54 protein-coding genes and 4 tRNA genes (2 of these 58 only partly in view) are annotated in these 55,935 nt (G+C 64.5%); 29 read left to right on the forward strand and 29 right to left on the reverse strand.

Annotated elements, in window-relative coordinates; translation table 11 throughout:
- Positions 1–726, forward strand: the 3' portion of a protein-coding gene (locus tag BLW56_RS15275; protein ID WP_093511509.1) for a helix-turn-helix domain-containing protein. 15 nt of this gene lie to the left of the window's left edge; the window shows 726 of its 741 coding nt (coding positions 16–741); its start codon lies beyond the left edge, outside the window; the stop codon is at positions 724–726.
- A gap of 135 nt (positions 727–861) precedes the next feature.
- Positions 862–1,644, forward strand: coding sequence for a hypothetical protein (locus BLW56_RS15280; RefSeq protein ID WP_218140526.1), 783 nt, complete (start codon positions 862–864; stop codon positions 1,642–1,644).
- A gap of 62 nt (positions 1,645–1,706) precedes the next feature.
- Here the strand turns inward: BLW56_RS15280 and BLW56_RS15285 are convergent, their stop codons facing one another.
- Positions 1,707–3,797 carry a TonB-dependent receptor gene (locus BLW56_RS15285; RefSeq protein WP_256203493.1) on the reverse strand — a complete coding sequence of 697 codons (2,091 nt, stop codon included), beginning with the start codon at positions 3,795–3,797 and terminating at the stop codon, positions 1,707–1,709.
- Between the two features lie 345 nt (positions 3,798–4,142).
- Between BLW56_RS15285 and BLW56_RS15290 the strand changes: the two genes are divergently transcribed.
- Positions 4,143–4,436, forward strand: a complete 294-nt coding sequence (locus tag BLW56_RS15290) for a hypothetical protein (protein ID WP_093511511.1) — start codon at positions 4,143–4,145, stop codon at positions 4,434–4,436.
- A 48-nt stretch (positions 4,437–4,484) separates the two neighbouring features.
- On the opposite strand, the gene BLW56_RS15295 is transcribed toward BLW56_RS15290, so the two are convergent.
- Both BLW56_RS15295 and BLW56_RS15300 read right to left on the reverse strand, forming a co-directional pair.
- Positions 4,485–4,560, reverse strand: a tRNA-Ala gene (locus tag BLW56_RS15295).
- A 129-nt stretch (positions 4,561–4,689) separates the two neighbouring features.
- Positions 4,690–5,013: a TIGR02300 family protein gene (locus BLW56_RS15300; RefSeq protein WP_093511512.1), complete on the reverse strand. Its 324-nt coding sequence runs from the start codon at positions 5,011–5,013 to the stop codon at positions 4,690–4,692.
- Between the two features lie 124 nt (positions 5,014–5,137).
- Here BLW56_RS15300 and aroA point away from each other — a divergent pair, with 124 nt between their 5' ends.
- On the forward strand, positions 5,138–6,466 hold the full coding sequence (gene aroA / locus BLW56_RS15305; protein ID WP_093511513.1) for a 3-phosphoshikimate 1-carboxyvinyltransferase: 1,329 nt from the start codon (positions 5,138–5,140) through the stop codon (positions 6,464–6,466).
- Positions 6,463–7,092 (forward strand): (d)CMP kinase, encoded by a 630-nt coding sequence (locus tag BLW56_RS15310; protein ID WP_093511514.1) that lies wholly within the window; start codon positions 6,463–6,465, stop codon positions 7,090–7,092. The genes aroA and BLW56_RS15310 overlap by 4 nt, the downstream gene beginning before the upstream one ends.
- On the opposite strand, the gene BLW56_RS15315 is transcribed toward BLW56_RS15310, so the two are convergent.
- Positions 7,076–8,362, reverse strand: coding sequence for an adenylate/guanylate cyclase domain-containing protein (locus BLW56_RS15315; protein WP_093511515.1), 1,287 nt, complete (start codon positions 8,360–8,362; stop codon positions 7,076–7,078). The two genes, BLW56_RS15310 and BLW56_RS15315, sit on opposite strands and share 17 nt — an antisense overlap.
- 332 nt (positions 8,363–8,694) lie before the next feature.
- Here BLW56_RS15315 and rpsA point away from each other — a divergent pair, with 332 nt between their 5' ends.
- A complete protein-coding gene (rpsA, locus tag BLW56_RS15320) occupies positions 8,695–10,407 on the forward strand; it encodes a 30S ribosomal protein S1 (protein WP_093511516.1) in 1,713 nt (570 codons plus the stop codon).
- Between the two features lie 203 nt (positions 10,408–10,610).
- On the forward strand, positions 10,611–10,889 hold the full coding sequence (locus BLW56_RS15325; protein ID WP_093511517.1) for an integration host factor subunit beta: 279 nt from the start codon (positions 10,611–10,613) through the stop codon (positions 10,887–10,889).
- A 97-nt stretch (positions 10,890–10,986) separates the two neighbouring features.
- On the opposite strand, the gene BLW56_RS15330 is transcribed toward BLW56_RS15325, so the two are convergent.
- Entirely contained in the window at positions 10,987–11,754 is a 768-nt protein-coding gene (locus tag BLW56_RS15330) for an ABC transporter permease (RefSeq protein WP_093511518.1), read from the reverse strand.
- Positions 11,751–12,698 (reverse strand): ABC transporter ATP-binding protein, encoded by a 948-nt coding sequence (locus BLW56_RS15335; protein WP_093511519.1) that lies wholly within the window; start codon positions 12,696–12,698, stop codon positions 11,751–11,753. Before BLW56_RS15335 ends, BLW56_RS15330 begins: the two co-directional genes overlap by 4 nt.
- 91 nt (positions 12,699–12,789) lie before the next feature.
- Between BLW56_RS15335 and BLW56_RS15340 the strand changes: the two genes are divergently transcribed.
- The 4 genes from BLW56_RS15340 (at position 12,790) to BLW56_RS15355 (ending at position 17,205) form a co-directional block, all read left to right on the forward strand.
- Positions 12,790–12,875 (forward strand) — tRNA-Leu (locus BLW56_RS15340).
- A gap of 184 nt (positions 12,876–13,059) precedes the next feature.
- The gene (locus BLW56_RS15345) at positions 13,060–14,553 is read left to right on the forward strand and encodes an ABC transporter substrate-binding protein (protein ID WP_093511520.1); all 1,494 of its coding nucleotides are present in this window, start codon (positions 13,060–13,062) and stop codon (positions 14,551–14,553) included.
- 42 nt (positions 14,554–14,595) lie between these two features.
- Positions 14,596–15,018, forward strand: a complete 423-nt coding sequence (locus tag BLW56_RS15350) for a DUF4112 domain-containing protein (protein ID WP_093511521.1) — start codon at positions 14,596–14,598, stop codon at positions 15,016–15,018.
- Positions 15,019–15,090: 72 nt separating this feature from the next.
- Positions 15,091–17,205: a prolyl oligopeptidase family serine peptidase gene (locus BLW56_RS15355; protein ID WP_093511522.1), complete on the forward strand. Its 2,115-nt coding sequence runs from the start codon at positions 15,091–15,093 to the stop codon at positions 17,203–17,205.
- Positions 17,206–17,217: 12 nt separating this feature from the next.
- Here the strand turns inward: BLW56_RS15355 and BLW56_RS15360 are convergent, their stop codons facing one another.
- Genes BLW56_RS15360 through cyoA form a run of 7 tightly spaced genes read right to left on the reverse strand, consistent with a single transcriptional unit; the run spans position 17,218 to position 23,978 of the window.
- Positions 17,218–17,751, reverse strand: coding sequence for a response regulator transcription factor (locus tag BLW56_RS15360; RefSeq protein WP_093511523.1), 534 nt, complete (start codon positions 17,749–17,751; stop codon positions 17,218–17,220).
- Positions 17,748–19,055, reverse strand: a complete 1,308-nt coding sequence (locus tag BLW56_RS15365) for an ATP-binding protein (RefSeq protein ID WP_093511524.1) — start codon at positions 19,053–19,055, stop codon at positions 17,748–17,750. Before BLW56_RS15365 ends, BLW56_RS15360 begins: the two co-directional genes overlap by 4 nt.
- The gene (locus BLW56_RS15370) at positions 19,052–19,756 is read right to left on the reverse strand and encodes an SURF1 family protein (RefSeq protein ID WP_093511525.1); all 705 of its coding nucleotides are present in this window, start codon (positions 19,754–19,756) and stop codon (positions 19,052–19,054) included. Before BLW56_RS15370 ends, BLW56_RS15365 begins: the two co-directional genes overlap by 4 nt.
- Positions 19,753–20,139, reverse strand: coding sequence for a cytochrome o ubiquinol oxidase subunit IV (cyoD, locus tag BLW56_RS15375; RefSeq protein WP_256203494.1), 387 nt, complete (start codon positions 20,137–20,139; stop codon positions 19,753–19,755). The genes BLW56_RS15370 and cyoD overlap by 4 nt, the downstream gene beginning before the upstream one ends.
- Entirely contained in the window at positions 20,136–20,762 is a 627-nt protein-coding gene (gene cyoC / locus BLW56_RS15380; RefSeq protein WP_093511526.1) for a cytochrome o ubiquinol oxidase subunit III, read from the reverse strand. Before cyoC ends, cyoD begins: the two co-directional genes overlap by 4 nt.
- 4 nt (positions 20,763–20,766) lie before the next feature.
- A complete protein-coding gene (gene cyoB, locus BLW56_RS15385; RefSeq protein ID WP_093511527.1) occupies positions 20,767–22,779 on the reverse strand; it encodes a cytochrome o ubiquinol oxidase subunit I in 2,013 nt (670 codons plus the stop codon).
- A gap of 17 nt (positions 22,780–22,796) precedes the next feature.
- On the reverse strand, positions 22,797–23,978 hold the full coding sequence (cyoA, locus tag BLW56_RS15390) for a ubiquinol oxidase subunit II (protein WP_177175978.1): 1,182 nt from the start codon (positions 23,976–23,978) through the stop codon (positions 22,797–22,799).
- 169 nt (positions 23,979–24,147) lie between these two features.
- Between cyoA and BLW56_RS15395 the strand changes: the two genes are divergently transcribed.
- Together BLW56_RS15395 and BLW56_RS15400 are read left to right on the forward strand one after the other, a co-directional pair.
- Positions 24,148–25,476: an MFS transporter gene (locus tag BLW56_RS15395; RefSeq protein ID WP_093511528.1), complete on the forward strand. Its 1,329-nt coding sequence runs from the start codon at positions 24,148–24,150 to the stop codon at positions 25,474–25,476.
- 13 nt (positions 25,477–25,489) lie between these two features.
- On the forward strand, positions 25,490–25,984 hold the full coding sequence (locus BLW56_RS15400) for a YdeI/OmpD-associated family protein (RefSeq protein ID WP_093511529.1): 495 nt from the start codon (positions 25,490–25,492) through the stop codon (positions 25,982–25,984).
- A gap of 184 nt (positions 25,985–26,168) precedes the next feature.
- Here BLW56_RS15400 and BLW56_RS15405 read toward each other — a convergent pair whose 3' ends face one another.
- Positions 26,169–27,014 (reverse strand): alpha/beta fold hydrolase, encoded by an 846-nt coding sequence (locus BLW56_RS15405; protein ID WP_218140527.1) that lies wholly within the window; start codon positions 27,012–27,014, stop codon positions 26,169–26,171.
- A gap of 206 nt (positions 27,015–27,220) precedes the next feature.
- Here BLW56_RS15405 and BLW56_RS15410 point away from each other — a divergent pair, with 206 nt between their 5' ends.
- On the forward strand, positions 27,221–28,102 hold the full coding sequence (locus BLW56_RS15410) for a hypothetical protein (RefSeq protein WP_093511530.1): 882 nt from the start codon (positions 27,221–27,223) through the stop codon (positions 28,100–28,102).
- A gap of 97 nt (positions 28,103–28,199) precedes the next feature.
- Here the strand turns inward: BLW56_RS15410 and BLW56_RS15415 are convergent, their stop codons facing one another.
- Entirely contained in the window at positions 28,200–29,117 is a 918-nt protein-coding gene (locus BLW56_RS15415) for an MBL fold metallo-hydrolase (protein WP_218140528.1), read from the reverse strand.
- An 89-nt stretch (positions 29,118–29,206) separates the two neighbouring features.
- Here BLW56_RS15415 and BLW56_RS15420 point away from each other — a divergent pair, with 89 nt between their 5' ends.
- The gene (locus BLW56_RS15420) at positions 29,207–30,361 is read left to right on the forward strand and encodes a methyltransferase domain-containing protein (RefSeq protein WP_143043476.1); all 1,155 of its coding nucleotides are present in this window, start codon (positions 29,207–29,209) and stop codon (positions 30,359–30,361) included.
- Between the two features lie 163 nt (positions 30,362–30,524).
- On the opposite strand, the gene BLW56_RS15425 is transcribed toward BLW56_RS15420, so the two are convergent.
- A tRNA-Tyr gene (locus tag BLW56_RS15425) sits at positions 30,525–30,610 on the reverse strand.
- An 81-nt stretch (positions 30,611–30,691) separates the two neighbouring features.
- Here BLW56_RS15425 and rlmB point away from each other — a divergent pair.
- Positions 30,692–31,459, forward strand: a complete 768-nt coding sequence (gene rlmB, locus BLW56_RS15430) for a 23S rRNA (guanosine(2251)-2'-O)-methyltransferase RlmB (RefSeq protein WP_093511533.1) — start codon at positions 30,692–30,694, stop codon at positions 31,457–31,459.
- 35 nt (positions 31,460–31,494) lie between these two features.
- Here the strand turns inward: rlmB and BLW56_RS15435 are convergent, their stop codons facing one another.
- Positions 31,495–31,812: a 2Fe-2S iron-sulfur cluster-binding protein gene (locus BLW56_RS15435; RefSeq protein ID WP_058802016.1), complete on the reverse strand. Its 318-nt coding sequence runs from the start codon at positions 31,810–31,812 to the stop codon at positions 31,495–31,497.
- Positions 31,813–31,913: 101 nt separating this feature from the next.
- On the opposite strand from BLW56_RS15435, the gene BLW56_RS15440 reads away from it, so the two are divergent.
- From BLW56_RS15440 to BLW56_RS15455, 4 genes are all read left to right on the forward strand, one after another.
- Positions 31,914–32,531, forward strand: coding sequence for a DNA-3-methyladenine glycosylase family protein (locus BLW56_RS15440; RefSeq protein WP_093511534.1), 618 nt, complete (start codon positions 31,914–31,916; stop codon positions 32,529–32,531).
- A 186-nt stretch (positions 32,532–32,717) separates the two neighbouring features.
- Positions 32,718–33,116 (forward strand): ketosteroid isomerase-related protein, encoded by a 399-nt coding sequence (locus BLW56_RS15445; RefSeq protein WP_093511643.1) that lies wholly within the window; start codon positions 32,718–32,720, stop codon positions 33,114–33,116.
- Positions 33,113–33,700, forward strand: coding sequence for a GNAT family N-acetyltransferase (locus BLW56_RS15450; RefSeq protein ID WP_093511535.1), 588 nt, complete (start codon positions 33,113–33,115; stop codon positions 33,698–33,700). The genes BLW56_RS15445 and BLW56_RS15450 overlap by 4 nt, the downstream gene beginning before the upstream one ends.
- The gene (locus tag BLW56_RS15455; protein WP_218140529.1) at positions 33,697–34,581 is read left to right on the forward strand and encodes a carbon-nitrogen hydrolase family protein; all 885 of its coding nucleotides are present in this window, start codon (positions 33,697–33,699) and stop codon (positions 34,579–34,581) included. Before BLW56_RS15450 ends, BLW56_RS15455 begins: the two co-directional genes overlap by 4 nt.
- A 63-nt stretch (positions 34,582–34,644) precedes the next feature.
- On the opposite strand, the gene tig is transcribed toward BLW56_RS15455, so the two are convergent.
- Together tig and BLW56_RS15465 are read right to left on the reverse strand one after the other, a co-directional pair.
- On the reverse strand, positions 34,645–36,228 hold the full coding sequence (gene tig, locus BLW56_RS15460; protein ID WP_093511536.1) for a trigger factor: 1,584 nt from the start codon (positions 36,226–36,228) through the stop codon (positions 34,645–34,647).
- An 87-nt stretch (positions 36,229–36,315) separates the two neighbouring features.
- A tRNA-Leu gene (locus BLW56_RS15465) sits at positions 36,316–36,400 on the reverse strand.
- A 166-nt stretch (positions 36,401–36,566) separates the two neighbouring features.
- On the opposite strand from BLW56_RS15465, the gene BLW56_RS15470 reads away from it, so the two are divergent.
- On the forward strand, positions 36,567–36,764 hold the full coding sequence (locus BLW56_RS15470; RefSeq protein ID WP_093511537.1) for a hypothetical protein: 198 nt from the start codon (positions 36,567–36,569) through the stop codon (positions 36,762–36,764).
- Between the two features lie 102 nt (positions 36,765–36,866).
- A complete protein-coding gene (locus BLW56_RS15475; protein ID WP_093511538.1) occupies positions 36,867–38,546 on the forward strand; it encodes an amidohydrolase in 1,680 nt (559 codons plus the stop codon).
- 16 nt (positions 38,547–38,562) lie between these two features.
- On the opposite strand, the gene BLW56_RS15480 is transcribed toward BLW56_RS15475, so the two are convergent.
- The 7 genes from BLW56_RS15480 to BLW56_RS15510 all read right to left on the reverse strand — a co-directional run bounded on the left by BLW56_RS15480 (position 38,563) and on the right by BLW56_RS15510 (position 46,507).
- Complete coding sequence (locus tag BLW56_RS15480; protein ID WP_093511539.1) at positions 38,563–39,153, reverse strand: hypothetical protein; 591 nt, start codon at positions 39,151–39,153, stop codon at positions 38,563–38,565.
- A 1-nt stretch (position 39,154) separates the two neighbouring features.
- Entirely contained in the window at positions 39,155–40,333 is a 1,179-nt protein-coding gene (locus BLW56_RS15485; protein WP_093511540.1) for a M48 family metallopeptidase, read from the reverse strand.
- Positions 40,330–41,073: a hypothetical protein gene (locus BLW56_RS15490; protein WP_256203495.1), complete on the reverse strand. Its 744-nt coding sequence runs from the start codon at positions 41,071–41,073 to the stop codon at positions 40,330–40,332. The genes BLW56_RS15485 and BLW56_RS15490 overlap by 4 nt, the downstream gene beginning before the upstream one ends.
- Positions 41,074–41,241: 168 nt before the next feature.
- Positions 41,242–42,708, reverse strand: a complete 1,467-nt coding sequence (gene gatB / locus BLW56_RS15495; protein WP_093511646.1) for an Asp-tRNA(Asn)/Glu-tRNA(Gln) amidotransferase subunit GatB — start codon at positions 42,706–42,708, stop codon at positions 41,242–41,244.
- 126 nt (positions 42,709–42,834) lie between these two features.
- Positions 42,835–44,316, reverse strand: coding sequence for an Asp-tRNA(Asn)/Glu-tRNA(Gln) amidotransferase subunit GatA (gatA, locus tag BLW56_RS15500; RefSeq protein WP_093511541.1), 1,482 nt, complete (start codon positions 44,314–44,316; stop codon positions 42,835–42,837).
- Entirely contained in the window at positions 44,316–44,618 is a 303-nt protein-coding gene (gene gatC / locus BLW56_RS15505) for an Asp-tRNA(Asn)/Glu-tRNA(Gln) amidotransferase subunit GatC (protein WP_093511542.1), read from the reverse strand. The genes gatA and gatC overlap by 1 nt, the downstream gene beginning before the upstream one ends.
- A gap of 92 nt (positions 44,619–44,710) precedes the next feature.
- Entirely contained in the window at positions 44,711–46,507 is a 1,797-nt protein-coding gene (locus BLW56_RS15510) for a DUF4153 domain-containing protein (RefSeq protein ID WP_093511647.1), read from the reverse strand.
- A gap of 79 nt (positions 46,508–46,586) precedes the next feature.
- Here BLW56_RS15510 and BLW56_RS15515 point away from each other — a divergent pair, with 79 nt between their 5' ends.
- The 7 genes from BLW56_RS15515 to BLW56_RS15545 all read left to right on the forward strand — a co-directional run bounded on the left by BLW56_RS15515 (position 46,587) and on the right by BLW56_RS15545 (position 52,953).
- Complete coding sequence (locus BLW56_RS15515; RefSeq protein WP_093511648.1) at positions 46,587–47,879, forward strand: DUF3089 domain-containing protein; 1,293 nt, start codon at positions 46,587–46,589, stop codon at positions 47,877–47,879.
- A gap of 8 nt (positions 47,880–47,887) precedes the next feature.
- Positions 47,888–48,349 (forward strand): Holliday junction resolvase RuvX, encoded by a 462-nt coding sequence (gene ruvX, locus BLW56_RS15520; RefSeq protein WP_093511543.1) that lies wholly within the window; start codon positions 47,888–47,890, stop codon positions 48,347–48,349.
- Positions 48,350–48,373: 24 nt separating this feature from the next.
- The gene (locus tag BLW56_RS15525; protein ID WP_256203496.1) at positions 48,374–48,691 is read left to right on the forward strand and encodes a DUF1294 domain-containing protein; all 318 of its coding nucleotides are present in this window, start codon (positions 48,374–48,376) and stop codon (positions 48,689–48,691) included.
- A gap of 13 nt (positions 48,692–48,704) precedes the next feature.
- Entirely contained in the window at positions 48,705–49,700 is a 996-nt protein-coding gene (locus BLW56_RS15530; protein WP_093511544.1) for an aspartate carbamoyltransferase catalytic subunit, read from the forward strand.
- On the forward strand, positions 49,691–50,914 hold the full coding sequence (locus BLW56_RS15535) for a dihydroorotase (protein WP_093511545.1): 1,224 nt from the start codon (positions 49,691–49,693) through the stop codon (positions 50,912–50,914). Before BLW56_RS15530 ends, BLW56_RS15535 begins: the two co-directional genes overlap by 10 nt.
- A gap of 72 nt (positions 50,915–50,986) precedes the next feature.
- Positions 50,987–51,541, forward strand: a complete 555-nt coding sequence (locus tag BLW56_RS15540) for a DUF4189 domain-containing protein (protein WP_093511546.1) — start codon at positions 50,987–50,989, stop codon at positions 51,539–51,541.
- Positions 51,542–51,786: 245 nt separating this feature from the next.
- Complete coding sequence (locus BLW56_RS15545; RefSeq protein WP_093511547.1) at positions 51,787–52,953, forward strand: helix-turn-helix transcriptional regulator; 1,167 nt, start codon at positions 51,787–51,789, stop codon at positions 52,951–52,953.
- On the opposite strand, the gene BLW56_RS15550 is transcribed toward BLW56_RS15545, so the two are convergent.
- The 3 genes from BLW56_RS15550 to BLW56_RS15560 form a co-directional block, all read right to left on the reverse strand.
- On the reverse strand, positions 52,950–54,149 hold the full coding sequence (locus tag BLW56_RS15550; RefSeq protein WP_093511548.1) for a cation:proton antiporter: 1,200 nt from the start codon (positions 54,147–54,149) through the stop codon (positions 52,950–52,952). The genes BLW56_RS15545 and BLW56_RS15550 overlap by 4 nt on opposite strands.
- Positions 54,150–54,273: 124 nt before the next feature.
- Positions 54,274–55,665: an SPOR domain-containing protein gene (locus BLW56_RS15555; RefSeq protein WP_093511549.1), complete on the reverse strand. Its 1,392-nt coding sequence runs from the start codon at positions 55,663–55,665 to the stop codon at positions 54,274–54,276.
- A 19-nt stretch (positions 55,666–55,684) separates the two neighbouring features.
- Positions 55,685–55,935 carry the 3' portion of a hypothetical protein gene (locus BLW56_RS15560; protein ID WP_093511550.1) on the reverse strand. 442 nt of this gene lie beyond the right edge of the window, so only the last 251 of its 693 coding nucleotides appear in the window; its start codon lies beyond the right edge, outside the window; it ends in the stop codon at positions 55,685–55,687.

A 55,935-nucleotide genomic window follows, 5' to 3' on the forward strand; every position in this document is an offset into this window, starting at 1 on the left:
CGCTCCGTCTCGCAAGCCTTTGCGATCCTCCGACTGCTCGCTGACGAGGGCGCGCTGACGCTGTCGGACATCGGAAAGATGATCGGATCCAGTCCGTCCAGCTGCTTGAACCTGCTGAAAACCCTCGTTGCGGAGCGCGTGATCGAACGCGATATGCGCACCAAGCGCTACCGTCTCGCTCTGCCATGGCAGGATGTCGATGCTCTGCGTGACAGCCGGGCAGCGCGGCTGGTCGATCGCTCGCTTCCCCTGCTGGGCCGCTTCGCTCAGGCAAATGACGCCGCCGTGGGGCTCTGGAAAATCGTCTCGCGCGATCGCATGCAACTGGCCGCGCGCGGCGAAAGCGACGCGGGCATGCGGCTGACGCTCGCCGACGACCAGCGCCAGCCGCTGGGAGCAGGTGCAGCAGGACGAGCGATCACGGCCGCGCAGGCTGTCGACGCGGCCGAACTCGCACGACGTTTTGGATCGGTGCGTTGGCAAACCGAACTCGCGTTCGAAGCCTATGCCAGTCAGGTGGACGAAGCGAGGACCAAGGGATTTGCGGTCGACCATGGTCATGCCCATCGCGGGGTGTTTACGGCGGCGAGCGCACTCACCGACATCGCGCCCGGCTTTTGCATTACAGCCTCATTTGTCGCCGGGTCGCGAAGCGAGCGCGAATTGGAAACCATCGGCGCCGCGCTGTCCAAACTCGGCAAGGAAATCGCCCTGCTTTCGGCATGACGTCGCAGACGACCGGCCATACGCATGCAAAAGCCGCCGTTTCCCTGCCGTGCATGCCAATACACTGGCCGGTTCGGGCCAGCCCCGAACAAGCCAGGGTTTTCATTTCATGGAATGATACTCTATATCATCGCCATGACCACGCAAATCGCTACCCATCGCCGCTCCTCCACATTGTTCGATGAGGTCGAGAAGCTTCAGGACGGAAAACCCTGGGGGCGCTTCCTCGATGCCGGGACAGGCACGAATTCGATCGGTTGGATCGGCGGCCTTGCGACCGACAACTGGACCGCGGTCAGCGGTGCCGAAGCGCATGCCATCCAGGTCCGCGACGCGATCGCCGACGTTCGCCGCCCACAGGACCGCATCATCGTCGGCAACTGGGCGGACCCCGCGCTGCTCGCCGGTGAGAGCTATGACACGGTGCTCGCCGACTATCTTCTCGGCGCGATCGACGGGTTCGCACCTTATTTCCAGCACCGCCTTTTCGCACGGCTGCGCCCGCTCGTCGGCCGCCGTCTCTATGTCGTCGGCCTCGATCCATATATAACGGCCAGGCCCGACACGCCTGCGGGCCGGCTGGTATGGGAAATCGGTCGCTTTCGCGACGCGTGCCTGCTTCTTGCCGGGGAACAGCCCTACCGCGAATATCCCGCGCAATGGGCAGCCGACCACCTCGAAGCGTCGGGGTATCGCGTGATCGCGGCAAAGCGCTTCGCCAATCGCTACAAACAGCGTTTCGTGAACAGCCAGATCGATATGTGCGCCACGCGCCTCGCGAAAATTGCCGATCCTGTGTTGGCAGCGTCGCTCGCTGCACGCGGCGAAGCGCTTCGTGCCGAGGCCATGGCCTATATCGAACGCGAGGGGAGCCTGCGCCACGGTTTCGATTATATTCTGGCGGCCGAGCCCGCCTGAGACCGGCTTGGGAAGGAGGGGCGCGGGACTAAATGCCCCTCCTTCCGGCCGCCCCCTTTTACCTAGAAGCTGGTGCGCAGCCCGAAGACGAAGTTCCGCCCCCGCAGCGGCGACGCATTCTTGATGAAGGATGCGTGATTATAGGCGAGCTCGTTCGTCAAATTGGTCGCGCGGACGAACAACTCGGCATCCGCCTTCGGCCCGAGCTCGACCTTGTAAGCGAGCGTCGCGTTGAGCATGTCGTAACCCGGCGTCCGCGTTTCGAACGCGGCAATCCGGTCCTGTTCGAAGACATGGTAGAATTCGACGTCGCCCGAAAGCGGGCCCCACCGCCCATCGGCGCGCGCGCCGAGGCGGCCGGCCGGAATGCGCGGCAGGTCGCCAAGATCGCCCTTCAATTTCGCGCGGACATAGTCTCCGAACAGCGACACGCCGACATCGCCGAAATCATGCCGCACCTCGCCATCGACACCGGTGAAGGTCGCGTCGGCCGCAGTATAACGGATGAGGCGGAAATCCTCGAACTGGTCGAGCGTATTGGCGAAGATATAGTCGTCGAAATCCTGATGATAGGCACCGATCGTGAAGGTCGTCGCCCCCTTCGTCTTGCGGAAGGTCAGGTCGATCGACTTGCCCGTCTCCTTGCCCAGCGTCGCGGTGCCGAGTTCATAGGTGTTGGTGGCAAGGTGGATGCCGCGCGCATAAAGCTCCTGCACATTCGGCGCACGTTGCGAGCGCGCGAGCGACAGCGCGAGCGAATAATCGCCCCCGATGTCCCAGATCGCCGCGCCGGAGATCGAGAAGGGCTTGTGGCTGACTTCGCGGTTCAGCGTCGTCTCGATCCGCTGCCATTCCTGCCGCGCCGCCAGTTCGAAGCGGACCGGACCGGCATCGAGCGTTTCCATCAGGAACAGCGCGGTATTGCGCGTATCGCTTTCGGGCAGGAAGGCTTCCTCGCCGACCGCGCTGAACTTGCTTTCGGAGTGCTGCACACCGAACGCCCCGCGCAAGGGTCCGATCGGTTTGTGCGCCAGTTCGAAACGCAGTTCGTGCGCCTTGTTGCTGAAGGTCGTCGCGACCTCGTCATGCTCTATCTCGTCATGCTCATAGTCGGTGAACGACAGGCGGAAGCGGACCTTTTCGAACCCGGGCAGCGGATCTGCATATTCACTGCGAATGTCGAAACGTTCGCTGCGCAATTTCACGAACGGCACTTCCTCATGTTCGTGGTCGTGATCATGGTCGTGGTCATGATCCTCGTCGTCATGCCCGTGACCGCCGCAGTGCAGGCTGCTGCCGTGCGGGTGGCATCCTTCATAATCGTGGCTGTGTCCCGGCAGGCCATATTCGCTGCGCTGGCGCGTGTAGGCGACGCCCAGATAGCCGCCGCTGCCGACCCATGAGCCGCCGACAGTGAAGGTCGACGTGTCATTGTACGATCCGTCGACACGGCGTTCGCCAAACCCCTTGGGCACGCGGTAATCGTTCGACGAGCGATGGACGCCCTCGACACGCAGCGCGAGCCCCTGTCCGCCGATCGTGATCCCGCCGACCAGCGAGCGCTCATCGTCGGCGGTGCCGAGGCGGCCCTCGACCGTGCCCGCGATGCCGCCATCGGGAATCGACGTCGGAACCTTCTCGTCGAGCAGGTTGATCGCCCCGCCGATCGCGCTGCCGCCATAGAGCAGCGCCGAAGGACCGCGCAGCACCTCGATCCCGCGCAGCAACAGCGGTTCGGTCGTGACGGCATGATCGGGCGAGATCGCCGATGCGTCGTGAACGCTGGCACCATCGGACAGCGCCTGGACGCGCGGCGCGGTCTGTCCGCGGATCACCGGGCGGCTCGCGCCACCACCGAAATTGTCGAAGTTGATCCCGGGCTGACCTGCCAGCGTATCGCCAAGCGTCGCCTGACGGCGATGAATCAGCGCATCGCCGGACAGCGTGATCACGGGCGTGGCGGTTTCGTCGGCGCGCAGGCCAAGGACATTGGCGGACACCACAATCTCGGGATCGGCGGTGCTGCCCGCCTGAAGGAACCCCGCGGGCGGCGCAGTCGCCGACTTTACGACCGGAACCGATTCGGCGGCAAAGGCGATATGCGGAACGACTGCCGGAACCGCAGCCGACAGCAGAAGAACTCGAAATTTCACAAAAACCCCTTTCTTATCTGGACGCCGGCCGTATATGATACGATATCTCATCTCACAACCCCGACAGGGATTTTTCTTTCATGCTTGCCCTCCCCCCGCGCTCTGCCCGGCGCCAGACCGCGACCGACCGTATCCAAGCCAAATGGCGCTTGCGCCAGGCTATTGCCTGATGATCGAGAGCGCCGGTCGTCAAAGGACGAAGCGGGCGGCGCCGACGCGGATGGCATCGAGCGAAAGCGTACGTCCGCAATTCTGGAAGCAATCGTCCTGTCGATACTCTGCGCCAGCCACGTACCGCTCGGCGCCTACGCCATCGCGCGACAGGCGCGAGCGTTGGGCACACCGATGGCGCCAAATCAGATCTATCGCGCCCTCGACCGCCTGGGCCCCCGCGTCCGCCGCGTCGAAACGCTGAATGCCTATATGGAGGATGCCGGCACGCCCGGCGCAATCATGCTCTGCCGCATCTGCGGACGCATCGATGCGCTCGACGTCCAGATCGATACGGCAATCGACAGGCTATGCGGCGCAGCGGGCTTTCAAAGCGCGCGCGTCATTGCCGAAATTGTGGGGATATGCGCCCGGTGCCGTTCGACCGAGGCGAGCATAGACCGTGAGGCCCGCGAACAGCCTCAATGAGGTCGCGGAGACGGCCGGAACTGCCGATGTCGAATCTGGGGAAAGAAATGGTGGAGCCTAGCGGGATCGAACCGCTGACCTCCTGCATGCCATGCAGGCGCTCTCCCAGCTGAGCTAAGGCCCCATTCCATTTCATCGTGTCGCTGTCGCCAAATCTGGCTGTTGCGACCGGGACGCCGCCTTTAGCAGCGCCATCAGGTGATGCAAGGGGCCAAATGCATCACGCGATGCTTTTTTGGCCCCTCGCCTGAAATCAGCTCTCGTCGTCGCCGTCGTCGCCCGTGTCGACGCCCAGATCGTCGTCACCACCAAGGTCGACATCGTTGTCCGGCGAATCGCTGTCCTCGTCGACATCGACGTCCAGATCCAGATCCTCGTCGGCGCCCTCTTCCTTGATGACCTTGCCGGGCTTTTCGATCTGCTCGAACGGCATCGGCTGCTTCGATTTCAGCACCGATTCCGGAATCCAGTTGTAACCGCAATTGATGCAGCTGATCGGATCGTCCTTGGTCAAATCATAGAATCGGGTTGCGCATTTCGGGCAGCTACGCTTCGTGCCCCATTCAGCCTTGATCATATATGCCTCGTAACCCTTTGGAACAGGATAAAAATATCGGAAAAGCGACGGAAGTTGAATAGCTACCCGTCAAATCGGCGTGCGCCTTGCCAGATTGCAAGGCCGCTGTCAAAAGCCGCACGCCATGACCGATCAAACCGCCACGCCGCGCAGCTTTTCCGCTTCCGTTCCGCTTAAAGGTAGGATCGCGATACCGGGTGACAAGAGCATCTCGCACCGCTCGCTGATGCTCTCGGCGCTCGCGGTGGGCGAAAGCCGCGTGACTGGACTGCTCGAAGGGCATGACGTGCTTGCCACCGCCGCCGCGATGCGGGCGATGGGTGCAAACATCGAGCGGCACGATGACGGCGAATGGCGCATCCACGGCGTCGGCGTCGGCGGGCTGCTCCAGCCGCGCGAAGCGCTCGACATGGGGAACAGCGGCACCTCGACGCGCCTGCTCATGGGCCTGGTCGCCAGCCACCCGATCACCACGACTTTCGTGGGCGACGCCAGCCTGTCGGGCCGCCCGATGGGGCGCGTCATCGACCCGCTGTCGCAGATGGGTGCCGAGATCAGCGCCTCGCCGGGAGGCCGTCTGCCGCTGATGGTCCGCGGGCTTGCTCCCGCCATCCCTCTCTCCTACCGCCTGCCGATGGCGTCGGCACAGGTGAAGAGCGCCGTGCTGCTCGCAGGCCTCAACACGCCAGGCGTCACCGAAGTGATCGAACCCGTGCCCACCCGCGATCATAGCGAACGCATGCTCCGCGGTTTCGGAGCAGAGCTGACCGTCGAGACCGACGAATACGGCACGCGCCATATCCGCATTCGCGGCGAGGCCGAACTGAAGCCGCAGACCATCGTCGTCCCCGGCGACCCCTCGTCCGCCGCCTTTTTCATCGTCGCCGCGCTGATCGTACCCGGTTCCGACATCCTGATCGCCAACGTCGGGCTCAACCCGACGCGCGCAGGCCTCGTCGAAGTCCTCCGGCAGATGGGCGGCAACATCGATCTGCTCGATCCGCGCGAGGTGGGCGGCGAACCCGTCGCCGACCTTCGCGTCCGACACAGCCACCTCAAGGGTATCGACGTCGATCCCGTGGTCGTGCCCAGCATGGTTGACGAATTTCCGGTCCTCTTCATCGCCGCCGCACTGGCCGAGGGTCGCACGACAACCACCGGCCTCGACGAACTGCGCGTCAAGGAAAGCGACCGCCTGGCGGTCATGGCCGTGGGCCTGGAAGCCATCGGCGCCCGTGTGATCGAGAACGAGGACGGCCTGATCATCGACGGCACCGGCGGCGATCCGCTACCGGGCGGCGCAACCATCGCGGGCCATCTCGACCACCGCATCTGCATGAGCTTCGCCGTCGCCGGCCTCGTCAGCAAGGCCCCGGTCACGATCGACGACATCGCCCCCGTCGCAACCAGCTTCCCCAATTTCGAGGAATTGCTCGCCGGGCTCCAGCAATGATCATCGCGGTCGACGGCCCCACCGCGTCGGGCAAGGGAACGCTCGCCAAGGGGCTGGCCGAACATTTCGGTCTGCCCGTGCTCGATACCGGCCTGCTTTATCGCGCGGTCGGCTATCAGACGCAGCTCAACCACGGCGACGCCGACAATGCCGCCGACGCACTCGCCGCCTGCGACTTCCCCGACAGCCTGCTCGACGATCCGGCGCTGCGCTATGAAACCACCGGCGGGCTCGCCAGCCGCGTATCGATCCACCCCGCCGTGCGTCAGGCGCTGCTCCAGCGGCAGGTCGATTTCGCGAACCAGCCCGGCGGTGCGGTGCTCGACGGCCGCGACATCGGCACCGTGATCGCGCCGCATGCCGACGCCAAGCTGTTCGTCACGGCCAGCGCGGAAGAACGTGCCCGCCGCCGTCATGCGGAGATGCGCGGGCGCGACGTCGATATCACCTATGATGCCGTGCTTGCCGACGTTCATGCCCGCGACGCGCGCGACACCGGCCGCACAAATGCGCCGCTCTTCCGGGCGGAAGACGCGATGCTGCTCGACAATACCGATATGGACCGAGACGCCGCGCTCGCAGCGGCGATCGCCTTCGTCGAGGGAAAGATCAGGCGACCCGGCTGATTTCGGGCAAGGTGACGGCGGCGGGCGCCGGACCGGCGTGATAGACGCAGGTTTCCCCGACTCCCTTCAGCATTTCATTATGCGGCGCACCGAAACCCGACCGGTCGTTCGCGCGCAGCCAGCTGCTCTCGGATATGGCGATACCGTTCACAGGCGCCGTGCTTTCCAGCCGCGCGGCCATGTTCACCGTCTCGCCCCAATAGTCATAGGCCATACGCGTCGCGCCGATCACCCCGCCGACCACCGGTCCGCTGTGGATACCTACGCGCAGACCGACCTCGGTGCCCGCGACCCGCTGTAACTCACCGACACCTTCGAGGACCGCACGCGCGAATGCGATCGCGGCGTCGGCACTGTTGCCGCTCACCACATTGCCCCCGGCGATGGCAAGATAGGCATCGCCGATGGTCTTGACCTTTTCGACTCCATGGTCGGCAGCGCATCGATCTGCATGGTTGAAAAAAGCGTTGAGCAGTTCGACCAGATGCCCCGGCGACACGCGCTTCGCGAGGTTGGTGAAACCGACCATGTCGATGAAGATCACGCTCGCATCGGCATAGCTGTCGGCGACGACGCGCCCGTCGCGGATCCGCTCGACCGCCGCGTGCGGCAGCATATTATAGACGAGCTCTTCATTCTTCGCGCGTTCGGCCTCCAGCGCCTCGGCGAGCGCGAAGGCGCCGCGGCTCGACCGGTCGATCGCGAAGTTGATCGCGAGCATGATCCCCGCCCCGCTCAAATAGCTGAGCAGAGCATACCAAAGGCCGGCGCCGTGGCTTTGTACCGGCAGCACGGTCGAGAGGAAAACGGTGAGGTCGAGCAAAAGCCAGAGCGCGAACAGGCGCGGACGGCTCGCGAGCGCGACAGCGGCAAAGGCGCTGACCGCCAGCCGGTTCATCACCCCGACCGCATGCATTTCCTCCTGCAGCGCGATCAGCTCGTCGAACAGGATCAGGTTGATATGGCCGAGCAGGAACACGATGCCCAGCAAAGCGGCAAAATCGAGCCCCGGCCGCGCCACATAGCCATCCCAGAAGGTCGAGGCGATATAAGCGCCTGCCAGGATCAGCATGCAGCCGAACAGCAGCGCGAGCCGCGCCGTGTCCTCGGGGCTTACGAAGATCGGATTGGCGATCGAATAGGCGAGCGCGACCAGCATGAACAGCACGCCATAGATGCGCACGAAAGGCAGCCGCAGGGCCCGCGCCGTTTCCTGAAAACGCGCTTCGACCGCCGGATCGGCGAACCTGCCGTGCTGCACCGCTTGCATGAAGCCCCTCTCGATTGCTTGGGAGAATCTACAAGCAAGGTCTTACCACGCGGTTTACCGCCGTTTCCGCCTTGCTTGCCTGGACCAACCGCACTATATGCGCGCCGTCCGACGGGCATTTTGCCGGTCGAGGCACCGCCAAGCCGCCGCTCGAATATGAGCGTCGGGCGCGCAGGGGTTCACCCTTCGCGCCCATTTCGCTTTGCCAGTGCCTCGTATCGCAAAGGGTTCGAAGGATGTCTTGTTCCGCATCCGGCGGGCAGGACGGATCGGCCATTAAGACCAGCGGAACCAACCGCTTGGCCGGAACAAATGAAGTAAGGAAACACTCTATGGCCTCAACGGCTTTCCCGACGCGCGACGATTTCGCCGCGATGCTCGATGAATCGCTGGGTGGTGCTGATGGCGGCTTTGAAGGCCGCGTCGTCAAGGGCACCGTGACCGCGATCGAAAACGACCTGGCAGTGATCGACATCGGCCTGAAGAGCGAAGGCCGCGTGCCGCTTCGCGAATTCGCGATGCCGGGCCAGAAGGCCGACATCAATGTCGGTGACGAAGTCGAAGTCTATGTCGACCGCGTCGAAAACGCCAATGGCGAAACCATGCTGTCGCGCGACCGCGCTCGCCGCGAAGCCGCCTGGGACCGCCTGGAAGAAGAATTCAACAAGGAAGCTCGCGTCGAAGGCGTCATCTTCGGTCGCGTCAAGGGCGGCTTCACCGTCGACCTCGGCGGCGCCGTGGCGTTCCTTCCGGGTTCGCAGGTCGATATCCGCCCCGTGCGCGACGTCGGCCCGCTCATGGACCTGCCGCAGCCCTTCCAGATCCTCAAGATGGATCGCCGCCGCGGCAACATCGTCGTGTCGCGCCGCGCCATCCTCGAAGAAACGCGCGCCGAACAGCGCTCGGGCCTGATCCAGAACCTGGAAGAAGGTCAGATCATCGAAGGCGCAGTCAAGAACATCACCGATTACGGTGCGTTCGTCGACCTCGGCGGCATCGACGGCCTGCTCCATGTCACCGACATGAGCTACAAGCGCGTCAACCACCCGAGCGAAGTCATCAACATCGGTGACAATGTCCGCGTCCAGATCATCCGCATCAACCGCGACACGCAGCGCATCAGCCTCGGCATGAAGCAGCTCGAAAGCGATCCGTGGGAAGGCGTCGCCGCCAAGTACCCCGTCGGTGCGAAGCTGTCGGGCACGGTCACGAACATCACCGATTACGGTGCGTTCGTCGAACTCGAAGCCGGCATCGAAGGCCTGGTCCACGTCAGCGAAATGTCGTGGGTCAAGAAGAACGTCCACCCCGGCAAGATCGTCTCGACGAGCCAGGAAGTCGACGTCATCGTCCTCGAAGTCGACAGCGACAAGCGCCGCATCTCGCTTGGCCTCAAGCAGGCCCAGTCGAACCCCTGGGGCGCGTTCGCCGATCAGCACCCCGTTGGTTCGGTCGTCGAAGGCGAAGTCAAGAATGCGACCGAATTCGGTCTGTTCGTCGGCCTGCCGGGCGACGTCGACGGCATGGTTCACATGTCGGACATCGCTTGGGGCATCTCGGGCGAAGAAGCGCTGCACCTCCACCGCAAGGGCGAGGCCGTGCAGGTCGTCGTTCTCGACGTCGACGTCGAGAAGGAACGCATCAGCCTCGGCATCAAGCAGCTTGAAAAGGGTGCTCCGGCCGTCGGTGGCGGCGTTGCCGCAGCCGGTTCGCTGAAGAAGAACGACGTCGTCACCGTTTCGGTTCTCGAAGTCCGCGACAACGGCCTCGAAGTCCAGGCCGGCGAAGATGGCGCCACCGGCTTCATCAAGCGCGCCGACCTTGGCCGCGACCGCGACGAACAGCGCGCCGAACGTTACCAGGTCGGCCAGAAGTTCGATGCGATGGTCATCGGCTTCGACCGTTCGAAAAAGCCGAACTTCTCGGTCAAGGCGATGCAGATCGCCGAAGAGAAGGAAGCTGTCGCTCAGTACGGTTCGTCGGACTCGGGTGCGTCGCTCGGCGACATCCTCGGCGAAGCGCTGAAAGCCGGCAAGAAGGATTAATTTCCTCTTCCCTCGCTCACGCGAAACAAAAGGCCCGCAGAGTGTCCCTCTGCGGGCCTTTTTCTTTCAGTGATATATTTTGACCGGACAGTGATTCGTGATACCTTCCGCGCGCGTTGGGAGGGGTCTCGCGCACAAGGAACCGGCAACGACCGGGACCTGCTTCGGCAGGTAATGCGTGGCTATAAATATAGGGGAAGCAGATGATCCGGTCAGAACTGGTTCAGAAGATCGCGAGCGAAAACAGCGATTTGCGGCTTGAGGAAGTCGAACGTATCGTCGACACCTTCTTCGATTCCATCGTCGAGCAGCTCGCCTCGGGCGGGCGCGTCGAACTGCGCGGCTTCGGCGCCTTCTCCACCCGATCGCGCGAATCGCGGGTCGGACGCAACCCCCGGACAGGGGCTTCCGTCGATGTGAAGGCGAAAAGCGTGCCCTATTTCAAACCGGGCAAGGAAATGCGCGAACGCCTGAACGGCTGAGCGCTAGCCCAACTCGTCATTGCGAGCGCAGCGAAGCAATCTCCAGCTATCGAACTGGAGATTGCTTCGCTGCGCTCGCAATGACGTTATCAAAGCCTTAGTTCTTGAGCCGGTACCCCGTCCGGAACATCCAGAAAATCACGCCGAGGCACAGCGCGAGGAACAGCGCGACCGCGCCCATGCTGACCTCGATCCCGACATCGCCCTTGCCGAAGAAGGTCCAGCGAAAGCCGCTGATCAGATAGACGACGGGATTGAACAGCGTGATCGCCCGCCAGGCGGCGGGCAGCATGTCGAGCGAGTAAAAGGCGCCGCCGAGGAAGGTCAGCGGATAGATGACCAGCATCGGAATCACCTGAAGCTGCTCGAAGCTCTGCGCCCAGATGCCGATGATGAAGCCGAACAGGCAGAATGTCACCGCCATCAGGATCATGAAGGCGACCATCAGCAGCGGATGCGCGACCTGCACGTCGACGAACAGGTGCGCGGTCGCAAAGATGATCGACCCGATCACCACCGACTTGGTCGCGGCCGCGCCGACATAGGCGATGACCGTTTCCAGCGGCGACAGCGGCGCCGACAGCATTTCGTAGATCGTTCCGGTCCATTTGGGCATATAGATGCCGAACGAGGCGTTGCTGATGCTTTCGGTGAACATCGTCAGCATCATCAGCCCGGGCACGATGAACGCGCCATAGGGCACATTGCTGACCTCGGTCATGCGGCTGCCGATCGCCGATCCGAAGACGACGAAATAGAGCGCGGTCGTGATGACCGGCAACATCAGGCTGGTCCAGAAGGTGCGGCCAAATCGGGCCATTTCGAAAGCATAGATTGCGCGCACACCGCGCCAGTTCGCGGTCATGCGGCCTCTCCTTTCGCGCCGTTCGAATCATGCACCAGCCCGACGAAGATATCCTCGAGCGAACTTTGGCGCGTGTGCAGATCCTTGAACTGGACCCCGATGTCGGTCATCCGCCGCAGCAACGAAGGCACCCCCGTCGCTTCGGCGCGGCTATCGAATTCATACACCAGCTCATTGCCGTCACCCGCAAGTTCGAGCTTCCATTGCGCCAGCTCTTCGGGAACCGCCCCAAGCGGTTCGACCAGATTGAGCGTCAGCGTCTTGCGCCCCAGCTTCTTGATCAGCTCGTCCTTCTGCTCGACCAGGATGAGCCGTCCGCCGGTGATCACCCCGACGCGGTCGGCCATTTCCTCGGCCTCTTCGATATAGTGGGTGGTCAGAATGATCGTAACGCCGCGTTCGCGAAGGCCGCGCACCATGTTCCACATGTCGCGGCGCAGTTCGACATCGACACCCGCGGTCGGCTCGTCGAGGAACAGGATTTCGGGTTCATGGGACAGCGCCTTCGCGATCATCACGCGGCGCTTCATCCCGCCCGACAATTCCATGATCTTCGCGTCGCGCTTGTCCCACAGCGACAGGTCGCGCAGCAATTGCTCGATGAACGCCGGGTCGCGCGGCTTGCCGAACAGCCCGCGCGAGAAGCTGACCGTCGTCATCACGCTTTCGAACGCGTCGGTGTGCAATTCCTGCGGCACCAGCCCGATCATCGTCCGCGCCGCGCGATAGTCCCTTGCATGGTCGTGCCCGCCGACGGTGACCGTCCCGGCGCTCGCCGTCACGATCCCGCAGACGATGCTGATCATCGTCGTCTTGCCGGCGCCGTTCGGTCCGAGCAGCGCGAAAATCTCGCCCTTGTTGATCGTCAGGTCGACATCGCTCAGCGCCTTGTGACCGCTTTTATATGTTTTCCCGAGGCCGGAAATTTCGAGGACTGGAGTCATGTCACGCCATCTAGCCGAGCCGCCGCATGACGTGAAGCGGCAAACATCGCTTGACCTCCACCTGTCCATCGGCTTGACCGACGTCGGTCATGCGGACGTGGCGAAATCGGTAGACGCAGCAGACTTAAAATCTGCCATCCTCTGGGTATGCGGGTTCAAGTCCCGCCGTCCGCACCAGACAGAAAATCGGGCACCACGCCGGCCGCAGCGCCGCGTCGGCTTCGCCCAGCATCACCGCCGCCAGCAGGTGACGACCGGCCTGCTCCCGATGGACAATCTTCAGGGGCTTGTTTCGATCGGCGGCTGATCGGCCTATATAGGGCATGGCCTTGCGCCGCGCGCCGTCCTAGGGTGCCGCGCAATGCGTTTCGTCCGTCCCGCCGCCGCCCTGTTGCTCGTCGCATCCGCCCCGCTCGCGCTGACCGGCTGCGGCCTGTTCGGCGAACGCGGTCCGGTCAAGGTCGCGGCCATCGGCACACTCAATCCCAGCGCGTCTCCGCTCGCCGGCGAGCTGTCATCCGCCAACGCCGCCCTGCTCGATGCGACCTCGCAAGGCCTCGTCAGCTATGACGGCGAAGGGCAGATCGACACCGGCCTTGCCGATCGCTGGACCGTGACCACCGACGGGCGCAGCTATATCTTCCGCTTGCGCGAGGCGAAATGGACCAACGGCCGCAAGGTGACGGCGGAAGATGTCGCCGCGATCCTGCGCTCCTATCTGGCCCCTGCCAGCCGCCACGTCCTGAAAAACGATTTCCCCGAGATTGAGACGATCAAGGCGATGACCGACACCGTCATCGAAATCCGCCTTGCCGTCCCACAGCCCGCAATCCTCGAACTGCTCGCGCAGCCGTCGATGGCGATCGTCAACAAGGGCATGGGCTGGGGTCCGATGCGCGCGCGCAGGATCGGCCGCGCGGTGCTGCTCTCGCCCGTCCCCGATCCGCTTGCCGAAGACCCCGAAGCGGCCGAGGCGGCGGCGAACGATCCCGCCGCGTCGATCGAGCTTGTCGGCACATCGCCCGCCGGGGCGCTCGCGCGGTTCAAGAACGGCTATGCCGACGGTGTCGTCGGCGGCCGCTTTTCGACCCTGCCCTATTTCGCTGCGTCGAACATCGGTCGCTCGCGTCTCATCGTCGATCCGGTGCCCGGCCTGTTCGGCCTGTCGTTCGTCCGCGCCGAAGGCTTTCTCGCGACCGACGCCAATCGCGACGCACTCGTCCGTGCGGTCCGGCGCGAACGGCTGATCGAGGCGTTCGGTCTCGCCGAATGGCAGCCGCAAGTCACGCTCCGCCCGTCGCTCTATACCCGCGACGGAGGCCCTGCGCCGCTCATGCCGGCATGGGCCGACTATGACGAGGCATCGCGGATCGCTCAGGCGAAACGCGCGGTCGATGCCTGGCGCAGCGCGGGCCGCGACATCGAACCGCTCCGCATCGCCGTTCCCGATACTCCCGGCGGCCGCATACTCTTCGCTTATGTGTCCGCCGACTTCAAAGCGATCGGCGTGCCGAGCCTGCGCGTTCCGATGGCGTCGACCGCCGACCTCCGCCTGATCGACGAGGTCGCACCGAACGACGATGCGCTGTGGGCATTGCGCCGCCTGTCGTGCCGCCGCGATACGCTCTGCAACCGCGAGGCGCAGGAAGTGATCGATCAGGCGACGGCCAATATCGACGCCGGTCAGCGCCGGGTGCAGGTGAACGAAGCCGAGGCGGTATTGGGACGCTATACTCCGTTCATCCCGCTCGCGACGCCGCTGCGCTGGTCGGTCGCGTCGCAGAGGCTTACCGGCTTTCGCGCCAACGGCCGCGCACAGCACCCATTGAATCATTTGATTGCCATACCCAACTAATACAGTGGCGCTGCAACTTCGAGCGCTTTTGAAAGGACCCCGATGGCCCCTTCGACGCCGAATCCCGACGCGCTTTTCGAGGCGCTGATTTCCAATCGCAATGATCCCGCCGCGCTCCGCAAACGCGTCGAGACGCTGGAAATCCTGCTTGAACGCAGCTTCATCATCCCCGGCATCAACCGCCCCGTGGGCCTCGATGCGATCGTCGGCCTCGTACCCGTCGTCGGCGACGTTATCGCCGCGACGATGGGCGCCTATTTGATCTGGGAAGCGCGCAACCTCGGCATGCCGAAATGGAAAATCTGGCGCATGGTCGGCAATCTGGGCGTCGACACGGCGCTCGGCGCGGTGCCGCTCGTCGGCGACGCGTTCGACTTTTTCTTCCGTTCGAATACGCGCAACCTCCGGATCATCAAAAAGCATCTCGACAAGCATCACCCGGGCACGATCATCATCGACCAATAGGCTCCGTCATCTTCCCTCGGGGTGTCTAATGCTGCTAGCACAGCGCCTCCACACCCCAGGGGAGACTATCGAATGATCCGCGCCAGCCTTGCCGCGCTTGCCCTCAGCTGCTCCTTGACCGCCGTCGCGGCCGCCGCACAGGACGTAAAAGACCCCTATCTCTGGCTGGAGGATATCGAAGGCGCCAAGGCGCTGGACTGGGTCAAAAAGGAAAATGCTGCCACCGACAAGCTGATCACCGGTCGCCCGGATTTCGAGGCCGACCGCAAGCGTGCGCGCGAAATCCTCGACGACGACCGCCAGATTGCCGAACCCGGCGAGGTCATGGGTGACATGATCACCAATTTCTGGCGCGACGCGAACAATCCCCGCGGCATCTGGCGCCAGAGTCCGCTGGGCGCCTATCTCGCCGGCAAACCCGAATGGACGACGCTGATCGACGTCGACGCGCTAGGCAAGGCCGAGAAACAGAGCTGGGTCTGGCACGGCGCCGACTGCCTTGCCCCGGACTACAAGCGCTGCCTTGTCTCGGTGAGCCCCGGCGGCACCGACGCCGACGTCGTTCGCGAATGGGACCGCACGACGAAAAGCTTCGTCGATGGCGGCTTCACACTGCCGCAGGCAAAGAGCAGCGTTACATGGGAAGACGCCGACACCTTGCTCGTCGCGACCGACTATGGCGCAGGCAGCATGACGGCGTCGGGTTATCCGCGCATCGTCAAGCGCTGGAAACGCGGCACGCCGCTCGCGTCGGCGGTGACGGTGGCCGAAGGCGAGCATGAAGATGTCGGGATGAACGTCTTCGCCTTCACCGACGGCGGCAAGCGCTGGCCGATGATCAGCCGCGGCAAGACCTTCTACACCACCGACTATCTGATCCGCGGCGTCGGCGGCGAGACCTATCATTCGACGATCATCCCCGAAACCGCGAGCGTCCGCGACGTACTGGGCGGTCAGGCGATCGTCTTTCTCAACCGGGATTTCGGCGAGGGTTTTCCTGCCGGCTCGCTGATATCGCTGTCGCTTGAGGATATGTCGGCCGACCGGAAGGTGGCGATCATTCCGGTCATGGCGCCGACGAAGGCGCAGGCGATCGAGGACGTCTCGGCGACCGACAATATTCTTTGGGTCAAGGCGCTCGACGATGTCGAGGGCAAGCTCTTCGCGCTGCGCCGCGATCAGCCGAACGGCCGCTGGAGCCAGAAGGAAATCCCGCTCGCCGCCAACGCCACGGTCAACATCGCGGGTACGATCGGCAAGCGCGACACGATCTTCGCGAGCGCCGAAACGATGCTGATGCCGCCGACGCTCTACGCCGTGTCCGAAACTGCAGCGCCGCAAGCGGTGCAAAGCCTGCCCGCGACCTTCGACGCCAAGGACATGAGCGTCGAAAAGCGCTTCGCGACGTCGAAGGACGGCACGAAAATCCCCTATTTCATCGCACGCAAGAAAGGCGCCACCGGGCCGGTCCCCGCGCTCGTCCACGCCTATGGCGGCTTCCGCGCCGCACAGACACCCGGCTATCTGACCGGCCAGCCGTATCGCGCTGGGCCGCTCGGGCTGTTCTGGGTCGAGGACGGCAATGCCTATGTCCTCGCCAATATCCGCGGCGGCGGCGAATATGGCCCCGCCTGGCATCAGGCGGCGCTGCGCGAAAAGCGTCAGAACAGCTTCGACGATCTCCACGCCGTCGCCGAGGATCTGGTCAAAACCGGGGTCAGTGCGAAGGGCAAGATCGCGATCTCGGGCCGCTCGAACGGCGGCGTGCTCGTCGGCGCCGCGATGACGCAGCGCCCCGACCTTTATGGCGCCGTGATCTCGGGCTCGCCGATCAAGGACATGTGGCGTTACAACAAGATGCTCGCGGGCGCCTCGTGGGTTGCCGAATATGGCGATCCCGACGTGCCCGGGGATTGGGCGTTTCTGTCGAAATATTCGCCGTATCACAACATCCGCAAGGGCGTGAAATATCCGCCGATCTTCCTTTATCTGTCGACCAAGGACGACCGCGTCCACCCCGGCCATGCGCGCAAATTTGCCGCGCGGCTGATGGAGAATAGCAACCGCGTCTATTATCACGAATATCTGGAAGGCGGCCATTCGGTCGGCGCCGACCATGCCGAGGATGCGGTGCGCGCCGCGATGCTCCACGGCTTCCTGACGCGCGAACTGGTCGAGAAGAAATAGCGATTCCGCCGCCTAGCGGATCTGCCGTTTCTCCAGTTTTCGCGCGAGCGTGCGCCGGTGCATCCCGAGCCGGCGCGCGGTCTCCGAAATGTTGAAATCGGTCTCGACCAGCATCTGGTGGATATGCTCCCATTCGACGGTCTTGATCGACGATTGGCGGTCGCCGACCGGCGTTTCGGCATTCCCCTCGGCGCGGTCGAACGCCGCCTCGATATCATCGGTGTTCGACGGCTTGGCGAGATAATAGGACGCGCCGAGCTTGATCGCCTCAACCGCGGTCGCGATGCTCGCAAAGCCGGTGAGCACGACGATCCGCATCGCGGCATCCGACGCGCGCAGCGCCTGCACGCACGCGAGCCCCGACGCGCTGCCCAGCTTCAGGTCGACGACCGCATAGCCCGGCCGGAACGCCTGCAGGTGCGCCTCCATTTCCTCGGGGCCATGCGCCACCTGCACGACATAGCCGCGCCGCTCGAACGAGCGCTTCAGCGTGCGCGCAAACGGCTCGTCATCCTCGACGATCAACAGCTTCCGCGTCTCGTTCACGCCCTTTCTCCTTCGGGCCGCGCGACCGCCGAAATCGGCAGCGTGATGCGAACCAGCGCACCACCCGCATCGCGGTTCGCCACCGTCGCGCCGCCACCAAGCTTGCGCAAGACATTGACCAGCAGGAACAGCCCCAGCCCACCGCCCGGCCGTCCTTTGGTCGATCGATAGGGCTGGCCGAACTGCTCGAGCATCTCGTCGCTGAACCCCGGCCCGCGGTCGGCAATTTCGATCACCGCCATGTCGCCGTCGCGCGTCGCGCTGACGCCGACCCAGTCGGGCGAAACTTCGGACGCATTGTCCATCACATTGTCGATCACCTGCCGCAGCGCGGGGTCCGACACGATCGCGACGTCGGCGCCGAAGCGGTCGTTGAACTCGACCGTCCCAGGGCGCCGCAGCGCGCGCGATCCTGTGACGATATCGGTCAGGAACGCGCGCATCGTGGTGAGCTGCGGCGCCTCGCCGCGCGCCTCTCCCGCCGACATCAGGATGCCGCTGACGATTGCCTTGCAGCGCTGCACCGCGGCATCCATGTCGGCCAGATCCTCCTGCATCTCGCGATCCTTCGCGAGGCGGGGCGCCGCTTTCCAGTCGCCGATCAGCACCGACAGCGTCGACAAGGGCGTGCCAAGTTCGTGCGCCGCGCCCGACGCGAGCAGCCCCATGCGCACGATATGATCCTCCTCTGCCGCGCGCTGGCGGCTCGCCGCGAGCGCGGCGTCGCTGTCGCGCAAATTGCGGCTGATCCGCGTGACGAACGCCACGAGGAGCACCGCAATGAGCAGGAAGCAGACGAAGCTGCCCTGAAGATAGAGCTTCATCGGATCAGCCGCATAGGGCGGCGGCAATACGAGCGGGGTCGGATCGATCCGCAGTGCCGCCAGCGCCGCCAACGCCGCTGCGACGATCGCCCATGACGAACGCGGGGTCAGCAGGATCGCCCCGATCACCACCTGAAGCAGGAAGAGCGACGCAAAAGGATTCGCGAGCCCGCCACTGTGATGGAGTTGCCACCCCAGCGCAGCCACGTCGAACAGCAGCACCGCGGTCAGTTCGGCGTTGGTCACCACCCGGCCGCGCCGCAGCAAGGCGATATTCGCGAAATTGATCGCGATCACCACCATGATCGCCGCGAGCAATGGCGCACGCGGCAGGGAAATACCCATGGGCCCGCTGACGATGCCGATCGTCGCAAGTTGTCCGCCGACCGCAAGCCAGCGAAGCTGGATCAGCAACGTCATGTTGCGGCGACCGGCGGGTGCGCGCGAGGGCGCGGTTGGCGGGATGGTCGGGCGGGTCATCGATCCCGGATACGCCACAGCCGCCACGCAAAAAAGAGGCTGAGCGCACAAAGCGCAAACCAGGTCAGCGCATAGACCAGATGATTGTCGGGAAAGCGCACGACGGTCAGCCCGCCGACGGGATAACCGCCCGCGTTCGGTGCCATATCGGCATCGACGAAATAGGGCGCGGAGTTGCCGAGCCCCCTCGCCTGCGCAATCGCCGCGACGTCGCGCGAAAACCAGCGATCCGCCACCGGATCGTTCGAACGGAGAAAAGCTCCGCCGGGCTCGGTGACGCGCAGCAGGCCGGTCACGGTCGCCAGACCCGCGGCATTTCCCGCCGCGCGCGTCCTTGCGTCGTGCCGCGCTTTTGGCACGAAACCGCGATTGACGAGCAGCGTGAAATCGGGCGTTTCGAGTGGCGTCATCACCCAATAGCCGGGCCCAAGATCGGTCACGGCCTGCACAAGCGTCTCGCGATCATGCCGGAAGCTGCCCGTCGCACTTATCCGGCGATAGGCATCATGCTTCGCGCTGACCGCCTTCCACTGCGCCGGCCCGGGCGCCGCTACCGGCGCCGCATGGATGCGCTCCTCGACCGACGCGACCAGCTCATGCTTCCACACGCGCCGTTCGAGCTGCCAGACGCCGAGCGCCGCGAGACCGATCGCCGCGATCAGCGCCGCCGCGGCAAAGGCCGCGCGGCGGACGCGTGTCACGGAATCTGACTCGCCGACTGGCTCGTCGGTTCGTGCGGCATCGGCATCATATTGGTGTTGAGGTGATGCATCACCCACAGCGAGCCTGCGAGCATGATCACGACAACGATGATCGTGAAGACGAGCGAGGTCAGCGACCAGCCGCCCTCGGCCTTCGGCGTCATATGGAGGAAGAAGACCATGTGGACGACGATCTGCACCACGGCGAAGCCCATGATGATCGCCCCCGTCGCGCCCGCGCTGAGCGGCATCGTCATCACCAGCCAGAAGGGAATGGCGGTCAAAATCACCGACAGGACGAAACCGATGACATAGTCACGCATCGACGCGTGCGGCATCTCGATCTCGTGGTGCGCGTCGTGCGCGTGGGTATCGTGGCTCACCGCAGCACTCCCATCAGATAGACAAAGGTGAAGACGCCGATCCACACGACGTCGAGGAAGTGCCAGAACATCGAAAGGCACATTACGCGGCGCTTGTTCGCGGCGATCAGCCCATGCTTCGACAGCTGGAACATCAGCGTCACCAGCCAGATGACGCCGAAGGTGACGTGCAGCCCGTGCGTACCGACAAGGGTGAAGAAGCTCGACAGGAAGGCGCTGCGCTGCGGCGTCGCACCGATTTCGATCAGGTGGTGGAACTCGTAAAGCTCGATCCCGAGGAAGGCGAGCCCGAACAGGCCGGTGATCGCGAGCCAGGTCTGGACGCCCTTCACCTTGCCCTGCTGCATCTGAAGCACCGCAAAGCCATAGGTGATCGACGAGAAAAGCAGCATCGCGGTGTTCAGCGCAATGAGCTTCAGATCGAACAGATCCTTCGGTGCGGGCCCTGCGGCATAGCTGCCGCCGAGCACGGCGTAACAGGCAAACAGGATCGCAAAGATGAGGCAATCGCTCATCAGGTAGATCCAGAAGCCCAGCATCGTGCTGTGCCCCTCGGGGTGCGCATGCTCGTCGAGGTCGTAGAACTGGACGGGCTCGTCTGCGGTTATCGTTTTGGCACTCATCGGATCAGGCTCCGGCCGCCAGCTGGCGGGTGCGCGCTTCTTCGACCGCGGTGACCGTCGCCGCCGGAATGTCGAAATCGCGCTTGTAGTTGAAGGTATGATAGATCGCGCCGACGATCGTCGCGACAAAGCTGACGGCGACCAGCCACCAGATATGCCAGACCAGCGCGAAGCCCATGACGAGGCAGAAGCCCGACAGGATGATCCCCGTGCCCGTATTGCTCGGCATATGGATATCGCGATAGCCATCGACCGGCCGCTGGTGTCCGCGCGTCTTCATATCGTACCAGGCGTCGAGGTCGTGGATCACCGGGGTGAAGGCGAAATTGTAATCTGGCGGCGGCGAGCTGGTCGCCCATTCGAGCGTGCGGCCGTTCCACGGGTCGCCGCCGGTTTCGTCGCGCAGTTCTTTGCGGCGCCAGATGCTCACCGCGAACTGGACCAGCATCGCACCGATGCCCGCGGCGACGATCAGTGCGCCGATGCCCGCGATCACGAACCAGATTTGCAGGCTCGGGTCGTCGAACACGCGCATGCGCCGCGTCACGCCCATCAGGCCGAGGATATAGAGCGGCGTGAAGGCGACCCAGAAACCGACGACCCAGCACCAGAAGCTGACCTTGCCCCAGAAGACGTCGAGCTTGTAGCCGAACGCCTTGGGCCACCAATAGTTGATCGCCGCGAACAGGCCGAACAGCACGCCGCCGATGATCACATTGTGGAAATGCGCGATCAGGAACAGCGAATTGTGCAGCACGAAGTCGGCGGGCGGCACCGCGAGCAGCACCCCGGTCATGCCGCCGATGACGAAGGTCAGCATGAAGGCGATCGTCCACATCATCGGCAGTTCGAACCGGATGCGGCCGCGGTACATGGTGAACAGCCAGTTGAAGAGCTTCGCCCCCGTCGGGATCGAGATCACCATCGTCGTGATGCCGAAGAAGCTGTTGACGCTCGCCCCCGATCCCATGGTGAAGAAATGGTGCAGCCAGACGAGGTACGACAGGATCGTGATACAGATCGTCGCATAGACCATCGAGGTATAGCCGAAGAGCCTTTTGCCCGAGAAGGTCGACGTGACTTCGGAGAAGACCCCGAACAGCGGCAGCACGAGGATGTAAACCTCGGGGTGACCCCAGATCCAGATCAGGTTCACATACATCATCGGCGAACCGCCGAGATCGTTGGTGAAGAAGTTCGTGCCGACATAGCGGTCGAGCGTCAGCAGCACGAGCGTCGCGGTCAGGATCGGGAAGGAGGCGACGATCAGGATGTTGGCGCAGAGGCTGGTCCAGGTGAAGACCGGCATCTTCATCAGGCCCATGCCCGGAGCGCGGAGCTTCAGGATCGTGACGATCAGGTTGATCCCCGACAGCGTCGTCCCGATCCCCGCTATCTGCAGCCCCCAGATATAATAATCGACGCCGACATTGGGACTATAGGATATCCCCGACAGCGGCGGATAGGCGAGCCAGCCGGTCTGCGCATATTCGCCGACGAACAGCGAGATCATCGTCAGCACCGCGCCGGCGGTCGTCATCCAGAAACTGAAATTGTTGAGGAAGGGGAAGCTGACGTCGCGCGCGCCGATCTGCAGCGGCACGACATAGTTCATCAGCCCGGTGATGAACGGCATCGCGACGAAGAAGATCATGATCACGCCATGCGCGGTGAAGACCTGGTCATAATGGTGCGGCGTGAGATACCCCTCGGACCCGTTGAACGCCATCGCTTGCTGTAGCCGCATCATGATCGCGTCGGCAAAGCCGCGCAGGAACATGATGAGCCCCAAGATCATGTACATGATCCCGATGCGCTTGTGGTCGACGGTGGTGAACCATTCGGTCCACAAATAGCCCCAGAGGCGGAATTTGGTGATCAGACCGAGCACGGCGATGCCGCCGAGGACGACGCCGATGAAAGTGACGACGAGGATCGGCTCGTGCAGCGGCAGCGCCTCGAGCGACAGCTTGCCGAGAAACGGACCGGTTTCGGGTGCGGGATGCGGGATGGTCATGTTGATCTCGGGCTTCTTCAGGACATCGGGCGTTCGGCGGCGGGTGCGCGCAGCGCCGTGCGTTCGGGCTTGGACGGATGGGGCAGCCCCTCGCCCTTCAGCTTGTCGGGGGCGACGGGCTTCGCGTCGGGGCGGTCGTTCGACATCACCGGCGAACTGCAATAGGCCGCGACATAGCGCATGCTCCAGCGTGCCGCATCGACCGTTCCGCGTGCGGCGAACTTGTCATAGGTGACCTGCCGGACATTGCCGATGCCCGCGATGCCGGCGCCGCCGGCGGCGTCGAGCGACATCATATCGTGCATGCACATCTTGCCGGGCTCGACGCACATATTGACGACGGCGTCGAACAGCTGCGGATCGCTCGCGGCAAAGCGGCGGACGGGCTCCTTGTGCGTCGGCTTTTCAAGCTTCAGATAGGTATCGCGGCTAAGGTCGCCTTCGGCCGAGGCCTTGGCGGTCGCAACCCATTTGTCGAACTCGCCCGCGGGCAGGCTCTTCACCGCAAAGCGCATGTTCGAAAAGCCCCAGCCCGAATAATTGGCCGAAAAGCCTTCATAATTGCCGGTCTTGTCGAACACGCCGTGCAGCTTGGTTTCCATGCCGGGCATCGCATAAATCTGTCCCGCAAGCGCGGGCACGTAAAAGCTGTTCATTACCGACGAGGAGGAGATGCGGAACCGCACGGGCCGGTTCACCGGCAGCGCCAGCTCGTTCACCGTCGCGACGCCCTGTTCGGGATAGATGAACAGCCATTTCCAGTCGAGCGCGACGACCTGCACGTCGAGCGGCTTCACTTCCGCCGCCACCGGCTGGCCCGGCCCCGTGCGCGCCAGCGGGCGATAGGGATCGAGCAGATGCGTCGCGACCCACGTCACCGCGCCCAAACAGATGATGATCAGCAGCGGCGCCGACCAGATGACCAGCTCGAGCTGCGTCGAATGATCCCAATCGGGCTTGTAAGTCGCCTCCTTGTTCGACGCGCGATATTTCCACGCGAAGAAGATCGTCAGCCCCATCACAGGCACGATGATCAGCAGCATCAGGACCGTCGACAGGATGATCAGGTCGCCCTGCTGACGCGCAACGTCGCCGGCAGGGTCGAGCACGATCAACCCGCAACCCGACAGCAGAGGCAGCGCGGCGATCAGCGGCAAAAGCCGCAATCGGGCGAGAAAACGGGGGAGATTGCTTGGCATGATGCGCGCCTAGGCCTCCTTTGTTGCACTGCACATAGGACATTTTGTCCAATCCCGCGACCGCTCTTCATCGCGCAGGGGCATTTTCATTCCGGGCGATTTTGCCCTATGACCGACTCGTGCCCCCGCATCTTGTCTTGCGGATGGCGCCAGCTCAAGGATTGTTACCATGGCTGCCGATACCGTGCCCACCACCGAGGTCGAACGCGACGCCCGCGCCCTCCATGAAGACGGCGGCCACCGCATCGACCCCGCCGAAATCGCGATCGGCGTCATCATCGGCCGCACCTCCGAATTCTTCGACTTCTTCGTCTACGCCATCGCGTCGGTGCTGGTATTCCCGAAGCTCGTCTTCCCGCACCTCGACCCGCTGACCGGCACGCTCTGGTCCTTCGCGATCTTCGCGCTCGCCTTCGTGTCGCGCCCGGTCGGCACGATCATCTTCACCGCGATCGACCGCGCCTATGGCCGCGGCGCAAAGCTGACGATCGCGCTCTTTCTGCTCGGCGGCTCGACCGCGGCTATCGCCTTCCTGCCCGGCTATGAATCGATCGGCATCGGCGCCGCGCTCCTCCTCGCGCTCTTCCGCATGGGTCAGGGCGTCGCGCTCGGCGGCTCGTGGGACGGTCTCGCCTCGCTGCTCGCGATCAACGCGCCCGAAAAGCGTCGCGGCTGGTACGCAATGATCCCGCAGCTTGGTGCGCCGCTGGGCCTGATCGTCGCCAGCCTGCTCTTCATGTTCCTGATCGCGGCGCTGCCGGCGCAGGATTTCCTCGACTGGGGCTGGCGTTATCCCTTCTTCGTCGCCTTCGCGATCAACGTCGTGGCGCTGTTTGCGCGGCTGCGCATCGTCGTGACTCCCGAATATGCCGAATTGTTCGAGAATCGCGCGCTCGAGCCCGCACCTTTGCTCGACACGGTCCGGTCGGAATGGAAGACGATCGTCATCGGCACCTTCGCACCGCTCGCCAGCTTCGCGATGTTCCACATGGTCACCGTCTATCCGCTGTCGTGGGTCTTCCTGTTCACCGACGAGACTCCCGTGCGCTTCCTGATGATCGAGGCGATCGCCGCCGTTGTCGGTATCGGAGCGATCGTTGCGTCGGGCATTCTTGCCGACCGCATCGGACGCCGCACGCTGCTTGGCGCGACGGCGGCCGCGATCGCCGCGTTCAGCGGCTTCGCACCGCAACTGCTCGACGCGGGCGAGTTCGGTGAGGCGGCGTTCATGATCCTCGGCTTCCTCCTTCTCGGCCTCTCGTTCGGCCAGTCGTCGGGCGCGCTCTCGTCGAACTTCCAGCCGCGCCACCGCTACACCGGCTCGGCCCTCACCTCCGACCTTGCATGGCTGTTCGGCGCCGGTTTCGCCCCGATGATCGCGCTGTGGCTGTCCAGCCAGTACGGGCTGATCGCGGCGGGCGGCTATCTGCTGTCGGGCGCGATCGTCACGCTCGTCGCGCTGTGGCTCAACCGCGAGCTCGCCAGCACGATCGACTGATCCGCAAACCCGGATGAAGTTCAGCGCGACGATCGAGCTCAGGGGGATCAATCCCTATGTGCTCGTCAGCGCGGCGCAGGCGCAGCGGATCAAGGCGGGCTGGAAAAAGCCCCTCCCCGTTCTCATCCAGATAAACGGCCAACCCGATCCGGCCTGGCGGGTCAACATGATGCCCGTGGGCGACGGAAGCTTTTATCTCTATCTCGACGGGATCGTCCGCAAGGCATCGGGCACTGAAGTCGGCGACATCGTCGAGGTATCTGTCGCATTCGCCCCCGCTTACCGGAGCGGCCCGCAGCACACTATGCTCCCGGAATTCGCCGCACGGCTCGGCGAGGATGCCGTCGCCAAGGCCGGCTGGGAAAGCCTCACGCCCAGCCTCCGTAAGGAAATCCTGCGCTACCTCGCCACTCTGAAGTCGGACGCGGCGCGGCAACGCAATATCGACCGCGCCATCGGCGTCCTCGGCGGAGCAAAGGCCCGCTTTCTGGCGCGCGACTGGAATTGATCGGGCCGTTCGAAAGCCGCTAGTTCCGACGAAACACTCTGGCGCCGCCTCGATACCGCGCCGCCTCGCGGATATCAGCGCGGCGCGTCCTTCGGCGCCGGAATGAAACTGGTCAGCGCGTCGATCACCTGCTGCGGCTGCTCCTCGGCGATCCAGTGGCCCGAGTCCGTAATGATCACCGTCCTCACATTGTGCGCGACATTGCGCAGGAGGACGCCGATCGTCTCGCCAAGCCCGCCCGTGGCGCCCAGCCCAAAAACGGGATCGTCAGCGGCTGCTTGGAGAAGGCCCGATTGTCGACCTCATCCTGTGCGAATGCGCGATAATATTCGAACCCGCCGCGCAGCGCACCGGGGCGCGCATAAGCGGCTGCGCAAAAATCCTCGGACTCCTGCGTCAGCGCGCTCGTATTCACTGCCTCGACGCTGCGGAACCAGCGAATGAATTCGCTCTCCTGTCCCGTAATGAGCATCTCGGGCAGATCGCGGACACCGAAGAAGCGGAAATGCCATGTCCGCGGCGTCGCCGAAATTTCCTTCCACGGGTCGATCCCCGGCAGGGGGACATCCATGACGATCAGGCGCGACACCTGATCGCGATATTGCGCGGCATAGGCATAGGCGACCATGCCGCCCATATCATGTCCCGCGAGGGTGACGCGCGGCCCAAGCCCCAGTGCATCGACAAGGGCATGGATATCACGCGCGATGTTCGCCTTTTCATAACCCGTCGCGGGCCGCGCGGTATCGCCCAGTCCGCGCAGGTCCGGTGCGATCACCCTATGCCCCCGCGCCGCCAACGCCGGCATCACATGGCGCCACATGTAGGATGTCTCGCCCCAGCCATGCAGCAGGACGATCGGCTCGCCGCGGCCCTCAGAGATCAGATAATGATATTGGACGCCATTCGCCTCAATCTTGCCGTCGCGGATCGTGATTGGCGCGGCCGGGGTCGCGACAGGCGATGCACGGGCCATCTCCCCGGGCTGGCTGACGAGGAGGATGTCGGCGGCGAACAGCGCTTTATGCATAGAGGGGCTTTCTGCAGCAAACGGAAAGGCTTGCGGTACGTCAGCCGGAGGGATGAATAATATTGTCCGAAAGCTCAGGTTCGGCGCTTCGGCCATGCCGCGCCATATCGGATGGTACAACAGGTCGGCGAACTCTCGGGTCTGAACCCGCCAGCCCGAACGCGTAGTTTAGCGATAGGCGAATCTTGCCCGGCCAAAGGAAAAACATGCCCTCCCCCATCCGCATCCTGCTTCAGACCACAATTCCGCCAATCGAGGACGATTGGCATATCGGACGCTTCTCGCTGCTTCGCGACTATCTTTCGAGTCTCACCGACGAAGACGGCCAGCCCCTATGCGCGGTAACCGCGCGCGACCGTACCGCGCCGGGAACGCCCGATCCCGTCCTCTCGACGATCGACCGGTCGGATTTCGACGAACTCTGGCTATTCGCGGTCGATACCGGCGACGGGCTGACCGGCGAGGATTGCGCGGCGATCGGCCGGTTCCGAGCAAAGGGCCGCGGGCTGCTCGTAACGCGCGACCATATGGATCTCGGCAGCTCGGTCTGTACGCTGGGCGGTGTGGGCAACGCGCATTATTTCCACAGCACGCGCCCCGAGCCCGACGCGAGCCGCCATGTCGCGGATGACCGCGAAACCGGCTATATCCTGTGGCCCAACTATCACTCGGGTGCGAACGGCGATTTTCAGACGATCGCGATCACCGAGCCGCCGCATGTCCTGCTGAGCGACCCCGATGCCGCGGATGGCCTGATCCGTTACCTTCCGGCCCATCCGCACGAAGGCGCGGTCGGCGTTCCCGAAGGCGATACGTCGGCGCGCGTCATTGCCACGGGGGTAAGCCAGGCCAGCGGCAACCGCTTCAACCTCGCCGTCGCATTCGAGCCGTCCTCGAACGGCGGCCCCGGACTCGCCGAGTCCACCTTCCACCATTTCGCCGACTATAATTGGGATCCGGCGATGGGCTGTCCCACCTTTGTCAGCGAGAAGCCCGGACAGTCGCTTGCCGCTTCGCCCGAGGCTCAGCGGTCGATCCGCCGATATGTCCGCAACCTCGCGGTCTGGCTGGCGGGACGGTCGTTATAGCACGACATTCGGACACGCCCCGGAATGCCCATGAAAAAGCGGCCATGGTTCAAACCCGAACCATGGCCGCTTTTTCAATCGGGGAAGCGATCGACGATCAATAATCCCAGACCGCAGGGACGGCGCGGAACGCATCGCCTGCGACCGCCACATGATAGATCGACGGGAACGGCAGGTGTGTCGCAACGAACGGCTCGCGCGTCGCTGCAAAGTCGCGCAGCAGATTGACGCGGACGCGCTCCGATTCCTCGGGATCATGTTCGAAGCCATTGTACCAGCCGGGCTGGTCGAACCCGACCTGGAAGATGGCATCGCCGACGAAGGTCAACGCCTCGCCGTCCGATGCGACACGGACGACGCAATGGCCGGGCGTGTGCCCGCCGGTCAGCTTGGCGGTCACGCCGGGGGCGATCTGCGCTTCGGTCTCGAAGGTCCGAATCTTGCTCGCATATTGCTCCATGAACCGCTTGGCCGTGGCGCGGAGCGCATCGGGAAAGCCGTCGGGCATCACGGTTTTCGAAAAGTCGGGATCCTTCCAGAATTCGACCTCGGCGGCCGCGACGTGGACGCGCAGGTCCGGACGCATCCGATCATGCGTATCGCCGATCACCAACCCGCCGATATGATCCATATGCATGTGGGTGATCACGACGTCGGTGATCGATTCAAGCGGAATTCCGGCCGCCTCCAGCCGCGGCAGCAGACGCCCGGCCTTTTCCAGCTTCAGATTCGGATCCATGCCCAGGCCCGCGTCGACGAGGATCGTTTGCTCGCCGCTACGCACGACCAGGACGTTCAGCGGCCACTCGGCCACTTCGCGCGGCAGAAACTGCTCGCCGAGCCATGTATCGAGTATATCGGGCTCGACATTATGCGCCAGGACATGGGCCGAAATCGGCAAGATGCCATCGCTGATCACCAACACGTCGATATCGCCCACCTGGAGCGCGTAACGCGACGGCACCGGCTCGTCGAGGCGCGGGCGGTCGGATTGCAGAACGGTGTCGAGAGTCATGTCGGTCTCCTCTTTCTTCGCAGATTGAGAGACCTGCATCGCGCGTTCGGCCGGTAGCCGATATCGTGCGGGCCGACAGGACGACGCTGTTGCAGGAGCAGGCCGACCTGCACCTTGAGATAGGTGCGCCGTGCGCAGAGGGTCGCGCCGCAAAGACATTGAGCCTTATGGACCAAAGCGCGACCCGCATATTGCGAAGCGTTACCGCTCCTGGCACCCGGATTCGGCAGCGTCCGTATGCCGCGAGCTTGCCTGCAATTCGCATTGATTTGACGCGGCTTAGTTCTTATTCCACGTCGATGACGACGATCTCGGAAACCAGCCGCTCACGACCCGCCCTTCCGCTTTGGAAGGCGAAGGCCTTTGCCCAATGGACGCTCAGCCACCTTCCGTTCGGCGAAACGCTGAACCATTCGCTGCAGCGCGCGCGTGGAGCGTTCAACGATACGAACAGGCTGCAGGTACTTGTCTCACAGGCCGGATATCTGCGCGCCCTCAACGGCCGCTTCCCCCTCGCCGGCAAGAGCGTCGTCGAAATAGGGCCCGGCTGGCAGGGTGTGGGAACCTTGTTGCTGCACCTGTTCGGGGCGGGACGCATCATCGCCTATGATCACCAGCCCCATTTGCGTTTGATAATGATGCAGGGCCTGGCAGCCGTCGCATCTGACCATGTCGACAAGATCGCGGCCGCTTCCGGCCTGACAAGCACATCCATCAAGGACAAGACGGACAGAATCGCCGCCTGCGCGTCGCTGGACGAACTGTTCAAGGTGATGCACGTCGATTATCGCGCTCCGGCCGATGCGGCGGCTACGGGACTTCCGGATCACTCCGTCGATCTCGTCTACAGCTATGGCGTACTCGAACATATCGACGCGGCCAGCCTGCGCGCGATCTTCGTCGAAAGCAGTCGCATCCTCTCTCCCGAGGGGCGTTCCAGCCACAATATCGGCCTGCACGACCACTTCCAAAGCGCCGGCTGCGGAAACGGCGTGAACTTCCTTCGCTACTCGCAAGGGACGTGGGATTTCTGGTGCGGAAACGCGATGCTGTATCACAACCGCTTGCGCGCGCCCGACTATCTGACGATGCTCGCCTCGCTCGGCGCCGAAACGATTTGGCAGGACCGCGAGTTGACCGACGCGAATATTGCTGCGGTGAAAAATATGCCCATACACCCCGACTTTCAGCGCTACAGCACCGACGATCTGGCCGCGTCGCACCTTTACGTCGACTTCCGCTAACCGAATTCCATCGCGAGAGGATACGGCCCGTCGCGCAAGCGGCGTGCGGCGGGCCGCGCGTTCATATGGATCGCGCCGAACAGGCGCGTAATGCCGCGAAAGCGGGCAATCACCATGGGTGTTAAGGCAAGAACGAAGGCCCGCTGCGCATCGGCGCTGGGGATGGTGGACAGGGCTGGATTCGAACCAGCGTACGGAAACCCGGGCAGATTTACAGTCTGCTGCCTTTAACCACTCGGCCACCTGTCCATTGGGGTCCGCGTTGGGAAGCGGTCCAATGGCGAAACGAGGCTTGCCTGTCAATGCCAGTCATGGGAAAGGCCGCGCGTTATGAGACAATTTTCCCGTCACCGTCGCCCTTCCGGCCAAAACCAGCGCGGACAAGCCATTCGTTTCTGGGGTCGTCACGCCGTTTTGGCCGCGCTTGCCAACCCCGAACGCACGGTCAAGCGCATCTGGGGCACCCGCGAAGCGCTCGGCCAGCTCGACCTGCCGCCGGTGATTCCGATCAGCTACGCCGACGTCACCGACCTTGCGCGACTCGTCGCGCGCGATGCGCCGCATCAGGGACTGGTGATCGAGGTCGACCCGCTCGAGGACGTCTATCTCGGCGACCTGTTGCAGGAAGAAAGCGATACCGACAGCAAACGCCCGCTGATCATCCTCGACCAGGTAACCGATCCGCACAATATTGGCGCTGTGCTCCGCTCGGCCGCGGCGTTCGACGCCGCCGCGATCATCACGCAGGACCGGCACAGCCCGCCCGAAAGCGGCGTCATCGCACGCTCGGCGTCGGGCGCGCTGGAAATCGTGCCTTGGGTCCGCGTCGTCAATCTGTCGCGCGCGCTCGAGGAAATCGCCGAGGCGCAATATTGGCGCATCGGCTTGATGGGCGACACCGAAACGACGCTGGGCGAGACACTCGACGGTAGCAAGGTTGCGCTGGTGCTGGGGTCCGAAGGCGACGGCATGCGCCACAATGTCATGGAACATTGCGACGTGCTGGCCAAACTCCCCATCTCGCCGCGGATGGAGAGCCTCAACATCTCGAACGCCGCGGCGATCGCACTCTACGCGGTCGCGACGGCGCAAGGCTGATCGTCACCCCGGCGCAGGCCGGGATGACGATGAAATCAATCTTCCGCGGCGATCCGCACGCGGAGGCCGTCGAGCGCATCGCTGAACGGGATCTGGCACGACAGGCGCGAGCCTTCGTCGCGGTCGGTGGTCGAATCGAGCAGGTCGTTCTCATCCTCGCTCATCGCGGGAAGCTGGTCGGTCGCGCCCGCCTCCACATGGACATGGCACGTCGCGCACGAACAACAGCCGCCGCACAGCGCGAGCAGTTCGTCAAAGCCCGCGTCGCGGATATTTTCCATGACCGTCAGGCTGGTATCGCCCTCGATTTCATGCTCGGTTCCGTCACGCGTCACGACAATCAGCTTGGCCATGCTAGTCCCCATATCTTCGGTGTTGCTGGCGCTATGTCGCGCGTTGCACGGCAAATCAAGCGTTGCTAGTGATAGCCCGTGGAACAAAAGGAGAATATGCGATGGGCCTCCGCCAGCAGCAGTTGAACGCGGGAATCGACGCGCTTGCGGCACGCGATTCCAACTTCGCGCGGGCGCTCGGCAACGCCGGCTATCCCGAACCGCGTATCCGCGCGCCCGGCTATACCACATTGCTCCGCACCATCGTCGGCCAGCAGGTCAGCGTCGCCGCCGCCAACTCGATCTGGAACAAGCTGGAGGCGCAGTTTGGCGAGGGTTGCCCTGCCGAGACGGTCGCCGTCGCCGATTTCGACACGCTGCGCGCGTGCGGCCTGTCGGGCCAGAAGCAGGGCTATGCCAAAAGCCTTGCGCAGCTGATCCTCGACGGCGAGCTCCAATTCGACGCCCTCCCCGCCGACGATGAGGAAGCGATCGCGCTGCTCACCCGCGTCAAGGGCATCGGTCGCTGGTCCGCCGAAATCTACCTGCTCTTTGCCGAGGGTCGCCCCGACATCTGGCCCGCGGGCGACCTGGCCGTGCAGGAAGCCGTCGGCCGTATCTTGCAGTTGGGCGCCCGCCCCGGCGAGAAGCAGGCACGCGAACTCGCCGAACCCTGGCGCCCGCACCGCGGCGCCGCCGCGATCTTCAGCTGGCATTGCTACAATATGGACGTGATCTGAGGATGGCCGCCAATCTCCCCTCCCTCGTCATTCCCGCGCGTGGAAACTCGAACTGATTGAAAAGGACAATCCCGACTGGAGCGACCTGGGCGAGACTTTCGGCTTTGAACCGATAGGCTGAACTGGGTTCCCGCTTTCGCGGGAATGACGATAGAGGGGGTGACCTTTGATTCGGAGCATGCGCAAATGAATACCCGCGACGTCGTCACCGCTTATTATGCCGCCTTCAACGCGGGCGACACCGACGCGATGCTCGCGCTCGTCGCCGACGATATGCGTCATGACGTCAACCAGGGCGAACCGCGCCACGGCAAGCCGCTGTTTGCCGAATTTAACGCGCATATGACGCGCTGTTACCGCGAGCAGCTCACCGACATGGTGATCTTCGCCGAGGGAAATCGCGCCGCCGCCGAGTTCATCGTCAACGGCACCTATCTCGCCACGGACGAGGGCCTGCCCGAAGCCAATGGTCAGACCTATCGCCTCCCCGGCGGCGCCTTTCTGTCGGTGAACGACGCGGGTCTGATCGACCGCGTCACCACCTATTATAATCTCCAGGATTGGCTGCAGCAGGTCGGCGCATGACCGTCCGCGTCGCGCCGGTCACGGGCGCCGGGCTGGCCGCGGTCATTTCCGACCTCGCACGCCTGCGCACTGTCGTGTTCCGCGACTTTCCCTATCTCTACGACGGCGACGCCGCCTATGAGTCCGACTATCTCGCCAGCTTCGCGCAGGCAGAGGGCGCCGTGATCGTCGTCGCGCGCGATGGCGAGGAGATTGTCGGCGCCGCCACCGCCGCCCCGCTCGCCGCGCAGGACATGGCATGGCAGCAACCGCTCGCCGCCGCGGGCTTCGACATTGCGCGGACATTCTATTTCGGCGAATCGGTGCTGCTCGCCAGCCATCGCGGCCAGGGCGTCGGCCATGCCTTCTTCGACCATCGCGAAGCACAGGCGCGCGCGCAGGGCGCCTCGCATGCCGCCTTCTGCAGCGTGATTCGCGAGGCCGATCACCCCTCCCGCCCCGTCGGCTACCGCCCGCTCGACACCTTCTGGCGCGCGCGCGGCTATGCCCCGCTTGCCGGCGTGACCGCGTCCTTCGACTGGAAATGCGTTGGCGAGGACGCCGAACGCAGCCACATTCTTCAATATTGGACCCGCAAATTATGATCCGCGTCGCCAGCGCCGCTTGGCCGATCGACCGGCACCCGGACTGGGCCAGCTACGCCGCCAAACTCGAAGCCTGGGTCGCCGAAGCAGCCGGAAACGGCGCGCGCCTGCTCGTCTTCCCCGAATATGGCAATATGGAGCTCGCCTCACTCCTCGATCCCGCAATCGCCCTCGACGCCGCGGCGCAGGTCGAACCACTCGCAGACATGGCAGGCGACGTCGCCCGCCTCCACTCCGACCTCGCCCGGCGTCACGCCGTCCATATTCTCGCCGGTTCGATGGTCGAACGCGACGAGCGTGGCAGAATCGTCAACCGCGCGCGTCTCTTCGGGCCGGAGAGCGGCGCAGGCTTTCAGGACAAGCTGATCCTGACGATGTGGGAACGCACCCACTGGACGATCGAACCCGGTGCGCCGCAGGTCACGCTCTTCGACCTCGGCTTTGCGAAGGTCGGCGTCATCATCTGCTACGACAGCGAATTTCCGGCCGCCGCACAAGCGCTCGCCGCCGCGGGCGCCGATATCCTGCTGATCCCGAGTTGCACCGACAGCCTCGCCGGCTATTGGCGCGTCCGCATCGGCGCAATGGCACGCGCGCTCGAGGCGCAATGCTTTACCGTCCAGTCGCCGACGGTCGGCGCCGCTCCCTGGTCGGCAGTGGTCGACGCAAACGTCGGCGCAGGAGGCATCTTCGCGCCGCCCGATCTCGGGATGCCCGCCGATGGCGTCGTGGCGCTGGGCGAGCTCGACACGCCGGGCTGGACCTACGCCGACCTCGATCTCGATGCACTTGCCGAGCTGCGCCGCAGCGGCGCCGTGCGCGGCCCCGCGCATTGGGGCGAACAACCGCAGGCCCCGCCCCTTCAACTTTCCATTCGCTGACCGCGCAACAAAAAGGCCGAGTGGATCGCTCCACCCGGCCTTTTGCTTTGCCTTGAGACAGGCTTATTTCTTGGCGGCGGTCTTCTTGGCCGGGGCCTTCTTCTCGGCAGCCGGCTTTTCAGCTTCGGCCTTGGGGGCTTCAGCTTTCGGAGCCGCCGCCTTCTTCGCCGGTGCCTTTTTCGCGGGAGCTTCCTCGGCCTTGGCCTCTTCCTTCACCGCGTCCTTCTTGGCGGCCGGCTTCTTCGCGGCAGCCTTTTTGGCGGGCTTGTGGTCGTGGTCATGGTCGTGGCCGCAGCCCGGGCCATGGACATGGCCGTCGTCATCGGCTTCGATCGCGGCTTCGATCTCTTCGCGCGTCACTTCGCGGTCGCTGATCTCGGCCTTTTCGAACAGGAAGTCGACGACCTTGTCTTCATAGAGCGGGGCGCGGAGCTGCGCGGCGGCGAGTGCGTCCTGCTGGACATATTCGACGAAGCGCTGGCGGTCTTCGGGGCGGTACTGCTGCGCAGCCTGCATGACGAGACGCTGCATTTCCTGCTGCGAAACCTGAACGCCATGCGCCTGACCGATTTCGGAGAGGAGCAGGCCGAGACGGACGCGGCGCACCGCGATCGAGCGATAATCGTCGCGGTCGTTCTCGAGTTCGGCCTTCGCCGCTTCGGGATCTTCCTCGTGGCTCGCTTCATGCTCGAGCTGCTGCCAGATCTGGTTGAATTCGGCCTCGACCATCGTCGGCGGCACTTCGAAGTCATGGCTCGCGGCGAGCTGATCGAGCAGCTTGCGCTTCATATAGGTGCGCGTCAGGCCGTTCAGTTCCTGCTCGACCTGATCCTTCATCAGCTCTTTCAGCTTGTCGAGGCTTTCGAGACCCAGCGACTTGGCGAACTCGTCGTCGATCTTCGACGCCGCCGGAACCTTCACTTCCTTCACCGTCACGGCGAATTCGGCGGGCTGGCCCTTCAGGTCCGCAACCGGATAATCGTCGGGGAAGGTGACCTTCAGCGTCTTTTCATCGCCGACCTTGACGCCGACGAGCTGGTCTTCAAAGCCCGGGATCAGCTGACCCGAACCGATTTCGACCGCCATATCCTCGCCCGTGCCGCCGTCGAAGGCGACGCCGTCGACGCTGCCGGCGAAGTCGATGATGACCTGGTCACCCTGGGCGGCCTTCTTGGTCTTCGGCGCTTCTTCGAAACGCTTCATCTGCGCGGCGAATTCCTCGATCTTGGCCATCACGGCCTTGTCGTCGGCGGGAACGGTCAGGCGCTCGAGCTTCAGACCGTCGATCGACGGGGTTTCGATGTCGGGCAGCACTTCCAGGCTGACGGTCAGCTCGGCATCCTTGCCGGTTTCATAGCCATCGTCGAGCGACACGGCGGGCTGCAGCGCGGGGCGAAGCTTTTCCTTCGCCATCAGGTCGCGCACGCCGGCGTCGATCGCCTTGTTGAGCGCGTCGGCCGACAGCGCCGGGCCGTGCATCTTGCGGATCAGGTTTGCCGGAACCTTGCCGGGGCGGAAGCCGGGCATGCGGACGGTCGGGGCGATGCTCTTCACCTCGTCGTCGACGCGCGCGTCGATATCCTTGGCGGTGATGGTCACGCGATATTCGCGCTTCAGGCCTTCGTTCAGCGTTTCGACGGTCTTCATTGCCTTGGTCTTATCCTTGCTCAAAATCTCGTATCGAACCCCGCCGGAGCGGCGGAGTTCCCCATGATCCCGGCCTGCATTGCAGAATGGTGCGGGCGAAGGGACTCGAACCCCCACATCTTGCGATACTGGTACCTAAAACCAGCGCGTCTACCAATTCCGCCACGCCCGCAGGTGTTTTCGGCCGGGTGCACGAAATCGCGCGCTGCCGCGCACGCCCGTGCGGGCCGCGCGGGGCTATAGCAGACGCGCGGCCAAGGGCAAGGGCACAAAGCCGCCTGTTCCACGGGCGGAACAGTGGGCGCGCCCGTTCGTTGGTTAACCCGAGGAGACAGACGATGCCGAATAGCCCCGACCCGCTTCCCAAGCCGAAGCCCGACACGATCGAACCGCAAGCGCCGCCCGAACATCCGGTACAGCCCACCCCGGTCGAAGACCCCGCCGGCCAGCCGACCGAAATCCCCGGCCGTCCCGGCGGCGGCGACATCGACCAGCCCGGCCGCGGCCCCAGCGAAGTTCCGCCGCAGGAGATCTAACGACGCTCCCTCCCCGATTCCCGCTTTCGCGGGAGTGGGTTGCATAGAGAGACTTGACGGCCCCTCTCACCCCCCGCACGATGCGCCGCAGGGGAGAGAGATATGAAATTCACCGCCGCCATTGCGCTGCTTTTGGCAACCACCGCGCCCGCGATAGCGCAGGACGCCGTCCTTTACCGCGGCGGCCCGATCATCACGATGGATGGCGACGCACCGCAAACCGTCGAGGCGGTCGTGACCAAGGGCGACCGCATCGCCTTCTCCGGCCCTGAAAAGCAGGCGCGCGCTGCCGCGGGCAAGGACGCGACCATCCGCGACCTCAAGGGTGCGACGATGCTCCCGGGTTTCATCGACGCCCATTCGCACTTCACCGTCGCCACGATGAGCGCGGGCGGGCTCGACCTTCGCGCCGGACGGCCCGTCACCGACATCGCGGGCGTCTCGGCCGCGATCCGCGATCATCTCGCCCGCACGCCGGCCGCCCCCGGCCGCTGGATCACCGTCTGGCAGTTCGATCACGAGTCGCTTGCCGAAAAACGCTACATCACCCGCGCCGAACTCGACGCGATCGCGCCCGACCGTCCGCTCGTCGTCCTCCACGTCTCGCTCCACGGCGCCGTCGCGAACAGTGCCGCACTGAAGGCCGCCGGGATCGACGAGAGCACGCCTGTGCCGCCCGGCGGCATGATCCTCCGCGACGACGCGGGCAAGCTCAACGGCGTATTGCTCGAAAAGGCGATGTTCCTGATGCTCGCCAAAATGCCGCAGCCGACCGCCGAACAGAAACTCGCCGCGCTCGACGCCGCACAGAACGCCTATTTTGCCGAGGGCTATACGCACGCGCAGGACGGCGCCACCCTGCCCCCCGACGTCGCCTTCCTCACCAGCCCGGCTGCGCGCGAGCGGCTCAAGATCGACCTCGCGCTGCTCCCCTTCTCGACCGGCCTCGACGGCCTGCTCGCCAACCCCGGCCTCCAATTCGGCCGTTATCAGGGCCATGTGAAGCTACAGGGGATCAAATTCGTCCTCGACGGATCGGTCCAGTCGCGCACCGGCTTTTTCACCCGCGACTATAAACGCGGCAGCCCCGAGGGCCATCACCCCTGGCATGGCGAGCCGATCCTCTCCGAAGAGGAATTCATCGCGCAGGCGAGGAAGGTGAATGACCGCGGCTGGCAGCTCTTCGTTCATGCCAATGGCGACGCCGCGATCGACATGGCGATCCGCGGCTTCGACTTGCTCGGGATCAAGGCCGCGGACAACCGCCGCCCGATCGTCATCCACTCGCAATTCCAGCGCCGCGACCAGCTCTCCGCCTACAAGCGCATCGGCGTCGGCCCCGCCTATTTCTCGAACCACACATGGTATTGGGCCGACGTCCACCGCACCAACTTCCCCGCCGAAGTCGTCGATTTCATCAGCCCCTTCCGCTCCGCACGCGCTGCGGGCCTGACGCCGTCGAACCACAGCGACTACAGCGTCACCCCGCTCGACACGCGCTTCATGCTCTGGACCTCAATGGCGCGCGTCTCGCCGACCGGCGTCGTCAGCGGCCCCGACGAACGCCTCGACGCCTATGAAGCGCTACAGGCGCTCACCACCGGCCCCGCCTGGCAGGCGTTCGAGGAGGACCGCAAAGGCTGCATCAAGCCCGGCCTGCTCGCCGATTTCGTAATCCTCGATAAGAATCCGCTGACGACGCCGGTCGATGCGATCAAGGATATCCGCGTACTGGAAACCGTGAAAGAAGGACGATCGGTCTGGCAGGCGACATCGCGCTAAATTCCCGGCTCGCGATCTAGAATCGCGCCCGCTGCATCATCGCTTGCGCTTCGGGCAGACCCGCACCGAAATAATGCAGCTGGGGCGCGTAATAATTTGCGACGAACAGCTTGCCGTCCACAACCGCGAGGCGAGCCTCGCCAAGTCGCGTCAGTTCGTCATTCGGCATCGTGTAACGATATCGGACCAGCAACCCTCTTTTACCGCCGATATCCGTCGGGGCGGATTCGATGATCGTGAAATCGGACAGCTGGTTGGCGGCGCGAAAGCTGCGTTCGAAAAAGTCGGCAAGTTCGGGCAGCAACAGGCCGCTGTCGAACTTCGGCATCGGGTTATTCTTTTGATCGCGTTCCTTGTAGAGCGATCCGCCGGTGGGAATGGCCGAGAAAAATTCCAGCGCGTTGAGGCCGGTGCCATCCTGCGTCCACACCCGCCCCTGCTTGCCGGGCCGCCCACCCTGATTCCAGTCACTGTCGGGGGTTACTTTCAGGCCGTCGACTTGCGCCGCCTGCTTCGCGCTCATCAGCTTCCAGCCGGCGCTGGCTGACGGACTCCACGCCGCAAGCGCGGCTGCCATGAAAATCATCGGACGGCGATAGATGGTCATTTCAATTCTCCAACAGCATTTTCATGGCCGCGGCGTCAGCGGCTTGCGGCGATCGGACCAGATATTCCTGTAACGCAGCCTTTCCGGCGGCGCTGTCGCCACCGCGCATCGCGGTCAGGCCGGCACCACGCCAAGCCTCGGCTGGCGCCGACCCCGTCGCGATTGCCTGCTCATAAAATTGCCGCGCAGTCACCAAGTCGCGAGGGTTCCCGCGCAAGCGGTAAAGTTCGCCGCGAGCATGCAGCAGCAGGCCATCCCAGCCCAGCGCCTGCGCGCGGCTCTGGATGACATAGTCCGCCGCAGCAAATTCATTGCCTTTGACCAAGCTGCCAAAAAGAGTTGGCAGAACGCGTGCCGTCGCATCCCGATAGGCCGCAGCACCGTCATCACCATCAATCGCACCCGGCTGCGCTTCAATTTCGGAAAAATAGGCGAAACGCTGTAAATTGGTCGGGTGAGTGTCTGTGGCCCCCGGCGTAAACCGACGGATTTTACGTTGTTTGCGTTCCTCTCGCAGCGCATCATCTTCTTCCATCAATCGCTTCCACACGACCGACGCCCGAAGCGGGTAGGATGACGCGCGAATATAGTCTGCGGAAAGGAGGTCGGACTGCTGCTCCTGCTCTCGATTAAAGCCCGCAAGACCGGTCACAAATGCGCTTTCGGCGACCGCTCCCACATTTTGGCCAACCGCAGCGCCACTCAGGCTGAGCCACATCAAAATGTCGCTCCCTGTCCGACGCTTCTTGAACTTGTTCAAGCTATGCCGAAGCTCGAAATGAGCAAATTCATGGCCCAATATGGTCGCAAGCTCGGCTTCGGAGTGCACGCGAGCGAGGAGGCCCGTATTGATGACCATCAATCCATTCGGCGCCATTGTCGCATTAAAAATATTGTCTTGAACAACATATATACGCGTAGCAGCGCACCGATCCTGGCCTACCGTCTTGCACAGGACGCCCTTAATATATCTCGTGAGTTCTTCGTCTTGGACTACGAGCGGCGAGTCCCGAAAACCACGTTCATGATCGTCCAATTCCATCCATAGCCCGCGCTCGTCTACTCCCTGCGGTTCGTAGGCGCCAGCATAGGCCGGGCGTTCGAATTGCGCCTCCGTTCCCCACGCTTGACCAAATCCGGCCGCCAGCAGCGCAACTGCCAGTATCGCCCGCGCGCTCATTTTGCAGCTACGGCGACCGGCTTAAGACCTGGAAAATCCTCCAGCAACTGCCCGACACGCTTCTGCATGCCCTCTTCGGTGCGCACATCGCCGCCCATCTGTTCGTCGGCGTTCAGCCACACCAGATCGCCGGTATGCAAATCGACAAGCCCCGCATAGCCGACATGCTTGCCTGAACTTACACCCGCACCGACCAGTCCGATGGCCAGCACCTGAAACATTTTCCGTCCAAAGGATCCATATTGATCCTCGGTGCGGACAAAAAGGCCGTATCGCGCGCCCGTTCGTTCGGCGATTTCCTTCGTGCCTTCGCCCAATGTCCAGTCGAATGCCTTATTCTTCCGCGTGGGCAGCCGGTTACCTGCAAAAAACTGGTAATTCACAACCGAATTGGCGACAGAGTTAAACAGAGCCCGATGTTCGGAAAACAGTTTGGCATCCTCGCCCACAAGGTCGGGTTCGATAATCAGCTCATTGCTGAACTCGATCTGGCGGCGTGCCAATTCAGCATTCAGGAAATCACGAGCCTGCGCGGTCCAGTCAGCATTGGGCTCCCCCATCCCGCCGGTCGATTGCTCACCCACCCAGACCGAAGGACGAAACAGCAGAATTTTCTGGCCGCTCAGCGATTCTGCTGAAAACCCTGCGCGAACCGCCCCCTTTTCCTGCCCCAGCACCGCCGGCGTCGTGAACAGAAACGAGACCGTCAAAATGACGGCCGACATCCATTTACCCAGCATCCAAGCCCCCCGGCTACTCAGGATTATTACCTGCCTCGCGCCTGCATCGGAAAAACCGTAGTGACCTGCAAGAGGAAAAACGCATGCGACCGCAATCGCATGCGTTCTATTGCATCCAGAATGGCTTCAATATTTGTTATCGTCGCGACACGCCGGCCCGTATTAATTTTAGTTCAACGCCTTCTTCAGCAGCTCGTTCACCACCTGCGGGTTCGCCTTGCCCTGCATCGCCTTCATCGTCTGGCCGACGAAGAAGCCGAACAAGGCTTCCTTGCCGCCCTTATACTGCTCGACCTTGTCGGCATTGGCCGTCAGGATTTTGGCGATTTCGGCTTCGATCGCGCCGGTGTCGCTCGTCTGCTTCAGACCGTCGCGTTCAACGATCACGCCCGCCGCGTCGCCGCTTTCGAGCATTTTTTCGAAAACCTGCTTCGCAATCGTTCCCGAAATCGTCCCGTCGGCGACCAGCCCGAGCAGTTCGCCCGCGTGCGCCGGTGTGACCGGGCAATCCTCGAAGCTCTTGCCGAGGCGGTTCAGCGCGCCGAACAGCTCGCTCGACACCCAGTTCGCCGCCGCGGCCGGCTTCGCGCCGGTTTCGAGCAAAGTATCGAACCACAGCGCGCTTTCGACCTCGGCGGTCAGCACGTCGGCGTTATACGCCGAGATGCCGGCCGCCAGATAGCGCGCGCGCTTGGCGTCGGGCAGTTCGGGCAGGCTCTCGCGGCATTCCGCCAGAAACGCATCGTCGAGTTCGAGCGGCAACAGGTCGGGATCGGGGAAGTAGCGGTAATCATGCGCATCTTCCTTCGACCGCATCGACCGCGTCTCGTTGCGGTCGGGATCGTAGAGCCGCGTTTCCTGCACCACGGTGCCGCCGCTTTCGATCAGCTCGACCTGGCGCTTCGCCTCGCCCTCGATCACCGCCATCACGAAGCGCACCGAATTGACATTCTTCGTCTCGGTCCGCGTCCCGAATTCGTCGCCGGGCTTGCGCACGCTGACGTTGACGTCGGCGCGCATCGAGCCTTCTTCCATATTGCCGTCGCACGACCCGACATAGCGCAGAATCGAGCGCAGCTTGCGCACATAGGCCCCGGCCTCGGCCGGCGAGCGCATGTCGGGGCGCGAGACGATCTCCATCAGCGCGACGCCTGAACGATTCAGGTCGACGTAGGACATCGTCGGATGCTGGTCGTGCATCAGCTTGCCGGCATCCTGCTCGACATGGATACGCTCGATCCCGATGCGCTTGGCTTCGGGCAGCCCCGCCTTCTCATCGGCCTCGATCGTCAGCGAACCTTCGCCGACAAGCGGATGATAAAGCTGCGAAATCTGATAACCCTGCGGCAGATCGGCATAGAAATAATTCTTGCGGTCGAACCGCGACCATTTGTTGATCTCGGCCTCGATCGCCATGCCCGTGCGCACCGCCTGACGGATGCACTCGCGGTTCGGCACCGGCAGCATGCCGGGCATCGCGGCGTCGACCAGCGACACCTGCGTGTTCGGCTCCGCCCCGAACGCCGTCGCGGCGCCCGAGAACAGCTTGGCATTGGAGGTGACCTGCGCATGGACCTCGAGGCCGATCACGACCTCCCACTCGCCGGTTTCGCCCTTGATGCGATAATCAGACATCGCGTTCATTCTTTCCCGTCTTGTCACTCAGATGCGCCTTAGCGGATCGCTCCTTGTTGACGCGTTTGTCCCTGAAGAATTGTACGGCCACGTCCAGTAAGCCGAATATCGCCTCTATCAGAGCGCTTACCACCACTTCTCCGCCCGCGCGTTGAACCCAGCGCGCTGCTCGATCGCCAGCCCGGCGTTAAGCACGCCCTGCTCGTCGAAAGCCTTGCCGATGATCTGCAAGCCGAGCGGCAGCCCTTCGCGGTTCAGCGCCGCGGGGACCGACATCGCGGGCAATCCCGCGAGGCTCGCGGGCACCGCGAACACGTCGTTCAGATACATCGACAGCGGATCGGCGGTCTTTTCGCCCAGCCCGAACGCAGCCGACGGCGCGGTCGGCGCCAGGATCACGTCGCACACCCCGAACGCCTGCTCGAAATCGCGCGCGATCAGCGTCCGCACCTTCTGCGCCTGCGTATAATAAGCGTCGTAGAAGCCCGCCGACAGCACATAGGTGCCGATCATGATGCGGCGCTTGACTTCGGGCCCGAAGCCGTCGGCGCGCGTCGCGGCGTACATGTCCTGCAATCCCGCCTTTTCGGGCAGGTCACGCAAACCATAACGCACGCCGTCATAGCGCGCGAGGTTCGACGACGCCTCGGCGGGCGCGATGATATAATAGGCCGGCAGCGCATATTTGGTGTGCGGCAGGCTGATCTCGACGACCTCGGCCCCCGCATCCTTCAGCATCGCGATGCCCGCGTCCCACATCGCGTCGATGTCGGGATCGATGCCTTCTAATCGATACTCCTTGGGAATACCTACCTTCTTACCCTTGAGATCGCTCGATAAAGCGGCTTCCCAATTGGGTACCGCCATGTTCAGGCTCGTCGCGTCCTTCGGATCGAAGCCCGCCATATTTTCGAGCATGATCGCGCAGTCGCGCACATCGCGCGCCATCGGCCCCGCCTGATCGAGCGAGCTTGCAAACGCCACGATGCCCCAGCGCGAGCAGCGGCCATAGGTCGGCTTGATCCCCGAAATGCCCGTGAACGCCGCGGGCTGGCGGATCGAGCCGCCGGTGTCGGTGCCCGTCGCCGCGGGGCACAGCCGCGCCGCGATTGCCGAAGACGAACCGCCCGACGATCCGCCCGGCGCGAGCGCGGCATTGCCGCCATCCTTGCGCTTCCACGGGCTGATCACATTGCCGAAGTAAGACGTCTCGTTCGACGACCCCATCGCGAACTGGTCGAGGTTGAGCTTGCCGAGCATCCCGCAACCCGCGTCCCACAATTTCTGCGAAACAGTGGACTCGTACCGCGGCACAAAACCTTCGAGCATATGGCTCGCGGCGGTCGTCTGGACACCGTTCGTCGCGAACAGATCCTTCATCCCGATCGGCACGCCCGACAGCGGCTTCAAGGTGCCCGCAGCGCGGTCGGCATCGGCCGCCTTCGCCGCCGCGATCGCATGCTCGGGCGTTTCGACGATAAACGCGTTCAGCGCCTTCGCGCCCGCGACATTGGCGTTGAACGCCTCGGCGACCTCGACGGCGCTGAAATCGCCCGCGCGGTGCCCATCGCGGATCTGCGCAACGGTCAGATTGGTAAGCTCGGTCATTATTCGATCACTTTCGGCACGCCGAAAAAGCCGTGCTGCGGCGCGGGTGCATTGGCGAGGACATCGTCGCGGCGGTTGCCGCCGGTCAGCGGGTCGGCGTCGACGACATCGTCGCGCAGCCGCAAACTGTTGGGGATCACCGCGGTCATCGGCTCGACCCCGGTCACATCGACCTCGCCGAGTTGCTCGACCCAGCCCAAAATGCCGTTCAATTCGCCTTCCATCGCGGCGGCTTCGGCATCGCTGATCGCGATGCGCGCCAGCGACGCGATTTTCCTTACTGTTGCCTGATCGATTGCCATTCTTGTCGCCTTATCGGGAGAAGCTCGGCCGCTAGCATCGTAGCCTGATTGCTTCAAGGCGCAGCATGGGCACGGCGGCCCAAAAAGGCCATCTAGGGGAAATTGTCGCCTATCGGCTTGCCGTCCACAAAAATCTGTTGGCGAACCACCGGCCGAACCTCGACCACCGCTTTGTTCAAATCCACTGCGGTGCCCAAAGGCTTCCGCCGGGCGAGCGACGGATATTCGCCATCTGGATACCAATTCCCTTTGCCGTTCTTGCCGACAAGATACACCAGCAACACGACGTCGGTATCCGGCCGAAGCAGCGCCACCCGATTGCGGCTTATGACGTAAACGATACAGCGCTGGGTGACGCAATCCTCCCTGCGCTCAAGCACGTCATAGACATCAGGCGGCAACGTCCGCCCCTCGGGCAGCACGCGAACCTTGCTCTCGATCGGCTCCCCGGCGAGGGAAGCAGCAAGGGCTACCTCATCGGAATTTCCGCGACGCCAATTGGAAACACTCCAGCGATCCTTCGCCGCCAGCGCCAGCTTGGCAAAACCCGCGCGTTCCTTGTCCGTCGATCGCGCCAACGCCTCCAGCTCACGGCGCCCGCTCGGCCCGAAATCGAACGCCAGCGCCGCCCAGTCGAATTGCTCGGTCTTGGTCGCCCCCGATTTCAGCCGCGCCACCTGGTCGCGCGTCGAAATCGCCCCGAAATCGAGGATCGGCAGCGCGAGGAACAGCGCCAGCAGCGCCAGCCCGATCGCCAGCTTCTGCTGGAGCGGCCGCAGCCGGTCGTCGAAATCGCGCCGCCCCTTCACCACCGCCCACAGACCCGCGATGCCATAGGCGAGCGCAATCATCGCCGCGATCACGCCCCAGATGCGCTCGGGCGTCCAGCCATACTGGATCACGCGCAAATGCATCGAATAAAAGGCGATCCCCGCCAGCGGCAGCACCGCGACCGCCAGCACCGGCGCCGACCAGCGCAGCGCGGGATTGGTCGCGCGGTCGTCGGCGCCATTGCCGATCACCGCATTGGCGAGCAGCACCGCGAACGCCGCAACCCCCATCATCACCGCCGCGGTCGAAAAACCCGAATCCCACAGCTTCTGCAGCCCCGTCCCCGCCAGCGACAGCAGGAACAGCACCAGCGCGACGGCGAGCACCGGCGCGAGCACCGCCAGCACGATCATCACCAGCCGCTGCAACGTCGCGACCAGCCTGTCGCGCTCGCGAAGCAGGCCGACGGCGCCGCCAAACGCCGCGCCCGCCAGCATCCAGCCGAACCATTCGTCGTTCAGCAGGTCGAAGATCAGGTTGATCCCGATCAGCTTGAACATCTGCCCGATCAGCACGGTGAGCAGGAAAGCGATGCCGACGAACGCAAGGCTCGCCGCGCCGATCACCGCATCGGTCCACGCGTGGCTGTGCAGCCGCGCATAGGGCATTTGCCACAGCTTCCAGAAACGCCCGTCGGGCGCGACGTCGCGCCGCGTCTGGAACAGCGGCGTCGCGACGAGCACCGCGAGGATTCCCGACCAGAAGGGCCATGCGACCGGCGATCCGCCGAAATTATACCCCGCCGAATGCCAGGTGATCAGCCCCATCACCGCGCCCCACAACAGCGCGAAGCCCAGCGCCCAATGCCAGCGGCGCAATTCGACCCCCAGCACGAACACGACGGTTCCGATGGCGACGAACGCCGCGAGCGCATCGAGCAAGGGCGCCGGTTCGGCGACATATTGGCGGTCGACGAACATATGGATCGCAAGCCCGGCGACCGCACAGATCGCCGCCATGATCCACGGCCGCAGCGGCCACGGCGGGTCATTGTCGTCGAGGCGCGCAGACAATCGGGACGAATCGGCGTGCGCGCCGGTTGCGGCTGCTTCGGTCATTCCCACATCTGGGCTTGTTTCGCGGCGCTCGGCAAGCCAAAGCTGCGCCGCACTCTCCCCCGACCGCATGGAGCGCCTTTTGGCCCGCAAATTTCTCTACGTCATCGCTGCCATCATCCTGCTGATCCTCGCCGCCGGGGTCGTGTATCAGCTTTTTCCCGGCTGGATCGCGCGCACCGCGTTCGTCCCCAGCACCGAATTCAAGCCGCAGGCTGCGGTCGCGCCCAACGCCTATGACGATCCCAAAATGTGGTTCGCGCGCCCGGGCATGGAAAAAGACCCCTCGGCCTGGCGCCCCGCCGCCGACGGCAGCGAAACGCCGGGGACCGATCTTCCGGGGGAAAAAGCCGCCGCGCCGCTGATCCCGCGCGCCAAGGCCGCACAGGCCGCCGCCACCGAAACGCCCTTCGCCAAGGGCGATGCCGCCGTCTTCTTCGTCCACCCGACCAGCTATTACAGCCGCTCGAGCTGGAACGCGCCGCTCGAGGATCGCGATTCCGACCATCGCGCCAATCTGTTCGTGCAAGGCATGGCGAGCGCCTTTGCCGACGCCGGTGAAATCTGGGCGCCGCGCTACCGTCAGGCGACGCTTGGCGCCTTCCTTGCCGAAGACCGCGTGACCGCGGGCAAGGCGATCGATTCGGCCTATCGCGATGTCGAGGAAGCGTTCGACGCCTTCCTCGCGGGCATTCCCAAGGACAAGCCGATCATCCTCGCGGGCCACAGCCAGGGCGCGCTCCACCTCACCACCCTGCTCAAGACGCGCATCGCGGGCACCCCGCTCGCGAAACGCATCGTCGCCGCCTATGTGATCGGCTGGCCGGTCAGCCTCGACACCGACATCGCCGGGCTCGGCCTCCCGGCGTGCCAGACCCCCGAACAAAAGGGCTGCATCCTCGGCTGGGCGACTTTCGCCGACCCCGCCGACCCGATCATGGTCACCGACGCTTACGACGGCACGATCGGTTTCGACGGCCGCCCGCGCGCCGGAACGCGCATGCTCTGCACCAACCCGCTCACCGGCATCCCCGATACCGAAGCTCCAGCGGCGGCAAACATCGGCACGCTGAAACCCACCGAAGGCTTCAAATCGGGATCGCTGATCGCCAGCAAGATCGGCGCGAAATGCGACGACACGCGCGGTTTCCTGATGATCGGCGATGCCGACGTCGCGAAAAATTACGTCGTCGCGGGCTATGTGCTGCCGGGCAATAATTATCATGTCTACGACATCACCCTCTTCTGGGCGAACGTCCGCGCCGACGCGCTCCGCCGCCTCGCGACCTATGAGGGCAAGCCGTCGCCCGTGCCGCCCGCCGCGGCGCCGACGCCTCCCCCGGCGACAAGCTTGCCGGCGCCCGCCAAGTCCTGAGCGGGAAGATGATCACAACCGCCGCCCCCGAATTCGCCGCCAGCTTTCCGGCCGGCGGCCGACTGATGGGCCTCGACGTCGGCACGAAAACCATCGGCATCGCTTTCTGCGACACGAACTGGAGCTTCGCGACCCCCGACAAGACGATCATCCGCAAGAAATTCTCGGTCGATCTCGAAACGCTTAAAAGCCTGATCGCGCAGCACAGCATCGTCGGCCTCGTCGTCGGCCTGCCGCTCAACATGGACGGCAGCGACAGCCCGCGCACGCAAAGCACCCGCGCCTTCGCGCGCAACCTCGCGCCGCTCGCCCTGCCCTTGCTCCTCTGGGACGAACGCTGGTCGACCGCCGCGGTCGAACGCGCGATGATCGCCGCCGACGTCAGCCGCGCCAAACGCGCCGAACGCGTCGACAGCGCCGCCGCCGCCTTCATCCTGCAGGGCGCGATCGACGCCCTCATCCGCCAATAGCGCCGCGCGCATGACGCCGCGCCTTTGACCGAATATATCGCTTACTGGCTCGCCGCCACGAACGGCATCGCCTTCGGCCTGATGGTCGCCGACAAACGCCGCGCCGGAGCAGGCGACCGCCGCATCCCCGAATCCACGCTGCTTCTTTGGGCCTTCCTCGGCGGCGCCTTCGGCACCGTCCTCGCCGCGCGCCTTGTCCGTCACAAGACGCGCAAACAGCCCTTCGCGACGTGGATGCTGATCTGGCTCTGGCTCAACATCCTCCTGCTCGCACTGTGGGCGCTCGGAATATTGGAGCCGCTCCTCGCCTCGGCGCTTGCGAGAATCGCCGCACCAGCCTAGAGGCGTGGCTTTAATGACAAGCTCAACAATCCGGCCCGCCAGCGACTATCCGCCCGGCGGCGATGCGTTTCGCCATCGCCACCTCACCGGCATCGCCCCGCTCACTCCGTGGGAGATTTCCTACATCCTCGACGCCGCCGAAGAGTGGGTCGAACTGAACCGCAGCGGCGCGGCCAAGCATGACGACCGGCTCGCCGGCCTGACGATCATCAACGCCTTTTTCGAAAACTCCACCCGCACGTTGCTCTCGTTCGAGATCGCGGGCAAACGCCTCGGCGCCGACGTCGTCAACATGCACGCCGCCCAGTCGAGCGTGAAGAAGGGCGAAACGCTGATCGACACCGCGATGACGCTGAACGCGATGCGCGCCGACGCGATCGTGATCCGCCACGCCAGCTCGGGCGCGGTCCAGCTCATCGCCGACAAGGTCGACTGCCCCGTGCTCAACGCCGGTGACGGCCGGCACGAACATCCGACGCAGGCGCTGCTCGACGCCCTCACGATCCGCCGCCGCAAGGGCCGCGTCGAGGGGCTCACCATCGCGATCTGCGGCGACGTCCTTCACAGCCGCGTCGCGCGCTCGAACATCCTCGCGCTCACCTTGCTCGGCAACGAAGTGCGCGTCGTCGCACCGCCGACGCTGACCCCGCCCGCGATGGACCGGATGCACGTCACCACCTTCACCGACATGGATGAGGGCATAAAGGACGCCGACGTCGTGATGATGCTCCGCCTGCAGAACGAACGCATGGACGGCGCCTACCTGCCCTCCGCGCGCGAATATCACGCGCTCTACGGCCTCACCCCGAAACGGCTCGGAAAAGCGAAACCCGATGCGATCGTCATGCACCCCGGCCCGATGAACCGCGGGGTCGAGATCGACAGCAGCATCGCCGACGATCCCGCGCGCTCGACCATCACCGAACAGGTGGAAATGGGCGTGGCGGTCCGCATGGCCTGCCTCGACATATTGACGCGTCGCAAGCGGGGAGTCGCGGGATGGAACTGAAACCGCTTCACATTACGAACGCGCAGCTCATCGACGGCGACGCACCGCGACCCGGCAGCCTGCTCGTCGCGGATGGCCGCATCGCCGCCATCGATCCCACCGAAATCCCGGACGGCGCCGAGACCGTCGACGCCAGGGGCCAATGGCTCGCTCCCGGCATCATCGACCTCGGCGTCTTCGCGACCGACAAGCCCGCCTTCCACTTCGGCGGCATCACCCGCGCCGCGCTGATGCCCGACAACGGCCCGCTCGATGGCGCCGGGCTCGTCGAGCGCGCCGCCAAGGGCGGCAAGCCCGACCTTTGGGTCCATCCTCTCGCCGCCGCCACCAAAGGCCTCGCGGGCAAGGAACTCGCCGAGATCGGCCTGATGAAACAGGCGGGCGCGCGCGCCATCGCCACCGGCCGCGCGCGCATCGCTGACAGCGGCGTCATGCGCCGCGTGCTTTCTTACGCGGCCTCGCTCGGTCTCGTCACGATCATCCATGCCGAGGACGAGGGGCTCACCGCCGGCGCGGTTGCGACCGACGGCGAAATGGCGACGCGCCTCGGCCTCGCCTCCGCGCCGGCGATCGCCGAAGCGATGGCGATCGCGCGCGATCTCGCACTCGTCGAGGAAACCGGCGCGCCCGTCCATTTCCGGCAGGTCACGACCGCACGCGGGCTCGACCTCATCCGCGCCGCCAAGGCAAAGGGTCTGCCCGTCCTTTGTGGCATCACCCCCGCGCACCTCCTGCTCTCGGACACCGCGACCGGCGATTTTCGCACCTTCGCGCGCCTGTCGCCGCCGCTCCGCAGCGAGGACGACCGCCACGCCTGCCTCGCCGCGATCGCCGACGGCACGATCGACGTCCTCGCCTCGGGCCACGACCCGCGCGGCCCCGAGGACAAGCGCCTGCCCTTCGCCGAGGCCTTGCCCGGCATGGCGGGCGCCGAAACCCTGCTCGCGCTGGGCCTCGGCCTCGTCCGCGACGGCCATATCTCGCCGGGCCGCCTGTTCGAGCTGCTCGCGGGCACCCCCGCCTGCCTGCTCGGCGTCGATGCGGGGAAGCTCGCGGTGGGCAAGGAAGCCGACCTCATTCTCGTCGATGCCGGCACGCCGTGGCAGGTCGATGCCAAGAAGATGGCGGCCTGGGCGGGCAACACGCCCTTCGACGGCATGCCGGTGCAGGGCCGCGCCACCGCAATGTGGAAGGGCGGCCAGCGCATTCGCTGATACGGGCTTTATCTCGCTGATTTAATTCGATACCCCTCATGTGGGGGATCGATAATCAGCGAGGTTGTCTCGATGCGCCGTCTTGCCCTTCCCGCCCTGCTCGCCGCCCTTTTCGCGCCCGCCGCCGCCGCACAGATGCAGCCCGTTCAGGGTATCCCCTGCGCGCAGGGCCTCCCCTGCACTGCTCCGCCGCCGCAGGTGCTGCAGCAGATGTATGGTGGCGGCAGCGCGGAACCGCCGGGGCAAATCATCCCGTTCCAGGAAGAGAAACAGGATTATGTCGGCGGCTATATGGTCAACAGCTTCGCCGCGATCGCCTTCTGGCGCTCGGCGTCGGGCCAGCCCGGCTATAGCTATGGCGCGCTGCGCGGCGATAACCGCGAACAGGCCGAAAAATATGCGATGACGGCGTGCCGCGAGGCGGGCGGCCAAGGCTGCGTCATCGGCCTGTGGGGCGGCAACGGCCATTTCGCGATCGCGCGCGACAAGGAAGGCCAATATTATGCCGGCTTCGCGGGCACGCCCGGGGGCGCAAAACGGTCGGTGATGGACAGTTGCAAGAGCGCGGGCGCCAAATGCAAAGTGGTCGAGACGCTCGAAACCATGCCCTATTTCTTCCGCTTCTGACCCGCGCGGCGGGGCGGATAGCGCACAAAAATGAAGTCCGCCGGCAAGCCGACGGACTTCAAGAGAGCAAGATGGCCTTGGTTCCACCTTCCTCGGGTCGCCCTTACTCAATGACCGATTCGGTCGATTCGTTCGCTACCCACATGGGTAGGAGACAGAATATTTTCGTTTTATCGCATTGCGCTTGCCTTCGCGCCTTTGCTCCTATCAAATGAGGTCGCTGCGGGTCTTCTGGGGGGAAGTGCATGCAGAAGGATCAGGGACCGACCTTTCCGTCCGACCATAATGCGCCGGCCGAATGGGAAGTGCTCAACGCGCTGATCGGCGAAATCTACGATTCGGTGCTCCATCCTGAAAGCTGGAACGAGACTCTCGCGCGCATCACCGGCACCCTCTGCCCGCTGAGCTGGGAGGCCGCCTTCATCCTCTGGGAAAGCAGCAATCCGCCAAGCGCGCGCTTTGTCGCGGCAACCGGCCTCGCCGCCGGGGTACAGGAAATCTACACCGCCGTTTATGCGGGCCATCATCCCTGGTCGCGCAAGCTGATGCGCTACGGCAATGGCAGCGTCGTCGACAGCAACGACATCATGACGCGCGAGGAATTTCTCGAAACCGAATTCTTCCGCAACTTCCTCGCGCCGTGGGGGATCGACCGGATGATCGCCGTCCTCCTCGACAAGCGCGGCGGCGAGCGGCTCGGGCTGATGCTGCCCGGCCCCGGCGACCGCGATGTCGAGCGGCTGAAACGCGGGCTGCGTGTCCTCGGACCCCATATGCAGCGCGCGATGCGGATCAGCGACCGCATCGCGACGCTCGACCTCGCCGCGGGCGCCGCACGCGCCGCGACCGACGCCGCGCCTTTCGCGATCTTCAGCCTCGACGACCAGCTCAATATCCTCGCCGCCAACAGCCGCGCCGCGCGCTACGAAAGGGCGGGTTTCATCCGCACCGCTCAGGATCGCTTCGCCTTTACCCACCCGCCCAGCCAGAAACGGCTGCTCGACCTCGTGAAGCGCGATGCCCCCGCGGGGGTCGCCTTTCAGGCGCTGGGCCCGTCGGGCGCCGAATGCCCCGTGCTCGTTGCGCGTGTCACGCGCCAATCGGCACAGCAGCTCGGCGGGGTCCGCCTCGGCGCCTCGTTGATCGTCACGCTCGGCAGCTCGCCGGGCGAAACGCCGGTGGTCGAAATCGACCGGGTCGCACAATGGTTCGGGCTGACCCCGGCCGAAGCACGCCTCGCCGTCGCGCTCGCGGCGGGCGACACGCTGCAGGACTATGCCGCGCTGCGCGCCGTCAGCCTCAACGCCGTGCGCTTCCTCCTCAAAGGCATCTTTCGCAAGACCGGCGCCGCCACGCAGGCCCAGCTCGTCGCCCAGCTTGCGCGCCTGCCGGCTCCCGCAAGCGACGGCTAGGCGACCGCGCGCCTTGCGCCCGTCCGCGACGCGAGGCGGAACAGCGGCACCGTCAGCGTCGTCGAGACGAGCGCCAGCGTCACGAGGACCGCGAATATCGTCGGGGTGATCAGCCCCGCCTGAACGAGGATCGTCGCCGCGACGATCTCCATCAAACCCTTGCACTGGAGCAGCAGTCCCAATCGCGTCCGCTCGTTCGCCGGCATATGCATCTCGGGCGGCACGATATGCACGGCTGCCAGCTTTGACACCCCCGCCAGCAGCAACAGTATAAGCGCCACGCCGAGCGCCCCTGCGGTCACCACGGCGCCATCGATGCTCAGCCCGCGATGCGCAAAGAACAGCGGCGACAGGCCGAACAATGCGACCTTTCCGAGCGTCTCGGGCCGCAGCCGTTCGGCGAGCGCCTTCGGCGCCAGCACCCCGGCAAAATAGGCGCCGAGAAGTTCGTGGAGGCCAAGAACCGTCGTCGCCCATGCGCCCGCCGCCAGATAGGCGATGCCCAGCATCGCGCTGGCTGCGATATGGTCGGGCATGTGCCGGACGACCCTGTCGCGCGCGGCGATCATCGCCGCGAAAACGGCAACCGCGCCAATCGGTGCCAGCCCGCCCGAAAACAGCGTGCCTTCCTCGCCCCTGTGCAGGAACAGCAGCAGCGCGAGCCCGATCCACAGCATCGCATCGTCGAGCGCCGCGATGCGCAGCGACACATTGCCGAGCGGCCGGTCGGTCATCGGCAGCTCGCGCACGATACCGACGAGCACCGGCAAGGCACTGACCGCCAGGCAGAGCCCGATCGCGCCCGCCGACAACAGGGGCGACACGCCCGCGGGCCCGGCCAGCGCCGAACCAAAGGCGCCCGAAAACGCCACCGCGAAACCGACGGCGAACGGCAGCGCGAGTGCGATCAGCGCGGTTCCGATCCCGCGTCGGCCAAGACTGGATGCCTCGCCGGCGCTGACCCGCGTCTCGAGCCCCGCGCTGAACGCCAGCGCGAGCACGCCGAGCCAGCCGAGCGTCTCGCCCCACTCGGACGGACCGAGGACCGATTTGTCGAAACCGAAGCGATCGGCGGCGATCGCGACCGCCAGGCCGGTCAATATCGGCAGCACCGCCATCGGCACCGCCCCGCGCGCTAGCCGCCAGCAGAGCACCGGCACCAACAGGAAACAGACAAGGTCGACGAGGAACGCCATGCGAGCGAAGCTATCGCGCTGCCGCAAGGCGGGCAAGCACTATTGTGAACGTTCCCTAACGTCCAAAACAGAGAGGCGCGGCCCTTCGGCCACGCCCCTCCCCCCTTATTCTCGAAAACTGCTTTTAGCGCGACGCGAGCCGCATCGGCCCCGCCTTCGACGCCCACTGGATCGCCTCGCCGCCGCCCATCGCGCGGACGAAGCAGGTTTGACCCTGCGCCTTCAGCTGGTTGCAAAGGCTCGTCGCATCGGCGCGCGTCGCAAGACCGTTCACCGTCAGGCGATAGAAATTGCGGCCATTCACCGTCGCGGCGTGGCTCGACGCCGGGAAATTCCCGAGCACGCCGTTGCGCTTCTTCAGCACGCCCCATTTTTCCTTGGCGATACCCAGGCTGTCATAGGCGCCGAGCTGGACCGCCCAGCCGGCCGGCTTCTTCGCATCGAAACCCATCGCCTTCGGGACCAGCACCGTCGCGAGTTCCATCGCCTGCTTCTGCGCCGGGCGGATACGCCCTTCGCCCGCCACGCGCGGCGCCGCGCGATACGGCGCGGCGTCGGCCATGATCACTTCGCTCGCCGGTTTCGGCTGCGGCAATTCGGTCACCGGCACGGCACCCTCGGCATTGCGCGCGGGCATCGGCAGTTCGACGCTGCGGATCGCGCTGCTCGCATCGGCGAGAACGGGCGGCGGCGGCGCATAGTCGGCCACCGGCGCCGGATCGGCGCTGGCGAGCTGCACGGCGGGTTCCGCCGCGGCCATTTGCGTGTCGCTGAAATTATTGAGCGCAAGGCGCACCGGCATCCCGGCATCTTCGCGCGCCGTTGTGCCCATCAGGCTCGCGACGCGAACCTGCGCATTCGGCTGTTCGGCCAGCTTCGACCATTCGGCCATCCGCCCTTCGAGCTTCGCGAGCGACAGATCCTGCGACGCGATCATGCGCGCCTGCGCCCAGCGGCCCGACAAGGCGAGCGCCAGTGCGAAATTCTGCCGCGTCCGTGCGTCGGCATCCTTGGCGCGCGAGGCTTCGTTGAGCACATAGAGCGACCCTTCGGCGTCACCGGCCAGCGCAAGCGCCAGCCCGAGATCCGAAGCCGGCACCGCGTCGCGATGCTGCGTCAGCAAGGCGATCGCCTGTTGATTCTTGTTCTGTGCGATCTGCGCCAGCGCCAGCGAGAGGATCGTGTTGCTGTCATTCGCGCCGAGTTCCATCGCCTCGGTCAACGCGGTCGTCGCCGACGCGAACCGGCCATTGCCCAGATAGGCCTGACCCAGCAGCGTGCGATAACCCGCATCGCGGGGGCTCGCCGCCACCGCGGCTTCGGCCAAGCTGACGGCCTTGCTCGGCTTGCCGGCTTCGAGCGCAACGCGCGCCTGATCGGCCGACTTGGCGGCCACGACGGGTTTGCCGGCGGCACGCGACGGCGCATCGGCCATCTTGCCCATGCCGCTGCACCCCGTGGCGACACCCAGGATAAAGCCCGAAAAGGCCAGATTCTTCAGCATCTTGCGGTTCATGACAGGTCCCCCAATGTCTTCAGCGCTGGCCGCGCACCGGGCGCGCGGCCGGCAGGCGGCTCGCCATCGCGTCGATTTCGGGCAGCGAGGCCAGATATTCGTCGAGCAGGTCGGTCAGGATCACCTGCGACGACCGGTTCGTTACCGCGCTTGCGAGGCGCAGGCGCAGATGGCGCTCGGCATCGAGGCGCAGCGTGAACGCCGCCTTTTCGCGGGCACGCAGCGCGCGGGGCGCCTTCTCCTTCTTCGGTGCTGGCGCCGGACGCGCTT

The organism is Sphingopyxis sp. YR583 (assembly GCF_900108295.1).
Lineage (GTDB): Bacteria > Pseudomonadota > Alphaproteobacteria > Sphingomonadales > Sphingomonadaceae > Sphingopyxis.

What these genes read in the sequence shown, in the direction of transcription:
- BLW56_RS15280 (WP_218140526.1), top strand. Translation starts at nt 862, where the DNA reads ATGACCACGCAAATCGCTACCCATCGCCGCTCCTCCACATTGTTCGAT.
- BLW56_RS15290 (WP_093511511.1), top strand. Translation starts at nt 4,143, where the DNA reads ATGGCGCCAAATCAGATCTATCGCGCCCTCGACCGCCTGGGCCCCCGC.
- BLW56_RS15300 (WP_093511512.1), bottom strand. Translation starts at nt 5,013, where the DNA reads ATGATCAAGGCTGAATGGGGCACGAAGCGTAGCTGCCCGAAATGCGCA.
- aroA (WP_093511513.1), top strand. Translation starts at nt 5,138, where the DNA reads ATGACCGATCAAACCGCCACGCCGCGCAGCTTTTCCGCTTCCGTTCCG.
- BLW56_RS15310 (WP_093511514.1), top strand. Translation starts at nt 6,463, where the DNA reads ATGATCATCGCGGTCGACGGCCCCACCGCGTCGGGCAAGGGAACGCTC.
- BLW56_RS15315 (WP_093511515.1), bottom strand. Translation starts at nt 8,362, where the DNA reads ATGCAAGCGGTGCAGCACGGCAGGTTCGCCGATCCGGCGGTCGAAGCG.
- rpsA (WP_093511516.1), top strand. Translation starts at nt 8,695, where the DNA reads ATGGCCTCAACGGCTTTCCCGACGCGCGACGATTTCGCCGCGATGCTC.
- BLW56_RS15325 (WP_093511517.1), top strand. Translation starts at nt 10,611, where the DNA reads ATGATCCGGTCAGAACTGGTTCAGAAGATCGCGAGCGAAAACAGCGAT.
- BLW56_RS15330 (WP_093511518.1), bottom strand. Translation starts at nt 11,754, where the DNA reads ATGACCGCGAACTGGCGCGGTGTGCGCGCAATCTATGCTTTCGAAATG.
- BLW56_RS15335 (WP_093511519.1), bottom strand. Translation starts at nt 12,698, where the DNA reads ATGACTCCAGTCCTCGAAATTTCCGGCCTCGGGAAAACATATAAAAGC.
- BLW56_RS15345 (WP_093511520.1), top strand. Translation starts at nt 13,060, where the DNA reads ATGCGTTTCGTCCGTCCCGCCGCCGCCCTGTTGCTCGTCGCATCCGCC.
- BLW56_RS15350 (WP_093511521.1), top strand. Translation starts at nt 14,596, where the DNA reads ATGGCCCCTTCGACGCCGAATCCCGACGCGCTTTTCGAGGCGCTGATT.
- BLW56_RS15355 (WP_093511522.1), top strand. Translation starts at nt 15,091, where the DNA reads ATGATCCGCGCCAGCCTTGCCGCGCTTGCCCTCAGCTGCTCCTTGACC.
- BLW56_RS15365 (WP_093511524.1), bottom strand. Translation starts at nt 19,055, where the DNA reads ATGACCCGCCCGACCATCCCGCCAACCGCGCCCTCGCGCGCACCCGCC.
- cyoC (WP_093511526.1), bottom strand. Translation starts at nt 20,762, where the DNA reads ATGAGTGCCAAAACGATAACCGCAGACGAGCCCGTCCAGTTCTACGAC.
- cyoB (WP_093511527.1), bottom strand. Translation starts at nt 22,779, where the DNA reads ATGACCATCCCGCATCCCGCACCCGAAACCGGTCCGTTTCTCGGCAAG.
- cyoA (WP_177175978.1), bottom strand. Translation starts at nt 23,978, where the DNA reads ATGCCAAGCAATCTCCCCCGTTTTCTCGCCCGATTGCGGCTTTTGCCG.
- BLW56_RS15395 (WP_093511528.1), top strand. Translation starts at nt 24,148, where the DNA reads ATGGCTGCCGATACCGTGCCCACCACCGAGGTCGAACGCGACGCCCGC.
- BLW56_RS15400 (WP_093511529.1), top strand. Translation starts at nt 25,490, where the DNA reads ATGAAGTTCAGCGCGACGATCGAGCTCAGGGGGATCAATCCCTATGTG.
- BLW56_RS15405 (WP_218140527.1), bottom strand. Translation starts at nt 27,014, where the DNA reads ATGCATAAAGCGCTGTTCGCCGCCGACATCCTCCTCGTCAGCCAGCCC.
- BLW56_RS15410 (WP_093511530.1), top strand. Translation starts at nt 27,221, where the DNA reads ATGCCCTCCCCCATCCGCATCCTGCTTCAGACCACAATTCCGCCAATC.
- BLW56_RS15415 (WP_218140528.1), bottom strand. Translation starts at nt 29,117, where the DNA reads ATGACTCTCGACACCGTTCTGCAATCCGACCGCCCGCGCCTCGACGAG.
- rlmB (WP_093511533.1), top strand. Translation starts at nt 30,692, where the DNA reads ATGAGACAATTTTCCCGTCACCGTCGCCCTTCCGGCCAAAACCAGCGC.
- BLW56_RS15435 (WP_058802016.1), bottom strand. Translation starts at nt 31,812, where the DNA reads ATGGCCAAGCTGATTGTCGTGACGCGTGACGGAACCGAGCATGAAATC.
- BLW56_RS15440 (WP_093511534.1), top strand. Translation starts at nt 31,914, where the DNA reads ATGGGCCTCCGCCAGCAGCAGTTGAACGCGGGAATCGACGCGCTTGCG.
- BLW56_RS15445 (WP_093511643.1), top strand. Translation starts at nt 32,718, where the DNA reads ATGAATACCCGCGACGTCGTCACCGCTTATTATGCCGCCTTCAACGCG.
- BLW56_RS15450 (WP_093511535.1), top strand. Translation starts at nt 33,113, where the DNA reads ATGACCGTCCGCGTCGCGCCGGTCACGGGCGCCGGGCTGGCCGCGGTC.
- BLW56_RS15455 (WP_218140529.1), top strand. Translation starts at nt 33,697, where the DNA reads ATGATCCGCGTCGCCAGCGCCGCTTGGCCGATCGACCGGCACCCGGAC.
- tig (WP_093511536.1), bottom strand. Translation starts at nt 36,228, where the DNA reads ATGAAGACCGTCGAAACGCTGAACGAAGGCCTGAAGCGCGAATATCGC.
- BLW56_RS15470 (WP_093511537.1), top strand. Translation starts at nt 36,567, where the DNA reads ATGCCGAATAGCCCCGACCCGCTTCCCAAGCCGAAGCCCGACACGATC.
- BLW56_RS15475 (WP_093511538.1), top strand. Translation starts at nt 36,867, where the DNA reads ATGAAATTCACCGCCGCCATTGCGCTGCTTTTGGCAACCACCGCGCCC.
- BLW56_RS15480 (WP_093511539.1), bottom strand. Translation starts at nt 39,153, where the DNA reads ATGACCATCTATCGCCGTCCGATGATTTTCATGGCAGCCGCGCTTGCG.
- BLW56_RS15485 (WP_093511540.1), bottom strand. Translation starts at nt 40,333, where the DNA reads ATGAGCGCGCGGGCGATACTGGCAGTTGCGCTGCTGGCGGCCGGATTT.
- BLW56_RS15490 (WP_256203495.1), bottom strand. Translation starts at nt 41,073, where the DNA reads ATGCTGGGTAAATGGATGTCGGCCGTCATTTTGACGGTCTCGTTTCTG.
- gatB (WP_093511646.1), bottom strand. Translation starts at nt 42,708, where the DNA reads ATGTCTGATTATCGCATCAAGGGCGAAACCGGCGAGTGGGAGGTCGTG.
- gatA (WP_093511541.1), bottom strand. Translation starts at nt 44,316, where the DNA reads ATGACCGAGCTTACCAATCTGACCGTTGCGCAGATCCGCGATGGGCAC.
- gatC (WP_093511542.1), bottom strand. Translation starts at nt 44,618, where the DNA reads ATGGCAATCGATCAGGCAACAGTAAGGAAAATCGCGTCGCTGGCGCGC.
- BLW56_RS15510 (WP_093511647.1), bottom strand. Translation starts at nt 46,507, where the DNA reads ATGACCGAAGCAGCCGCAACCGGCGCGCACGCCGATTCGTCCCGATTG.
- ruvX (WP_093511543.1), top strand. Translation starts at nt 47,888, where the DNA reads ATGATCACAACCGCCGCCCCCGAATTCGCCGCCAGCTTTCCGGCCGGC.
- BLW56_RS15530 (WP_093511544.1), top strand. Translation starts at nt 48,705, where the DNA reads ATGACAAGCTCAACAATCCGGCCCGCCAGCGACTATCCGCCCGGCGGC.
- BLW56_RS15535 (WP_093511545.1), top strand. Translation starts at nt 49,691, where the DNA reads ATGGAACTGAAACCGCTTCACATTACGAACGCGCAGCTCATCGACGGC.
- BLW56_RS15540 (WP_093511546.1), top strand. Translation starts at nt 50,987, where the DNA reads ATGCGCCGTCTTGCCCTTCCCGCCCTGCTCGCCGCCCTTTTCGCGCCC.
- BLW56_RS15545 (WP_093511547.1), top strand. Translation starts at nt 51,787, where the DNA reads ATGCAGAAGGATCAGGGACCGACCTTTCCGTCCGACCATAATGCGCCG.
- BLW56_RS15550 (WP_093511548.1), bottom strand. Translation starts at nt 54,149, where the DNA reads ATGGCGTTCCTCGTCGACCTTGTCTGTTTCCTGTTGGTGCCGGTGCTC.
- BLW56_RS15555 (WP_093511549.1), bottom strand. Translation starts at nt 55,665, where the DNA reads ATGAACCGCAAGATGCTGAAGAATCTGGCCTTTTCGGGCTTTATCCTG.